This window comes from Priestia sp. SB1 (genome assembly GCF_038898415.1).
In genome coordinates, this window is record NZ_JBBJSS010000012.1 from 5,036 (window position 1) to 62,706 (window position 57,671).

Genomic DNA, 57,671 nt, shown 5'->3' on the forward strand with positions numbered 1-57,671 from the left:
GCAAGCTCAAGCAGCAGCACAAGCACAGGCAGCACAAGAACAAGCACAAAAAGAACAAGAGCAAGCTCAAGCAGCAGCACAAGCACAGGCAGCACAAGAGCAAGCACAAAAAGAACAAGAGCAAGCTCAAGCAGCAGCCCAAGAGCAGGCACAAAAAGAACAAGCAGCTCAACAGCAACAACAACAAGCTCAGCAACAACAGCAACAGCAGTCTCAACAGCAAGCTAGCGGCAAGTCTATGACTGTTGAAGCAACAGCTTATACAGCTAACTGTGCTGGATGCAGTGGTACGACAGCTACTGGAGTAAATTTAAAATCAAATCCAAATCAACGAGTAATTGCGGTTGATCCTAGCGTTATTCCATTAGGTTCAAAAGTATACGTTGAAGGTTATGGTCAAGCTGTAGCGGCAGATACGGGTGGCGCAATTAAAGGAAATCGAATTGACGTATTCGTTTCTTCAGATAGTGCTGCACAAGACTGGGGCAGAAGATCAGTTAAAATTACAGTTATCGACTAATACTAGTCTTATAGAATAGAAGTAAGAAGAGATGTCTTTTAGAAGACATCTCTTTTTTTATGCTTAAAATAAACGTTTGAAAAAAATAGGTCGGGGCATACTGAAATTTATAGTAGGAATTAGTTTGTTATATTAGTAATTATTTCTTAATTTATATACAATGTTTGAGTGTCTTAAAAAGCTTAAATTATGTCAGGAGTATAGAAATATGAAATTTTATAAAAAAATAGCATTACTAATAGTGCTGGGTGTGATCGCAGGATTCTCGTATCTAGGCTATCAGGGATTATTTCGGCACGACGATCATTTGAACACGTCTGATCATAATCCTTTATCTTCTTCTAAACAGAAGCAAAATAGCATAGAAGTTGTTGGGAACCCCGAATCCATTGCCGTGCTAGTAAATAAACAAAATCTTCTTCCTGATCACTATGAACCCGCTGACCTTGTATACCCGGACGTTCGGTTTATATTTAAAGAAAAAATTGAAAAGCGACAAATGCGTACAGAAGCAGCAAAAGCGTTAGAAAGAATGTTTTCAGCTGCTGAACGAGAAGGGATTTACCTAGCCGGTGTTTCCGCTTATCGTTCTCAAATTCGCCAGGAATCTCTTTATCAAGCGTACATAAAGCAAGATGGAGAAGCGGCAGCCAGTCATTATAGCGCCCATCCAGGCAGTAGTGAGCATCAGACTGGTTTAAGTATAGATGTATCAAGCAGCACAGGTAAGTGTGCGGCTCAAGATTGTTTTAAAGATACTCCTGAAGCCAAATGGATTGAAAGAAATTCATATAAATATGGATACATTGTTCGCTATCCAGAGGGAAAGCAGCAGATTACAGGTTATAAATATGAGCCGTGGCATATACGATTTGTCGGAAAAGAACTTGCCTCTAAAGTGTATAAAAAAGGAATTACGTTAGAAGAATATTATAATGACTACATGCAAGTTGATAATCCAGTTCAATAAAAAAGAAGAGTTATATAAACTTTTCTTTTTTTGTATTGCTGGAATATACCCTTACTTTAAAAGTTGGAACGAGGGAAAGATGTAGAGATGAACCACGGGATGCTATATCCTATGCCTTACTAGTAAAAGAGTTAACGCTTATAAATTATAATGAATTTTGTGATGAAGAATACTCATGTTCGTTTTCATTTCCCTTCACATATTCTACAAAAAAGGGAGGTGAAAGAAAATGAGTTTTTACGGAGGTTATGGTTATGGATACGGAGCAGGTCACGGAAGTAGCTTTGCGTTAATCGTTGTGCTATTTATTTTACTAATTATCATCGGTGCTTCATGGGCAGGGCACTATTAATAAGGTGTCCATAAATAAACTCCCTTGAAATAATTCAAGGGAGTTATCTATTTTTATCTATAACTAGGTAACTGTAAGTACGAAGTGCTTACATATCCTTTAAAGCCGTTGTATTCTACAAAAGCCCAATCAAATGAAAGCTTGTTATCTTTTGAGTAGCCCCAAGCTAAGAAGCTGACGCTTTTTCCTTTAGGAACAGTTGTTACAACTTTGTTGCTTGTGCTAGGCCCTGTGCGTAAATTAAGGTTAGCAGCTGTATGAACAGTAGTAGGGACTTTCATTAAATAGGAAGTACTGATATATCCGGTGCCGCCAATTATTTTAATGGCAGCCCAGTCTGCATTTACAAACTTGACTACTTCAATTTGATCTTTTTTTCTTAATGTATCAAGAATCTTTCCCTGAGTGCTAGGTTTTGAACGTATATTGAGTACGTTTGCTGTCACTTCATATACGCTGAACGGTGCGTTTATTTTTTCTGCTGCACTTGCTGTTTGCTCGTGAGTGAATGGCAGTGTTCCAGATAGAGATGAAAAAGTAAAGCCAGCTGCTAATGCAAAAACCGATATAGATTTTGTAATTGTCTTCATGCGAATATCCAACTCCTTAGTGAAATAGGTTATATCTTTTTCTATAACACTAAGAATAAAGAATACTTGTTTCTAAATTGTTACCAACATGCATCCTAGTTGTAAATTTACGAAAGGTCTGTAAAAAGGTTTATTTCACAGACCTTTTAATAGCGCTATTGTTACTCACCCTCGCGATCTTCCGTTGATTTATGAAAAGAAAAATATACAAAAATTGATAATACTGTCCCATAAATGCTCCACAAAGCTAAAGCAAAAATAAATTCTTTCTGCAGGCAATAAATAATGGTTAAAGCAACTAGTGCAATAAAACTTATTAAAATGGTCTTTTTCATAAGCACCCCGCCTATTTAGTTTAATTACTCTATACGCTTTTTGATTGTGCTTTACCCTATAATTATTCGGTCATTGCGCTAAAGATGAAAGGAAAAAGTTAAACAAAGCCGAACTTATAATAAAAAGAGAGATGCAGGAGGATACGTATGTTAAAACAACATGTACTAGAAGATATACAAAAGCTACAGTCTATTTGCCAACAAGAAGAAAAAATAGAGCTGAAGCTGAATTTTGACATGTTACGAAGTCGAAAACAAAATGAAGTTAACGATTTTTTTTATTATGAAAATAATCAGCTTGTTGGATTTATTGGTCTTTATGGGTTTGGGAATACAGTAGAAATATGCGGAATGGTCGATCCTAGCTATCGCCGAAAAAAGATTTTTTCAAAGCTGTTTTCTCAAGCTTTACATATGTGTAAGAAGCGTGAGTATACAGAGATTTTATTAAATGCTCCTGGCGATTCGATTTCAGGCAGGGAGTTCTTAAAGAAGATTCCATGTTCATTTACTTTTTCAGAATATCAAATGAAGTGGGTGAAAAAAGAATTAGAAGATGATAATCCCTTTGTTACACTTCGCTCTTCCCTATTAGATACCGATATGAAAATGGAAATGCAAGTTGATATGGAATGCTTTGGTATGTCTTTAACAGAAGCAGCTGCTTATTATGAGCAAATGAAAACGGAAGAACAGCAAAATCATTTTATCGTAGAGTACAATAGTCAGGCGGTTGGAAAGTTAAGGGTATCTTATGATAAAAGCGAAGCATGGATTTATGGATTTGGTATTTTACCTTCCTATCAAAAATTGGGAATAGGAAAGGCTGCTTTAAAACAAGTCGTTTTACAGCAGCATCAGCTAGGATATGATGTATTTCTTGAGGTTGAAGCAAAAAACAAACGCGCTTTGCAACTTTACGAAACATGCGGCTTCGATTCATATCACGTGCAGGATTATTACGTATACAGCTTGTAAATAAAAAACACGGAAATCTTAGATTTTCGTGTTTTTTATTTACATATTAGATGATATGTGCATTTTTGAGTGAATAATGAGAAAGTAGAGAAAAAGTGATATGCCCGTTGATAAAAACAGGGAAGGCCATACAAATAAGATCGGAGCACTGCAAGCAAGGATACACGTAAGAATACCTCCAATAAATGCTTTTCTAAATAATTGATAAGCCGTATACCCCAGGCTAATACTGACAAATACATTGATGAGGCTAAGAAAAATAAACGAAAAAAACAAATTATCTCCCCCTTGTTTTTAATACACAATAAAAAGAAATATTTTACATTTTTAGTGTAGCAAAAAAGAAAAAACAATAAAATTTGGATCCTAAAGATGAAAAAGAAAGCCATCTGTGTTATGTATAGTAAAGTGAATGAGAACGTTAAAAAAGGGAATGAGTTAATAAAGTGATGTAGTAGAAAGAAAGGAGTAAAAGGATGGAATTTGCCCATATCTTTACACTAAGTGTATCTGTTGTAACAGCTATTAATATTTTATTAGCCAGTATTCTTATTTTCATTGAACGAAGAGATATAGGATCTACATGGGCGTGGCTTCTTATTTTATTTTTTATACCAATTGTCGGTTTTATTGTATATCTATTCTTTGGAAGACAGCTAAAACAGAAAAACTTTTATAAATTGTCATCTGATGAGCGGGAATATTTAAGATCTTCAGTGGAAGAGCAATTAAAAGAGCTTAAAGCGACCCATGAATATCGAAATGATTTATTAATCCAACATAATAAACTGCTGTTCACTAATTTAAATTCTTCTAAGTCACTTGTGCGCATCGACAACGAAATTGATATCTTCAGTGACGGTAATCAAAAATTTGAGGCATTGTTTGAGGATATTCGAAATGCTAAAAAAGAAATTAATATTCAATATTATATTATTCAACGAGATAATCTTGGGAAAAAATTAAGAGATGAGCTAACAAAAAAAGCAAAAGAAGGCATAAAGGTTCGCGTTCTTTATGATGAAGTAGGATCTAGAAAAATGACGCCATCATTCTTTAAGGAGCTTATTTCATATGGCGGCGAAGCACAGGCATTTTTCCCTTCAATTCTTCGCTTAATTAATTTTCGGATTAACAATCGAAATCATCGAAAGCTTTGTATTATCGATGGTGAAGTAGCATACATAGGAGGATTTAACGTAGGAGATGAATATTTAGGGTTAGATCCAAAAATGGGTTATTGGAGAGACACTCATTTTCGCATTAAAGGAGAGTCAGTGAACGATATTCAAGGGCGATTCATTTTAGATTGGCATCAAGCAACAAAGCAGCCAATTGAACTGGAACAATTTTTGCATCGTACAGAAACTCATTCTGGAACAGTTCCTGTACAAATTGTAGCAAGCGGTCCCAATTCGACTACCCAGCACCTGAAAAACATGTATATCTCATTGATTATGTCGGCCAAAGAAAGTGTATACCTTCAAACGCCTTACTTTATTCCTGACGCAAGCTTTATGGATGCTTGTAAAATTGCTTTATTATCTGGAGTAGAGATTCATATTATGATTCCAAACAAACCTGATCATCCTTTTGTTTATTGGGCTACGTGGTCTCATGTAGGGGAACTGCTGGCATACGGTGCGAATATTTATCTCTATGAAAAAGGCTTTTTGCATGCTAAAACGATTGTAGTAGATAATGAAGTGTCTTCTGTAGGAACGACGAATATCGATCCGCGAAGTTTCAGCCTTAATTTTGAAGTGAATGCAGTTGTATATGACCAACCTATTTCCAAAAAGTTGCAGAACCTGTTTCTTGAAGATGTGCAATGCAGTTCAAAATTAACGTTTGAACGATATAAAGAGCGCTCTCTTCTTATAAAATTTAAAGAAGCGGTATCTCGCTTACTGTCACCAATTTTATAATAAAAATCATTGATATCATGAAACAGACTTGAATTTTTAGATTCAGGTCTGTTGTTTTATTGGTTTCTCCTTGTAAGGAGAGCTAGAGATAAAGTTAAAAAGTTTTACCAAAAAATCCAAGGGTATTAATACTATAACAAGCTAAAAAATGATAATACCTAGGAGGAATAGAAAATGACAAAAAATGTAGTAGGTACGTATGATTCAGAAGAGGCCGTTATTACAGCGATTCGAAATTTAAAAACACAGGGATATCCGGACAGTGCACTTTCTGTTTTGACAAACAGTGGTCCGCATCATGAAAATACAGAAGTGATTGAGCGTTCTGCAGGAATCGATGTGCAAACAGTTGATACAGATCAACACTCAAAGCACCATCAATCCTTTATGGAGAAAATAAAAAATGCTTTTACTTCGTCTGAAGAAAAAATGGATCAAGATGTTAATCGAATCGAAAATCAATTAACCGAATATGGTGTACCTGCTGCGGAAGCTTCCTCGTATGTATCTGATCTTAAAAACGGAAAAGTTTTGCTGATGATAGACGCAGTTGAGCATGATAAACACAATTCAGCTCTAGGACAAACCGTGACACCTGCTGAAAAATCAGCTGAACCAATGAATGAAAAAATGTTATACGGCAATCACGAAAATAAAATAAGGTAATGTTGAAGGAACTAAATAAGATAATAAAAGACTGCGTTCTTAAATAAAAGCTAGTTAACGAAAGGAAGGGGACCGATGAGAAATCTAGAAAAAACGGAATATGAACTTGACTATTTAAAACAGCAGCAAGAAGTTAATCAAGAGCTCATCAAAGTTTCACAGTCTCTTGTCGCTACGTTAAAACAGTATGAAGAAGAACCGACCAATACAGAAGTGTTAGCTGTAATCGCTGATTTAGAAGGTCAGCAAGAACAGCTCAAAGCAAAGACCGAAAAGATATCTGAAGAGCTTGCACATTTATAAAGTGAGATAAAAGAAGTTCCTATAAAAGGAACTTCTTTTTATGTTTTATTATACACAGTCTATTGTGAGAGAAAGAGAATCTTATATAACCGGATGTGAACGTTATGGGGGTAGTGATTTTGTTTTAGATACATATAGATGAGAAGGAACGCGATAAGACATTATATAAAAATGGGAAAAAGGAAGAACGGTCATTCGCTCTTCCTCCAGCCGTATTGCTTATGATAGTGATTTAGAAACGTCCGCCGCCAAGTTGCTGTTCAGCCATTTGCACAAGGCGTTTTGTGATTTCTCCGCCTACTGAGCCGTTTGCGCGTGCAGTTGTGTCAGGACCAAGAGTTACGCCAAATTCGCTAGCGATCTCATACTTCATTTGATCGATTGCTTGTTGAGCACCGTGTACTGCTAATTCGTTGCTGCTCTTATTTCTGCTGTTTGCCATCATAATCAACTCCTTTTATAAGGTTAAGATTATGATTTGATTAATAGATAGTTTTTATACATAAAATAAAAAAATTTTTTCAAGGACTTATAGAATATGCTTATTGGAATATAGTTACGAAGTTTTCCACTAGGTAACGGAAAATAATTATGTGTAGAAAGAGAGAGAGGTCACGTAAAATAGAACACAATTAAGTAAACGGTTACATATTATTCGAAATAGAATGAGAATTTTAATATTCCTATTCTATTTATAAAGAATCACTGATGGCACTAATTCAAGAATATGTTGCTAAAAATCCTGATATTGATCCCAATAGAATCTATATCGGAGGAGCATCTAACGGCGGATATATGACTTTGCTTATGATTCGTGATTATCCAAACTATTTTGCAGCAGCATTTCCAGTATGTGAAGGACTAAATGATAGATTAATTACGGATCAAGATCTTGAAAAGATGAAAGAAACGCCTATTTGGTTCGTAGCCGCTAAAAATGATACGGTTCTTCCACCAACGATTAACACTCTTCCAACTTATGAACGTTTGGTGAAAAGCCATGCAAATAATGCTTATTTATCACTATTTGAAGATGTGCATGACACCACGGGTTTATACAAAAATAATGATGGTTCGCCCTATCAGTATAACGGGCATTCATCTTGGATATATCTGTATAATAATGAACCCAACGCTAAAATAAATGGAGCTACAACAACCATAATGGAATGGATGAGCAAGCAATCGTTGAACAACAATTAATCATTTATAAAAAAGCTGTTTCAAGTAGAGCAGCTTTTTTTATGTCTCTTTTAAAGCTAAAGCATATATCTAAAATAAACGATTGAATACTTTCGTGATAAAATAAGGAAAGAGATCACGAAGAAAGGAACAGTGAAAGTGAAACCAACCATTTACGATGTTGCGAAAAAAGCAGGGGTATCGATAGCCACTGTATCCAAAGTAATCAATCAGACAGGCCGTATTAGTGAAAAAACGATAAAAAAAGTAAATGAAGTAATGATGGAATTAGATTATCAGCCTAGCAGTGTTGCAGCTGCGTTAACTGGGAAAAAGACATACACAATTGGCGTGCTAGTTCCTGACATCTCTAATCCTTTTTTCGCAGAGGTAGCAAGAGCTTTTGAGAATAGTGCCAGAGCAGCGGGATACACGCTTTTTTTATGCAGTACGGATCATCAAACAGAACGTGAGCATGAATACATAGATCTTTTATTCAAAAAGCAAGTAGATGGAATTATTATCGCAACCGAACTAAATGATACGAAGCTCGTAAAGAAAATTGTGAAGCATGATGTACCACTTGTATTGTTTTCAGTTGATCATCCTTCTATCTCAACGCATGTAGTGACAATTGATAACGTTCGCGGAGGATATATCGCAGGTACGTATTTAATAGAAAAAGGTCATCAATCGGTAACGATTATCACTGAAAAAGATAGAAAAAGCAGTGAGGGGCGATTAGCAGGATTTAAACAAGCGCTCACAGAGGCAAATTTATCACTAGAAAATCAGTCCATTATCAGCTGTTATTCAACAGTAGAAGATAGCAGAAGAGCAAGTAAACAGCTGCTTTCTTTGCCTAATAGGCCGACAGCAGTCTTTGCATGCACGGACTTAATTGGAATATCCCTCATAAATGAGGCAAGAAAGCAGGGGCTTTCAATTCCAGGAGATCTGTCGGTAATTGGATTTGATAATACAATTTATGCGGATATTGCTGAGCCTGGTTTGACAACGATTGAACAACCTATTTCGCAGATGGCAACTAGTACGTTCGAACAGCTGTTAAAGTCTATGAAAAAAGAAGAGCATGCAAAGCAGCGAATAACAATTATTCCAGAACTAGTAGAACGTGCGTCGGTAAAAAAGCTATAAAACAGAGAAAAGAAAAAGCTGCATGTGCCCAGGCACATGCAGCTTTTTTACTTAATAATATTTATAGAGAGACCGGATTTTTGACTTCGTTTATTGTTTCGCCTTTGACTGTTGTTTCTGTTGGAATTGTAAGGAAACCCGTTAAAAAAGCTCCAAAGAAATATAGGCAAGCAAAGATCCAGATTACGCCGCCCGTGCCTAAAAGACCTATGAAAATAGTTACAATTAAAGGGCCTACAAAAGCAGAAAGTCCAGATCCTAAATTCAATACGGACATCGCAGCTCCTTTATTCTCCGGAGCTAAGGAAGGCACTAACGCTGTAAGAGGGACATATCCTGCCAGTGTTGCACCGTAACAGCATGCGACAATCATCATTACCCAATAATTATGTCCTACGAATTGAGGTACATAGTAAAGAGCGAGTGTTACAATTCCGCATCCTACTCCACCAAACCATTTGATTGTATTTACCCAGCCAAATTTATCTCCAACAATACCAAAAATAATATTAAAAGCCATATTCACAAAAAACAGAGTGCCCCAGATTTGAAGCCATTCGCTCATTGTGAAATCGTGTTTCATCATATAGGTTGGCAAGAAGACAACAAATCCAAATTGAGCAGCGGAGTTAATAATCTTTACAACTCCACCGATTCCTACTTTAGGGTTCTCAAATGCAATTGTAATCCCTTTCATTAATTCTTTTGTTTTGTTATCGCTTACTTTTTGAACGGTAAATCTGTCTTTATTCATGATAATTGAAAAGATTCCGCCGATCAAAACAAAAAGTAAACCACTCCACAAGGTAGCAATTTCGCCGATTTTAGGAACCATGTAACTGGAATAAAAAGCTCCGATTACGCTTAAACCAAGCTGGAAGACAAACCAAAACCAGCCTACTGCTTTTGAAAGCATTTCCTGGGGCGTGCGGTAAGACACCCAGACCAAGAATGAGTAAGCAAATAGAGGGTAGCCAAATCCTCTAAGAGCATAACAAATTAATATAATTGTGTAATTCATAATATGAAGTCCTATACCTATAAATCCAATTGAACCAATAATAAAGGATATCAAGCCGAATGCCATTGCTTTTCTAGGACCCCACAGCTGAACCAGTACGCCGGAGAACCAGGAAGAAATAGAGACCGTAATACCGTAAACGGTAAAAAGTAAAGCAGCATGTTCAATGGTTAAACCTCTTTCTACAAGATAAGGAGATAACCATCCTTGTTCTAAGCCATCGCCAATCATAAAAACAATAATACCTATGTATCCCCACGTTAAATGAGAAGGGATCCCAATCCTGTCAAGAGCTGTTTTTCTGGAAATAAATTCATTCATTTTTCCACACCACCAGATCGATTATTTTGTTGAAAACATCAAACTAATTTGGTTAAGCGCTTAATCTATTTGATAAAAAGTATACGCTTACATTTTTTAAACGTCAATTAAAATTTTAAATATATCTAATTTTCAATTAAATGATTTCAACAGTGGAAATAGTAGTAGATAAGATTATAATAACTTGCCCTTATTATAAGAATACTTAAATATAGAGAATTCCCTTAATTTTAAGCATAAATAGATAAAAATAAGGTTTTTCATACTGTACAATCAGATGAATAAAAAACAAATATTCTAAATAATCTATAAAAAATGTTGCATTTCGAAAAACAGTATGTATAATTGGAAATAGGAAAGCGCTTAACCTAAAAATAGGTTTAAGCGAATGTTTTCTTAACTTTTAATTAAAGGGGAAAATAAGATGGGGATTCTTACAATTGGAATAATTGGTGCTGGACGAATAGGTAAATTACATGTTGATAATTTAAAATTAATGCCGCAAATAAAAATTAAAGCGGTTTCAGACGTAGTGGTAGATCATTTGCACGAGTGGGCTGCAAGTAAAGGAATTTCAACGTTAACAACAAATTATCAAGATTTATTAGCAGATTCAGAAATTGATGCCGTTTTCATTTGTTCGCCAACGAATACGCACGCATCGATTATTGAAGAAGCTGCTCGAGCGAAAAAGCATATTTTCTGTGAAAAGCCCGTTAGTTTTTCAGTAGAAGAAACAATCCAAGCGTTAGAAGTAGTAAAAGAACACGGCGTACAGCTTCAAGTTGGCTTTAACCGACGATTTGATCCCAACTTTAAAAAAGTGCATGATCTTGTACAGCAGGGAGAAGTAGGGCAGCCGCACATTTTAAAAATCACCTCCAGAGATCCTCAGCCTCCGAGTCCAGAATACGTCCGCGCTTCAGGAGGATTGTTCATGGATATGATGATTCATGATTTTGATATGGCTCGTTATGTAATGGACAGTGAAGTAATTGAAGTATCGGCTTACGGGACGACGCTCATCGATCCTGCTATTGAAGAAGCAGGGGATATAGATACGGCAATTGTGTCATTAAAATTTGCAAACGGAGCTTTAGGCGTGATTGATAACAGTCGTCAAGCTGTCTACGGTTACGACCAGCGCCTTGAAGTTTTTGGTGAAAAAGGTTCCGCTACTGCTGATAATTGCCGTCCAACTACAGTAGAAATATCAACAGGCGAAAGTGTAGTGAAAGAGAAGCCGCTATATTTCTTCCTTGAACGCTATACACAAGCATATATAGATGAAGTAACACAGTTTGCAAGAGCAATTATGGAAAATCAAAGCGTAATTTGTACAGGTAACGATGGATTACAGGCAGAACGAATTGCTAAAGCAGCAAAAAAATCTTTACTATCAGGGCAGCCAGTGAAGATTGAACATAAAAAATACGCAGTGAATTAATGATAGAAATGTGGGCTGAAAGAGAATATCTTGCTCTTTTCGCCTTTTTAGGAAAGCGCTTAACTAAGGAGGAGTAAAGATGAATCCGCTTGTTTTTAAAGAAAATCGTGAGTTAGATTTTATCGCTATCGGTCGCTTATGTATTGATTTAAATGCAAATGAAACACAGCGTCCAATGGAAGAGACTAAAACATTCACTAAATATGTAGGAGGCTCTCCAGCTAATATTGCGATTGGAGCAGCAAGGCTAGGTTTAAAAACCGGTTTTATCGGAAAAGTATCAGATGATCAAATGGGCCGCTTCATTACTGGGTATCTTCAAAAAAATAAGATTAATACAGATAGTATTGCTGTCGATAAAACAGGGGCTGTAACGGGGCTTGCTTTTACGGAAATCAAGAGCCCTACAGATTGCAGCATCTTAATGTATCGAGATAACGTAGCGGATTTAAAACTAGATCCTACAGAAGTATCAGAAGAATATATTAAGAAGTCAAAGGCTCTTTTAATATCTGGAACCGCTCTTGCACAAAGTCCTTCTCGTGAAGCTGTATTTCTAGCATTAGAATACGCACGCAAGCATGAAGTTGTAGTGTTTTTTGATATTGACTATCGTCCATATACATGGGAATCGGAAGCTGAAACGGCAGTCTATTTTAATTTAGCTGCTGAAAAATCAGATGTGATTATTGGTACGCGAGAAGAGTTTGACATGATGGAAAAACTTTTAAATTATGAAGAATCTAATGATCAAGTAACAGCAGAGCGCTGGTTTTCTCACCATGCTCAAATCGTCGTGATTAAGCATGGTGGAGAAGGATCTATTGCCTATACAAGAGATGGTAAGTCTCACCGTGGAGGAATATTTAAAACAAAAGTTCTGAAAACGTTTGGTGCTGGTGATTCCTATGCTTCAGCCTTTATTTATGGATTGATGCAAGGACTGGAAATTCCACAGGCAATGCGATTGGGGGGTGCCTCCGCTTCGATTGTCATTTCAAGACACAGTTGTTCAGATGCTATGCCGACAAGCGTTGAGCTCTTCAACTTTATGGAGACAGCAACTGAAGTTTTGCAGGAAGCCTAATAAACAAAGGGAAAATCTTGAGAGATTAAAGGAATAGAAGCTTATTAAAATCAGATAAAGGGAGAGATATTCTATGACGCAAACAGCAGTAAAAACAGTAAAAAACTATATTGGTGGACAATGGATTGAATCAGCTGCATCAAAAACGGAACCTGTGTATAACCCAGCAACAGGTGAATTAATCGCACAGGTACCTCTTTCTACAAAAGAAGACGTAGATCAAGCGGTGCAAGCAGCAAATGAAGCGTTCAAAGGGTGGGCAAAAACAGCTGTGCCTAAACGTGCACGAATTTTATTCAAGTATCAGCAGCTATTAGTAGATAACTGGGATGAATTAGCAAAGTTAGTGACAGTTGAAAACGGAAAAAGCTTTAACGAAGCGCGAGGTGAAGTGCAGCGTGGAATTGAATGCGTAGAATTCGCGGCAGGAGCTCCTACGTTAATGATGGGGAAACAGCTTCCTGATATTGCAACAGATATTGAGTCTGGCATGTACCGCTATCCAATTGGCGTCATTGGAGGAATTACACCGTTCAATTTTCCAATGATGGTTCCTTGCTGGATGTTCCCGCTTGCGATCGCTTGCGGCAATACATTTGTGTTAAAGCCTTCTGAGCGTACGCCGCTGTTAGCTGCAAGATTAGCTGAGCTGTTTGAAGAAGCTGGTTTGCCAAAAGGTGTATTAAATATTGTAAACGGCGCGCATGATGTGGTAAACGGTCTTCTTGAACATAAATTAGTGAAAGCTATTTCGTTTGTAGGTTCCCAGCCTGTAGCTGAGTACGTGTACAAAAAAGGTACGGAAAACTTAAAGCGTGTTCAAGCTTTAGCCGGTGCTAAAAACCATTCAATTGTATTAAATGATGCAGATTTGAACGTAGCAACAAAACAAATTATTGGAGCCGCTTTTGGTTCAGCAGGTGAACGCTGTATGGCAGCATCTGTTGTTACTGTACAAGAAGAAATTGCGGATCAGCTAATTGAAAGATTAGTAGAGGAAGCAAATGATATTGTAATTGGCGACGGCTTAGAAGAAAACGTCTTCTTAGGACCAGTCATTCGTGAAAATCATAAAGAGCGTACGCTCAGCTATATTGAATCAGGCGTGCAAGAAGGAGCGGAGCTTATTCGTGACGGTCGCACAGATGCAGCAGTAAATGGCAAGGGCTACTTTGTCGGACCAACGATTTTTGATCATGTTACGCAAGAAATGAAAATTTGGCAAGATGAAATTTTTGCACCTGTGCTGTCTATTGTACGTGTGAAAACATTAGAAGAAGCTATTGAAGTAGCTAATAACTCTCGATTTGCAAACGGTGCTTGTATTTATACAGATAGCGGCGCAAGCGTACGTGAGTTCCGTGAAAATATTGAATCTGGTATGTTAGGAGTAAATGTAGGGGTACCGGCACCTATGGCATTCTTCCCATTCTCTGGCTGGAAAGATTCTTTTTACGGTGATCTTCATGCAAATGGTACGGACGGCGTGGAGTTTTATACAAGAAAGAAAATGGTAACAACGCGCTGGTAAGTGATTCATTAAAAATCGCATTCCATTTTAAAAGGAGGTATCAGGAATTAAAGATATTCCTTATGCTTCCTTTTTTAAAATCGCAATCTAGTATTAGAAGGGAGAAAGAAGCATGGAAACAGTTAGAATGACGACGGCACAAGCATTAGTGAAGTTTTTAAATCAGCAGTATGTTGAATTTGATGGAAAGCAGCATCAGTTTATTAAAGGGATTTTTACAATTTTCGGGCACGGAAATGTAGTAGGTCTTGGGCAAGCTTTGGAAGAAGAACCAGGAAATCTAGATGTATATCAAGGACGTAATGAACAAGGAATGGCCAATGCAGCGATGGCTTTTGCAAAACAAAAACATCGAAAGCAGATTATGGCTTGCACATCTTCAGTAGGACCAGGTTCGGCAAATATGGTTACAACGGCAGCAACAGCTTCAGCTAATAACATTCCAGTTTTGTTGCTTCCCGGCGATGTATTTGCAACTAGACAGCCTGATCCTGTTTTGCAGCAAATTGAACAGTCATATGATTTATCTATTTCTACAAACGATGCTTTCCGTCCAGTGAGTAAGTACTGGGATCGCGTAAGCCGCCCTGAACAATTGATGACAGCTATGATTAATGCGATACGTGTGTTAACGAATCCTGCAGATACGGGAGCTGTAACTATTTGTTTGCCTCAAGATGTGCAGGGAGAAGCATGGGACTTTCCAGCTTATTTCTTCCAAAAGCGCGTTCACCGCATTGAGCGTCGCCTTCCGACTAGGGACAGTCTAGCAGATGCAATTCAAGCAATAAAAACAAAGAAAAAGCCAATCATCATTTGCGGAGGAGGCGTTCGGTATTCAGAAGCTGCAAAAGAGTTAAAACAATTTGCTAGTGAGTTCCATATTCCATTTGGAGAAACTCAAGCTGGGAAAAGTGCCGTTGAAAGCGACTATCGCTATAATCTTGGCGGAATAGGTGTAACAGGAAACTCAGCTGCTAATACAATCGCTAAAGATGCGGATTTAGTAATTGGAGTAGGCACTCGATTTACTGATTTTACAACAGCATCTAAACAGCTTTTTCAACATCCCGACGTGCAATTTCTTACTATTAACACGTCTGAATTTCATGCAAATAAACTGGATGCCGTGAAGCTTGTAGCTGATGCAAAAGAAGGGTTGTTTGCTCTTAGGAAAGAGCTCATGTCAATTGGCTATCAGTCTGGTTATACGACAGAAATTGCAAGTGCAAAAGACGCATGGGAAGCAGAATTAGAGCGTCTACATAGCATACGTTTTACAGGGGCAGATTTTATTCCAGAAATAAAAGGTCATTTAGATGAAAGCTTAGCTGAATATGCAGAATCACTTGGTACTCAATTAACGCAAACAGAAGTAATTGGAGAGGTGAATAAGCTCCTTGATGACAACTCCGTCATTGTTGGTGCAGCTGGAAGTCTTCCAGGTGACTTACAGAGAATGTGGAAGTCTAATAAAGCCAATACCTATCATATGGAATATGGATATTCATGTATGGGATATGAAGTATCAGGTGCACTTGGAGTTAAGCTGGCTGAACCAGCTAAAGAAGTGTATGCGATGGTTGGAGATGGAAGCTATCAAATGCTGCATTCAGAGCTCATTACAAGCCTTCAAGAAAGAAAAAAGATAAATATTTTACTGTTTGATAACTCCGGATTTGGATGTATTAATAATCTTCAAATGTCAAATGGAATGGGGAGTTTTGGAACAGAGTTTCGCTATCGAAACGATGAAACAGGAAAATTAAACGGAAACGTGATGAAAATTGATTTTGCAGCCAGCGCCGCAGGCTACGGTGTAAAAACATATCGTGTAAGCTCTCTTGAAGAACTAAAAACGGCAATGGAAGATTCACAAAAACAAGAGACTTCTACATTAATTGATATTAAAGTGCTACCTAAAACTATGACAAACAGTTATGAATCGTGGTGGCATGTAGGAGTAGCAGAGGTATCTGAAAATCACCATGTACAAGAAGCCTATAAGGATAAAGTGAAAAATCTTGAAATGGCCAGAGGTTATTAACAAGCAAGAGAAATGGCCGATGTTGAGGGGAAACATTCGGTGAATATAATAGCGTTTTCAATTTGATATAGGGGAGAGGAAGACATGTTCAAGGAAAACACGGTCAAACTGGGGATTGCTCCAATCGCTTGGACAAATGATGACATGCCTGAACTAGGAGCTGAAAATACCTTTGAACAGTGTATCAGTGAGATGGCTTTAACCGGTTTTAAAGGAAGTGAGGTAGGAAACAAATATCCGCGAAATGTTTCGATCTTAAGGAAGGCATTATCACTTCGGAATTTAGAAATTGCAAGCGCATGGTTTAGTACATTTTTAACGACAAAGCCGCTGGAAGAAACGGTGACGCCATTTATTGAACATCGCGATTTTTTATACGAAATGGGAGCAAAAGTAATTGTTGTATCTGAACAAGGACACAGCATTCAAGGGATGATGGATGTACCTTTATTCAAAGAAAAGCCCGTGTTCACGCCAACAGAGTGGAGCAGCCTTATAGAAGGCCTGCACTATCTTGGGAAACTAGCAAGAGAGAAAGATATGCATATTGTCTATCATCATCACATGGGAACAGGCGTCCAAACAACAGAAGAAATTGAGCAGCTAATGGAGCTTACCAATCCAGAGCTTGTTTCGCTCCTATTTGATACCGGTCATCTTGTTTTTTCAGGCGAAGAACCTCTTTATATCTTAAAAAAATATCTTCATCGTATTAAACATGTTCATTTAAAAGATATTCGCCAAGAAGTAGTTGATCGAGTCAAACAACAAGACCTGAGCTTCTTGCAAGCGGTAAAAGAAGGAGCCTTTACTGTTCCAGGCGACGGAGTTATTGAATTTGATGAAGTATTTACTACGCTTGCCGCTTCTGATTATAACGGCTGGTTTGTCGTAGAAGCAGAACAGGATCCAGCGCTTGCTAATCCTTTTGAATATGCGTTAAAAGCAAGAAACTTTATTAAAGAAAAAAGCGGTCTTTAATTTCTATTGTAAAAGGTTTTACGCCTTTTATATGTTTATGAAAGGAAAGGAGGAGATGAAATGAAGCCAACCATCTATAGTGTGGCTGAAGAAGCAGGTGTATCAATTTCCACCGTATCAAAAGTTATCAATCAAACCGGTCACATTAGTGAAAGAACCAGACAAAAAGTAATTGAGGTTATGGGGCAGTTGAATTACCATCCAAGCGTCGTAGCATCTGCTTTAACAGGAAAGCCTACTAAAACGATTGGGCTTCTCGTACCCGACATCTCCAACCCTTTTTTTGCCGATTTGGCAAGAAGCATAGAAGACCGAAGTCATGAGCGAGGTTTCCATGTTGTAATGTGTAATACCGATAACGATGCGGAAAAAGAGAAAAAATATCTATCGCTGTTAATTCGTCAGAGAATCGACGGTTTAATTGTAGCATCTGCTTTTCGCAATGCTAATCTTTTAAAAAATATGCTGAAGCAAGATATACCCATTAGCGTTATTGCTTCAGAAATCCCTCACATATCTGTTAATACAGTGACAGTGGATGACTATAAGGGAAGCTATTTGGCGACTGATTATTTGCTATCTTTGCATCATAAAAAAATTGCGATTATTACAGAAAATGCAAAAAGTAATCACGCCCGTTTAGATGCTTTTCGAGATGCCATGCAAGAAAATGGAATCACTGTGTTACCTCAGCACGTTATTACGACCGAAGCAAGTATTCAAAAAGGATATGAAAGTGCTAAGCAAATTTTTTTAATGAAGGAGAAAGTGACGGCTATTTTTGCTTGTAACGATTTACTGGCTATTGGCGTCATACAAGCGGCAAAAGAATTCAACATTGATGTGCCGAATGACTTATCAGTGATTGGCTTTGATAATACCGTCCTTTCTACTACCATCACGCCCATGTTGACGACGGTAGCACAACCGACAAAAGAAATGGCTATAAACGTAGTGGATTTGCTGGTTAGAGAAATGGAATACTCAACGATGCATAAAGAACATTTACTTCTTGAGCCGAAATTGATTGTCCGGAAATCGACGGCTCCGTTACGAAGAAACGCCACAGCATCTGCAAATAATTGAATACAATCAAGAGTATTGCTGTTAATAAAAACTCTTCACAGTCACATATTCAAAAGAATGTATAAAGTCTATGAAGAAAAAATGAGTGATTAGTAAATTCTGATTGTGCTACTACATAAAGGAGGAAGTTAAACATGCTAGGTAAATTAGGTGAATTAAATAAAGGATACAACGTACTTACAGAAATGGCCGGTCAGCACAAAGATATGCTGATGGATATTGGGATTTATAATATGTCTCAAGGAAAAGAGGAAACTTTACTAGACAGCAGCAATGAAACGGCTATTCTTTTACTAGAAGGAAAGGTAAAGCTAGAGTGGGAAGGACATTCGAAAGAAATTCAGCGTGAGTCTCTTTTTGAAGAAGAGCCTTGGTGTTTGCACGTTTCGAAAAATGTGGAGGTTAAAATTACCGCGCTTGCCAATAGTGAAGTACTAGTTCAAAAAACGGATAATGAAAAAGAATTTTCATCAAAATTATATACGCCTGAAGACTGTCAAAATACAGTAGCTGGTGAAGGAGTATGGGAAGGTACCGCTCAGCGTGTCATTCGGACAATCTTTGATTATAATAACGCTCCTTATTCTAACCTTGTTATTGGAGAAGTTATTTCTTATCCAGGAAGATGGTCGAGCTATCCGCCTCATCATCATGATCAGCCTGAAGTATATTACTATCGTTTTGACAAGCCGCAAGGATTTGGCTGTGCAATGGTTGGAGAAGATGCATACCGTGTAGTTGATAATAGTTTTATTACAATTCCAGGTGAATTAGATCATCCTCAAGCAACGGCTCCCGGCTATGCGATGTACTTCTGCTGGATGATTCGCCATCTTGACAATAATCCATGGACAGACCGTATTATGGAAGAAGAGCATAAGTGGTTATTAGAGCCGGATGCAAAAATTTGGCCTGAAAAATAAATAAAACTCTTTATACGAAATGGGTTTCAAATGTTGAAAAGCCTCGAATAAAAAAATAATTATGCGTAAAATAATAGTTTATTTTTGTAAAATATGTTTTTATATGTTAAAGTATAGCTTGTATTAATATTCAGGCGATGATATCGCTCTTTTTGGCAGATTCCTTTTTTAGGAGTCTCTTTTTTTTCTAAACAGAAGCAAGAGATCGTATGTCAATCAAAAAAAGGAGATAAGCGTAGCCGCTTATCTCCTTTTCTTTTTAGCATTATCTAACGCTAAGTTCTTTTTCACTACTTTTTCTAAAGCAACTTCCACGTGAACATTTTTTTCATCGATGTCATTCACAAGCACGACGGTTCCTTTTCGTCCCTTAATCTTTAAATCATCACCCGTAGAAGGAATGTTTTCCCTCAGCTGGCTTAATAGAAGCTTTCTGTTTTCAAAAAAGTGGACAGCCACCATTTTATCTCACCTAATTTCATATGATATGTGTGATACAAAGATGTGTATATGAAATCCTTCCTATACATTATGCCGCCAGGGGTGGTTTTAGAACACGTTGAATAGACAATTGTTGCATCGATATATGAAATAAATAGGGTGGCATAGTTATAAATCTTCTATTCTTGGACATACTTATACTACTAATCTAAAAAGGGATGTGGATGAAAATGAAGGTGGCTATCGGATTAAGTGTATTTACGGTCGTTACAGGAGCAATTGCGTTAGGGTCAGTTTACTTTTTAGCAGGGATCTTTTCGTTTTTCTTAACGGTTTTTTCATAAAAAAATCCACCAAGAGGTGGATTTTTTTATTTAGCAGCGGCTTTTGTTTCATGAGGCGAATTGCCGATAAATCCAAATTTTCCGCCGACAACTTCTTTTACTTCGTGGATGACAATAAAAGAATTCGGGTCAATTTGCTGGATTTTCTTTTTAATTTTTAATAACTCGTTCTTTTTAATAACAACGTAGATAATGCGTTTATCTTTGTTGGCGTAGTAGCCATATCCATAAAAGATGGTAGCTGCATTTCCAAATTCACTGGTGATCACTTGCGCAATGTCTTTGTACTGATCAGACATAATCGTCATTGCTTTTTTGTTGTGGAAACCTTCGATAACAACATCGACGATTTTAGCACAAAGATAGACGAATATAAAAGTATAGAGGGTATTGTTGACGCCAATAGCAAAAACAGATGCTAAAATAATGACGCTGTCCATGTAGAACATGCTTTTCGAGATATTGTAGCCTTTTGTGTAGTTTAATAAATAAGCTAAAAGAGTTGTGCCGCCGGTAGATCCATCCGCGATAAAAATGAGTGCCAGTCCTGTTCCCATTAGTAAAGCCCCGAATACAATTCCTAAAATCATGTCGTGAACGTGAAAAGGAATATAGCTGACCAGACCTAAGAAAACGGACGTCATGACAGCTCCTAGAATCGTATAGAGAATGGTTTTTTTAGTTAGAAATTTATAAGCTAAGGCAATGAATACAAGGTTCACAAGAAATGTGCTGATACTTGTAGGGATATGAAATAAATAATATAAAACAAGAGCAATACCAACCGTACTTCCGTCACCTAATTTATTTGGAATGACGAAAAAATCAATGGATGCAGCAACTAAAAGCGCTCCGGCAATAATTAAAATGATGTCTTTATAGATTGTTTTCAATATGCAAACCTCCCTGATCATTAGGATATTTTCACGTGGAATCTTGTTTTTACTAGTGTTTCACAAATGATAAAATAAAAAACGTCTTAGAAATTGTCTAGTTATAAAACTGATCAACTTCTAAGACGAAGAATTACGATACTTGTATAGGTCTTGATCCGGCTTTTCTATGCTTCGATGTCACCGATTATATAAACCTCTGATCGCTATGTCAACGCTATGAGAGATGTTCAACTTTTCAAAAAATAGAAGGCGGTTTCCTGTATAAAAAAGAATCCTTTGCGACGGCGCAAAGGATTTTCAAATTTATTGGAATAGGGGGAATACGTTATTAGAATTGCCATTTTCATAAATTAATATACCTTTATTTTTTTAAAAAATTTATTTGTTAATGACGATTGAAAGTTTGTAATTCACATGCTGATTTAGCTCTGTCAAAAAATCATTTAATTCTTCATTCGAATGAAATTTACATTCTAGTAAGTAGCAGCCATCGCCGCTGATTTTAAAGTTGTTGATGACGTACTTCTTCTGACTTTCTACAAATGTAAGGTAGGGGTGGTGATGAATGCTCTGCGTATAGATATTTAAAAATGCATGGACGGTGTAGCCAAGTTTTCGTTCATCAATGTTAATTGTATAGCCTTTGATAATGCCTTCATCTTCTAACTTTAATACTCTAGCAGAAGCGGCTTGTCCGGTTAAATGCACTTTTTCTCCTAATTCTTTCATCTTCATACGTCCATTTTTTGATAGCTCTTCTAGTATGCGCTTATCTGTATTATCTAACATCGCTACAAATCCTTTCGTATTTCAAATCAAAAGGGTTAACTACTTTATGTCACCTATGTATACGGATACGTCTTCTATTTTATAATAAAGAAAAGTAAGAAAAAAGAGCAGTCAATATGGAAGACATGAAAGCAGCAGTAGTTTGCAAACAGCTAGATTGACGAAAGCTTAAGCTTGCTGTATGATTCTTTGAGTGTTTACGTGGTTCGTAACCATCCCACGTTAAAAAACTAAGGAGAGAATAGTAAGATGAATATAAGAACACTTTGCGTCAACGGTCTTTTAGCAGCTATGTATATTGCTGTTAGCATGTTAATTCAGCCGTTTGGCTTCACCAATATCCAATTTCGTATATCAGAAATGTTCAATCATTTGATTGTATTTAATAAAAAGTACGTGTACGGCATTGTACTAGGGGTATTTCTGACGAATTTGTTTTTTTCACCAATGGTCGCTTATGATCTGGTGTTTGGGGTAGGACAATCTGTACTATCATTACTCATTACCATTTTTTCTATGCGCTATATTAAAAATATGTGGGCTCGTATGCTTATTAATACACTTGTGTTTACGTTTACGATGTTTATTATTGCGTTTGAACTGCACCTAGCATTTGATTTACCATTTTTCTTTACATGGTTAACAACAGCTGTTGGTGAGTTTGTGGTTATGCTTGTTGGAGCACCAATTATGGCGGCAATTAATAAACGTGTACAATTTAATAAGCTAGTTGGATAAAAAGATGTGGCTGTGATAAATCTCACAGCCGCATCTTTTTTTCTTTGTTATTCTATAAGTGTAGTGATAAACCCCTTATTATTGAAGAGCTTTTCACGCATGGACAAATTACCCATATCTAGCATGTAAAAAGAGCAGGTCGCTATTGCGTTCTGCTCTTTTTGCGTAACGCAATAGCGAGTATTCAATTAGATTATTTTGAAAGAAGAAGTGACAAATCTCACAGCGCGTTCTTTTTTCTTTTGTTACGATATACATATAGTTGGCAAACTCCTTATCGAAAAGTTTTTCGCACAACAACACATTACCTATGCGTAGCAATTAAAAAAGCAGACCGACAAGGTTTGCTTTTTTAATTGTGTATTTTTACCATTAAATAACTTTTTTGAGTTATAATTGTAAAATAATCTTTGTTACGAGAGAGGGGATTATTTTTTGAATAGAAAGTTAGGAATTCTTGTTTTATTAGTGTTAGCTATCTTATTTGCCGGGTGTTCAAAAGAAGAAGACAACGTTCCTTTAAGAGAACTAGAAAAGATCCATATTAACGTCATCAAAGAACAAAAGATGAAGCAAGGGATTTCGTATGAATTGGAATTCGTAAACAAGAGCGATTTGACCATCAAACAAAACGACGTATTTTTATCGTATCCACTAAAAATAAAAAACGGTTATTCTGAAAATAAATTTAAGGTGTTAGCAGAAGGCAATAAGTTAAATATTAAGCCAAAACAAAAGGTAAAGTTGACTGCATTTCTTCCTTATAAAGGAATTAATAAAGAAGCGTTAGCTATTGATGAGCCTGACGTAAAGTGCATAGGATATTGGAATAAGATCGATGACTACCATCAATTTTCTTTTGGAGGATCTTTGAAGCGAGAATAACACATGGATCTGTTAAATAATGGAACTTATGAAGCGTGAAATCGTATATAAATCAAGGGGGAGATTTTATTGAAGAGATATGGACTATTTATCATTAGTTTCATCGTTTTCTTGGGTAGCTTTCAACTGCTATCAGGAATGATTCTTACGCTCTTATATGTTCCAGAAAGTTCGACTATGTGGAGCTCAATCGAAGGATTATCAAGTAAAGTAACGTTTGGCAGTTATTCTGGTAGCTTTGCTTTTATGATTCCCGCTGTAGCAGCTACAGCCGCTTTTTTTATCTCTAAAAAATGGGTTAGGAAAAGTGTATAAGAAACTAATAGCGGTGGTGAATAAACAGTGAATGTAGACACGGATAGATTAGTTAGCTTCTTTATTTTATGGGGAACACCCGCTGCTTTTAGTATAATAGAGTACTTTAAACTGAGTAAGACTGAAAAACAAGAAGCTATACGAGACTTAACATCATTAAAATCGATTATAACAACAGGCTTTATATTGATTGGAGGAGTGATGGCGAGTTTAGGTAGAGTATTATCGCTGCTGCCTCTGCACATTATAGGTACTTTTATTTTAGTCATTGGTGGTATCGCGGGCGCTATTGAAGCATGGAAAACAGAAAAAAAGAGAGGTATTATTATTCTTGCTTTCATAGTATCTATGATTGCTTTTACATTTGTAATATAAATTCGGCATGTAACAAGAGCTGCTCATGACTTGAGCAGCTCTTGTTAGTTTCTTATTTATTGCGTCTCCAGCTGCTGGTCTTTTTTCTTTAACGTAAGAAGCGAGCAGGAACGAAACGATAGCGAAAGCTACATAATAGACGGTATGGACCCCGCTTGTCATACTTTTTATTTGTAACAGCGTTTTATTCGTTTCATTTGATTGTTGAATAAAGTGCTGAGAAGCCATTGTCATAATACTTGTATACAAAGCGGGTCCAATTGCGCTTGAAACTTGGTTAATCGTATTTGAAATGGCTGAACCGTGAGCGTGAAGCGGTTTAGGTACTTGATTTAAAGCAAGCGTCATTACGGGTCCTATGCTTAAACCTACGCCAATTGTAAAGGCAGCGTATAAAATAGCTGCAGTCATCGTAGTTGTTTCTCTTGAAATGGTAGTGAACAAACTTAAAATAAACGTTAAAAGAATTAAACTTGTTAAAAGCAGCGGTTTAAATCCAATTTTATCAAACAAACTTCCTCCGACCATAGCTGTTAGAGCCAGCGTTACTCCTCCTGGAAGCATAAGAAAACCTGATGGTAGCAACTCTATACTGATCAGTCAATCTAGACGTTTAGGTCTTGCATAGAAGTGGAGATTGACGTTAGTTTGACAGGTGTAAGCATTGCTTGAAATGTTAAGAATAAGATTACAAAGTATTTTGGATCTATACTTCTATTGCTGTTAAAAAAATATAGTCAAGTAATGAAATTAAAAGAAGACGAGAAGCGTATAGCATGTTACGATAGGGACGGTATAGAAATTGACACATATCGGTTTCTAATAGAAGAGACAAATTTTAAAATTTTTAAATGTAAGGTTGTGATTCACCTGAGACTGAATAAATTTATTAGCGAATCTGGCAAAGCGTCAAGACGCGGGGCAGATAAGTTAATTAGTGAAGGAAGAGTAACCGTTAATGGAAAGGTTGCAAAAATCGGAGATCAAGTTAAGCCTGGCGATGATATTCGAGTAAGTGGCCAACAGCTTCGGATTGCTCGAAATAATGTATATATTGCACTTAATAAACCAGTCGGCATTACAAGTACGAGTGAGAAAAAAGTAAAGGGAAACATCATTGACTTAGTCAATCACCCTTTGCGTATTCATCATGTCGGACGACTAGATAAGGATTCAGACGGCTTAATTTTACTTACAAATGACGGCGATATTATTAACGAAATTTTACGTGCAGAAAACAAGCATGAAAAAGAATATATTGTTGCAGTAGATAAGCCGATTACACCCGAGTTTATCAAAAACATGTCTGAGGGAGTAAAAATTTTAGGTACAAAAACGCTTCCTTGTAAAGTGACACAGCTGTCTAAGTACGAGTTTCAAATTATTTTAACACAGGGCTTAAATCGTCAAATTCGCCGTATGTGTGAAGTGCTCGGATATGAAGTATACCGACTTCAGCGTACGCGTATTATGAATATTCACTTAAACAACTTGCCTGTTGGGCAATGGAGAGATTTAACGAAAAAAGAGCGTACGCAGCTATTCAAAGAATTAGACTATGAACCTAAAGAGTGGTAAATCAAAAGACACCAGCCTGTTAGACTGGTGTCTTTTTTTATTCGCATACAACTACTTGTCTAGAAAATACGCTTTTGCGCGCTACGCAGCGATCTGAAATAGAAAAGCCAGCTTCATGAATCATATGGTCAATCGTGTCTACTGTAATCACGACTACTTTATCCGCAAAGCGGCGAGCGTGTTTTAAAATAGAAAGCTGATCTTCAGGCGTCGCGTGGGTGTAGAGATTGTAAGGCATGTCGATGATCGCTACGTCATAGTGAGTGGTAACATCCGAAATCGGTCCGGTTTTGACATCACCCTTTAAGCCGAAATGCGCAATATTTTCACGAGATCCGTCGGTCACAAGTGGGTTGATATCGCGTCCTACAATATCAATGCCCATTGAAAGAGCTTCTACGAGGACTGTACCAATACCACAGCATGGATCAATCGCTTTGATTCCTTCAGGCTTTGGAACGGCAATGTTAGCTACAGCTCTTGCAAGGCGGGTACTGAGTGCCGTAGAGTATTCACGCGGTTTCTTCAAATGATGCAGCCATACAGCTTCGCTTTTTTGATATTTTCCAAAATACCAGCGTCCTTCAAATGGAACAATTCCAAACAAATGGTCAGGGTTATGCAAGTCTGCTTCTGCTACAAAATGCCAACCCACATCACGTTCAATCGCACGCTGACCTTTATAGCTTATTTTTTGATCTTTTTCTAAGTCATTAATTTTCATAAAAATGAGTTTAAATGTTTGATCTCCAAGGTCAATATCTTCTACTTGTTTGCAAATATCTGCAAGGTCATCTGATTCATACATAATATCTAATCGCTCTTTGATAAAAGGGCTTCTGCTTGGATCAAGTTTAACGGCGCTTCTTATGATAGGTTTCTCAGTTTCAATTTCAAAAAGAGAGCGTCTCTCTAATTGACATAGTGAGAGTTCCTCTTCGCTGCATGCGTATGTGTAGATATACTGAGGCAGCTGCGTATGGTTATTCAATATCGTATCATCCTTTATCGTATCTAATTATCCTTCTTCTCAAACAATAGCGAGAAAAGAAGAGAAAAGCAACGAATTTAAATATATTTGGCTGTGAATACTAAATTGAAGCGCTACATAGTCCACTTATTTGACAAAACATGCTAAAATAACTGATGATAACCTGCATGTGCTGCTGTTTATACAAAAGAACTGGATCAAGGTTTCTCAAAAATCATTTATACACTGCTGACATTTTGATGAATAGGAGAGGCTACGTGATGTCTAAAAGTGATCATGAAAAGCAACAGATGAGTCGGGCTGATATGAAAAAACAAGCTAAAACATCCTCGCAAAACCTTGTGATGAACGTACTCATTGCCATTGTATCTGTATGTATTTTAGCTCTTATTATAAATATTTTTGTACTAATGAAATGAGCCGTTATGCTGCTCATTTCTTTTTGTTAGGTTCAGCTTTTATTGAAGAGTTTGAGGTCTCTTTCACTAGAGAGCACATTGTGAATAGCATATCTTTTTTTTACAAATGATAGTTGTGATATGATAAAGCAATAATACATTAGACAAAAAGCTGGAGGTTACTTAGTATGCCATTACTTAGATTTGATGTAATAGAAGGAAGAGACGAAAAAGAGTTAAAAGCATTACTAGACGCTACTCATCGAGCGATGCTAGAAGCCTTTGGCGTCCCAGAACGCGATCGTTATCAAATTGTACATCAGCATCCTGCTCATGAAATGATTATTGAAGATACAGGTCTTGGCTTTGAGAGAAGCAAGGATTTGGTTATTATAAGTGTGACGAGCAAACAGCGAACAGAAGAGCAAAAACAAGCTCTTTACAAATTAATTGTAAAAGAGCTGGGAGAAAGCTGCGGAATTCAGCCAAGCGACATTATGATTTCAATTGTTGAAAACGGTAATGCTGACTGGAGCTTTGGTATGGGAGAAGCTCAATTCTTAACTGGGAAATTATAAAATGGTTTATTATCTAGAGAAGCCCTTATTTCTAAGGGCTTTTTCTCATTTTGTCTATAAAAATATTATTCTCTTAGTCACATCTTACTCAAAATTAAATACAGACATCTGTCAAATGAATGATACAATAAGCTTATATGCCGTTTTGAGTGGGAAAACCAAAAAAGAGTTCGGCGTACTAACTTCAGAACAACAATAATTTTACATAAAGATGTAAAGATTTAAAGGTTAAAAGAGAAATGTATAAAATCTGTAAAACAAAAGAACAGTTACGCGTTAAACATAGGAGTAAAAGGTTCTTCACGTGTTTTTTCGGATAATAAGAGAAAGTAATTTTGATCATTGAGGAGGAACTTAGAATGTTTGGATTTGATGCAGATGTATCGCCATTAGTGCGAATTAAAGTAATTGGAGTCGGCGGTGGAGGAAATAACACCGTTAACCGTATGATTGAACATGGTGTACAAGGGGTAGAATTTATCGCCGTTAATACGGATGCTCAGGCGCTTAATTTATCTAAAGCAGATGTGAAAATGCAGATTGGTGCGGCATTAACGCGAGGATTAGGTGCAGGAGCTAATCCAGAAGTAGGAAGAGAAGCTGCAGAAGAAAGCAGAGAGCAAATTCAAGAAGTACTGCAAGGCGCAGATATGGTATTCGTAACAGCTGGCATGGGGGGAGGCACTGGTACTGGAGCAGCTCCGGTTATTGCCCAAATTGCCCGTGAACTAAATGCTTTAACAATTGGAGTAGTTACTCGCCCTTTCAAGTTTGAAGGAAATAAACGTACCAAGCAAGCAGTAGGCGGTATTACTGCGATGAATGAATCGGTAGATACCCTTATTGTCATTCCAAACGACCGCTTGCTTGAAATCGTTGATAAAAAGACACCTATGCTTGAAGCATTCCGTGAAGCAGATAATGTTCTTCGCCAAGGTATTCAAGGTATTTCAGATTTAATCGCTGTTCCGGGGCTGATTAACCTTGACTTTGCTGATGTAAAAACAATTATGTCTAATCAAGGATTTGCGCTTATGGGTATCGGACGAGCTTCGGGATCAGATCGAGCAATTGAAGCAGCGAAAAAAGCGATTTCTAGTCCGCTGCTAGATGCATCGATTGATGGAGCAAGAGGCGTGCTGCTGAACATTACGAGCGGCAGCAGCCTGAGTCTTTACGAAGTACAGGAAGCAGCAGATATTGTCACGTCCGCTTCTGATCAGGACTTAAATATGATTTTTGGATCTGTGATTAATGAAGATTTAAAGGACGAAATGATGGTAACCGTTATTGCCACTGGATTTGATGATGAAGATATTTCACCATCAGCTTCCACTTCTAGAGTTTCAAGAGCACGCTACTAAATTAAATAACCAGCTTTTATGGTGGCAATTGTTTTTCAATTGCCTTAAAAGGGAATCCGGTGAAAATCCGGAGCGGTCCCGCCACTGTAACAAGGAGCCTTATGTCAAAAAGCCACTGTCTATTTAGAGACGGGAAGGCGGTATAAGGCAATGACTTGAAGCCAGGAGACCTGCCATAAATCGCAGCACACAATAACCTACGAGGATAGGGAGGTGTTTTGGCAGAATCAAAAATACGATAAACAAGGGATACGTTTATCTGAATTTGTTGTGAAGGCAAGCACTTCTTTTTAGAAGTGCTTTTTTTTGTGTATTAAAATAGAAGGTGGAAAAATGAATGATAAATAATAAAAAACTTGTATCTATGATATTTCTCGTGTTACTTTGCCTCACTGCTTGCGCTCCTAATGAAGAGAGCGTAAGTATAAAAGAAAGAAAGAAAACGGATAAAAGTGTGACGTTTTTATTTAATTTTACATCTGCAACGCTTGATCCTCATACGGACGATAATTATACAGCAGTTCGTGGGGGAGTAGGGGAGACGCTTGTTAAAATCAACGACGATTTAAAAATAAAGCCTTGGCTTGCTGAAAAGTGGGAAACGAAAGATAACGGCCTTACATGGACATTTATGATAAGAAAGAACATCATGTTTCAAAACGGAAAAGCGCTGGATGCAAATGCCGTTAAGTCTTCTCTTCAAAGAACGATAGACCAAAGTTATGCGATGAAAAACGCTTTAAATATTAAAGAAATGAAAGCGAACAGTCATGCGCTGACAATTACATTAAAAGAACCAATGCCTAAATTTCCTTCTGAATTAGTGCATCCAAATACAGCTATTATAGATGTTGATGCTTCTAATATAGCTAAGAAGCCCATTGGTACGGGTCCATTTCGCGTCTTGTCTTTTGATCAAGGAAATCAAGTAAAATTAGAAAGATATGAAAATTATTGGGGTGGAAAAGTGAAATTGAAAAGTGCGATCTTTGGATTTAACGAAGATGCTAATGCGCGAGTTGCTGCTCTTCAATCTGGAACAGCCGATATTATTTATCGCCCGCCTTTAGAAAGCTTGGGCACTTTACAAACAGATCCGTCTTTTAAAGTAAGTGGAGTACCTAGTGTGCGCACCCATTTATTGCTTTACAATCAAACCAATGACGCATTAAAAGACGAAAATGTAAGAAAAGCTATCGATACCTTATTGAACCGAAAAGAAATTGTTAGCAGCATCATGAACAATCAAGCGGCAGCGGCTCGAGGTCCATTTTTACCCCAATTTCCTTTTGCTGATAGTACTGCTAATGAGCAAAGAGGTATGACATCTGCTAAAAAATATTTAGAGAAAGCAGGCTATCAAATCAAAAATGACAAAGCAATCAAAAATGGAAAGCCACTATCGCTCTCTCTTGTCACATACAGTTCTTTGCCAGAACTGCCTTTAATTGCTCAGCTTCTACAGTCTAATGCCAAAGAGTTAGGAATTACTATTAAGATTCACCTAGTTGAAGATAGCGATGAATATGTAATGGCAAAAGATGATTGGGATTTAGCATTGTACAGCCTTATCACAGCACCTAGAGGAGATGCCAGCTATTATTTAAGTACGAACTATTTGCCCGGCGGTGGTTTAAATGCCAGCCGGATTAATGATGATACGCTAACAAAAATGATAGAACAGTTAAATTCAACAGTAGATGACGCAAAACGAGATCAGTTAGCCAAACAAGCAACCGCTTTGATTAATAGAAAAATGCTGACGTCATCGATTGTACATCCAAACATTGTTGTTGCTTATAATCAAAAAGTGAAAAACTGGACAACAAATCCAAGCGAGTATTATATGCTGACTCAGCATTTAGACGTAACGCCGTAGTTAACATTGCAGCATAAGCAGAGAAAAGAAAAAGTATACAATGATCGCTAAAAGGATGTGACAGTAAACGTGCAAGAAGTACAAATGTATCAAATTAAAGAAGTAAAAGAAAAGGATGCTGAAGTGATTCAGTTTGTCATGAATATGCGGAATGAGCTATTTCCTATGCTGGAAAAAAATCAGCTTCCTGTGGATTTGCTTCATTTTAATGAACATTACGTTCAAGCGAAAGACGCTGCTTTTTTTGCAGCTGTTACGGAAAATCAACAAGTAATTGGAACCATTGGTTTATACGCTTACGATGGACGGTTTCATGCATTAAAAGAGCGATATGAACATAGAACTGCAGCTGAGGTTGTAAAATGCTATGTCGATCCAGCGTACCGGCGTCTAGGCATTGGACAGCAGCTGTTAAAAGCAGTTGAACAATTTGCCCAAAGTCATTTTTATGACACGCTGTATCTGCATACTCATCCTTTTTTACCTGGCGCTATTCCTTTTTGGGCTTCACAAGGCTTTATCAAAAGGCTAGCTGAACAGGATGAACCATGGAATACGCTGCACATGGACAGAAAAATACAACGAGTCGTAACGTAACGAGATCATACAGTAATTACCATGGAATCTGTATATGGGCTCATGCTATAATGAACGTAACTTACATTTATAGCCTGTAGGGCAAGTCCTTACAGAAAAGAACCACGTTTCGAATTGGCTGAAACGTGGTTCTTTTCTGTAAAAAACAAGTAACAAAATATTTTTAAAAATATATATGAAATCGCTTTCAAAATAATGAAATATATTATATAATTACTAGTGTTGTGTTGTACTTTGTTAGTGTTAAATCAATATCCTACATGTGTGAGCCGATTGCCTTATGGTAGTCGGCTTCCTTTTTTTATAGTAGAAGTCTAAAGGGAAACAGCGTTCGTTAAAATGGCTGTAATTGTCGTGATAATAGTTGTCCCAAAGGCCCACTTGAAAAGAAAGAAAAGAAAGAAAAGTAGCAATCATTCCAAACCCTAACAAAGAAAGCATTATCCATCACCTCTTAAAAAATTAGAAAATTCTATTAATTTATGTTATAGCATTAGAATTAATGTTAAAGTTTGGTATTTTTAAATAAGATAGCTTCAACCTAAACCTAAAAACTAAAAAAGCCGCCTTGTAGGCGACTGGTTTAAGCTAGGTCAGCTGTTATGGACTGCTTTTGAAGGTGATCAGACAGCAGGCTGTAGGCGATAATCTTCTTTTTGTATTGTTTCACGACGTCGACATGATCATGATAGCTGTATACGCATAGTCGAACAGCGTTTTTCCCTTTTTTCGTATCGATAACAAGTGGAGTTTCACTGTCTTCTAGGTGTTTATAATAGTCCTTATTTCCTTCATGGACATAATATTGTTTTAAAAATGTTGCTTTATTAAAATAATCAATCACTTGCATTTTGTCTTTGCCTTCTAAATGTTTCCCATCAACTGTGACAGTAGCGTTTTGATCATCAAGTGTTGGGTGTAATTGAAATTTAGTCATAAGCCATTTGACCACTGGAGTTGGAAGACACGTTATTAATATTTTGAGTCCACTTACAAGAATGATGGAAAGTAATACAATCCATGTCATAGTTAATCATCTCCGCTTAAATTAAATAAGATTACATACTTATTTTACCACAGAGAACGTGATTGCTTTTTGTACATTATGTGAACCTTCTTTAGTGAAAAGATGTATATGAAATGCGTTTATTTATGCACATTTAGGGAAATATAAAATTATAACAAATACTACATATAAAAAAGGAGAAAAAATTATGTTGTGGACGATTATTGGACTTTTATTTATTTTTTGGTTATTAGGATTAGTTTTTCATATTGGCGGCGGCATCATTCACATTCTTCTTGTCATTGCAGTGATTGTGCTGATCGTAAAACTTGTGAAACGAATTTAGATATAAAAAGCCTTTCCTTAGGGAAAGGCTTTTTATGTGGAGAGATTATAAAAATGAGCTGTATTTCGATATAAAAAATCATATGTCTCCGTTACAGAAACCCTTTTGAGACGTGCTATTTCCTGAACGGACTGATGCATCATTGATGGAACCGTTGTCTGGTTTTGAAAAGGTCCTTCAAATGGCCACGGACCATCTGTTTCGACCATCAAGTAGTCAAGAGGGTAATCTGTGGCAAGCGCTTGGATTTTAGGTTTATATACAATATCAGGTGTAACGGAAATATAGTAGCCGTTGTTTTTCATTCGTTCAACGGTTTTTTTAGCTCCTTTGAACCAGTGGAAGTGAGCTTTAGGCACAGAATGTTTTTCTAGTAAGTCGCACACGATCTCAGCATCTTCATATACAGCGTGAAGAATTAACGGTTTCCCCCATTTTTTTGAATGAATAATAAAAGCTTCAAGCAGCTCCAAATAGGGCTCTAGAGAAAGAGTATAGGTCTGACTTAAGTAATAAGGTAGACCAACCTCCCCAACAGCGATCATTTCTTCATTGTTTTGATCAATCCAAGCAAACAGCTCCGCTAATTCATTTGAAGAAGGCAGCATTTGTTCAGGGTGAAATCCGTAGGCAGGTTTCACGCAGGAATATAACTTGCTGATTTTTTGATTAAGTTGGCAAGAGTGTAATGTAGAAGATACAGAAATAAGCGCTTGTAACGAAGGATCCTGCTCAACTATGTCTTTCCAGCTTTTCTGTTCATATTGATCTAGATGAATATGCGAGTCAATAATTCGTTTCATAAATCATGCTCCTCCCAGCCTATTTTGTTTAAAAATAATACGTAAGAGAGTGTATGATTCTGTTAAGCCTCCACTTTATTTCTTATTTGTTTTCTGTTCCCCCATTTAGTAATAGATGAGAACGTATAAACAATAAGAGCTAACCAAATAAAACTAAAAGCAATAACATGAGCTTTTGTTAGCGATTCATGGTATAGAATGACTCCTGCTAGTAAAGACAAGGTTGGTGAAATATATTGAAGAATACCAAGCATTGATAATGATACTTTTTTAGCACTTTTTGTGAATAATAGGAGTGGTAAAGCTGTAACTACTCCACTGCCCATTAATAAAAGACTTGTTGAAAAAGAATCAAAAAACTGCAAGTGTGATTGAAACGTAAGGTAGCCTATGTATGCTAATGCAATAGGGGAGATGACCATCGTTTCAAGAGTCAATCCAATCGTTGAATCAGCTTTAATCTTTTTCTTTGCCAAACCATATAATCCGAAGGTAACAGCTAAGCTAAGCGAAATCCAAGGAACCACACCATAATGAAGACTAAGCGTTAAGACGCCGATTCCTGCTAGTATAAATGCAAAAATTTGAGCCCCGCTTAGTCTCTCTTTTAAGAAAATAACACCTAATAAAACACTTGTTAGGGGATTAATATATTGTCCAAGGCTCGCTTCTACTATTTTTCCATTAATGACAGCCCACATAAAAATGCCCCAATTTGCACTAATAAGTACAGACGCAGTAAAAAGGGACCAGAACAAGGATGGTTTTTTCACTATTTCTTTTATAAACGTAATGTATGTACGCCATTTCTTTGTCATTAATAAAAGAATAAGCATAAAAATAAAAGACCAAAAAACGCGCTGAGCTAAAATCTCACCTGGTGCTACGTGGTGAACCAGCTTCCAATAAATTGGCGTGAGCCCCCACATAAGATAAGAAAGGACCGCATATATCACACCATCTCTGTCGTGATTTAAGTTCATGTGAAACCTTCTTTCTAACATAAGATAAAATCAGTAATAAAAGTCATAGATTAACATAAAAAAGCAGCATAAACGATTATATCACAGAGAAAAACGATTCTTCACATGTTGAATGGCTCAAAAAAGCGCTATGCGCCAGGTCATTGCTTTTCTATGTCTAAAATAAAATCAAATTGCGTGTTTCTAACAAGGTAAGTGCTTACACAAGTGCGTATGATAAGCGTTCCTTCAGCTTATATTCAAGTGGTTATGAAAAACAGTTGATTTCCCCATTATAAACTGTCAAGCTTAGGGAAGAAGAAAATCTTAGAGGAAAGAATATATAGGTGACGAATATGATCGAAATAAAAATGTCTACGATAAGCGACGGAGAATTTAACAGAGGTGTATTTGCTAAGCAAGATATTAAAAAAGGAACGCTTATTCACGAAGCTCCTGTTATCGCTTATCCTAATAAAGAGCATGATTTTATTGAGAAAACAACACTAGCGGATTATGCTTTTGAATATGGAGTGAATCATACGGCTATTCTTTTGGGATACGGTATGCTGTTTAATCACTCGTATACACCCAATGCTACGTATGAAATTAATTTTGACAATCATACCTTTGATTTTTATGCATATACGGATATCCAAGCAGGAGAAGAAATTCTCATCAACTATAATGGAGATGAAGATGATCAAGAGCTCCTTTGGTTTGATCGTGAAGATGAAGAAGAACAAAAGTAAAAAGGTAAGCCCATCGAAAATCGATGGGCTTTTTATTATGCTTTTTTATCTGGATACATAGTAGAGTTCAAACGGATGAATTGGTAAATATGCGTAATAATAACTTTTAAAACGGCATATCCAGGAACGGCTAAAATAATACCGATGATTCCGAATAAGTTTCCGGCGGTTAGAATGACAAAAATGACCGTAATCGGGTGAATATCCAGGCTTCTTCCCATAATTTGCGGAGAGATTACTTTGCCTTCAAGCAATTGAACAACTGCCCAGACAATGGCCAGTTTTACAAGCATGAAAGGAGACGTAATAAACGCAATAATAATGGCTGGAATAATGGCGATAATAGGACCAAGGTAAGGGACAACATTGGTTACCATGGCGATAATCGCTAGAAGTAATGCATAATCTAACCCAATAATCAGATAGCCAATGAAAAGCAGTACACCTATACAAATCGCAACAAAAATTTGCCCGCGAATATATGCGCTTAATGCGTGGTTCATGTCGGCTAAAATGAATTTAGCTTCAGAACGAGAGCGGTTTGGAAGCAGTTTTACAATGTAATTAGGTAAGTTTTTCCCATCTTTTAATAAGTAGAAAAGAATAAAGGGTAAAACGGCAACCGATAATATAATTTCTGTAATGGTACCGACAAAGTTCACAATACCGCTTGAAAATCCAGAAACATATTTGCTCAAGTGTTTTGATGCATCTTTTGAAATCTTATCTAGGTCCGTGTTAGCCGACTGAAGACCCTGTTCGACATATCGGTTATTCGAAAGATTCGTCACCGCATGCTGAACGTCATGCGTCAGCTCTGGGATATTATCAATAAGACGGTCAACTTGATTTTTTAGAGGCGGGATAACCGATGAAATAATAATGGCTAATGCGCCGATAATCACTATGTATAAAACAAGAATGGAAATAATTCGTTTTACACCTTTTCGTTCTAAAAAGTCAACAAGCGGATTAAATAAATAAAAGCAAATTCCTGCTAAGATAATCGGCAGTGCGATTGTTTTAATAAAAATAGAGATAGGAATTAAAATAAATCCGATTTTTGATAACGAAAAAATAGTCATGCTGAGAATAAAAATAATAATTGTATATACAACAAATTTATTATTTAAGATTTTTTCTCGGAAAAAAGTTCCTTTCTGAGGTCTAGGTTCCAAGCTGTTCAACTCCTTTAAAAAGTAAATGTATAGTTATCATACCCTGATTTAGACTAATTTAAGAGGGTTTTTTACAAAGAAGTGTGCATACTAGTAGAAAATCTTCTAGAAAGAAGGGGTGAAATCATTGAAAGAAGACAAACAGCCCTCGTATCGTGATTTCTCTACAGTAGAAAAAAGTCACGAGTATATAACCGCTGAAGAATTTCCAGACGGTCCCTTCGGCTCTCCGGTTAATCAAAAACTGGGGAAATCTACTTCATGGGAAGAAGGGCAGCGAACGTATAGCGCATTTAATTATGAAAACAAAAATCTTCATGAAAAAGCGCAAAGATTATTTCCAGGCGCTCATCCTGTACATGATAACCCAGAGGAACATGAACAAAATCCAAGTTAATGTCTTTATTATGCTCTGAATATATTGCCCTATCTTTTTGCTGAATTATGTTGACAATAAGCAATTTAGCCTGTAATATAAAACGTAACTTATCACTATTTCTACAGAATTCGACAAAATTTGATTTACTTAAACTTGTGATCTCAACTTCTATTTACAGCTATTAGAGCGCTGTAAGTAGAAGTTTTATTTATGTTATCGATCAAAAAGAAAAAAGCAGGTCTGCTCAAGCAGGCCTGCTTTTTTTATTATTGAACAGCGTCAAATTTATTTACTTTCCACTGAGAATTAGATTTATAGAATGTGACAGTTCGTTTTACACTGCCGCCATCTACAGTTGGAACTGTGAATTCATAAGAGCGAACTGTTGCTGTTTGATACACAAGCTTTGTTTTTGCTTTTGACCACTCTAACATGCTGAATCCGTCGCCGATTGGATGTGCAAGTTTACCGTTATATGTGATATAGCCGTAATTTGTTAATCCTTTTTCTACTGCACTATTTGTAAATGTCTCAGATAAGTAGCTTGATAGCTCAGCTTTTGTATCAAATTCAGGGCAAAGGTACACGTACTCAGTTCCTTTATATTCAAATGTACGTTCTGTACATGGTTTGTTTTTATAACCGTGCAGAGCACTCCAGAAATGATTGCTGGCACTAGCTGCAATTTTGACAGCATTTGCATCCGTTAGTGTTGGAGATGTTGTTTGTGCTGTAACTCCAGTGCTTAGTGTAAAGAAAATAGCGATTGATGATAAAACTAGTCCAATTTTTTTCATTTCTAACTCACTCCTAATTAATTAACCTTATTTATGTAACAATTATGTGTTTTATATTTCTTTTGTTACATTTATATTACAATAAATCTGTAATAAAAGAAAGTGTTTTGTCTTTTTTTCTTAAATTTTTTTAGATTTTTACTAGTTTTTGAAGTAGATATAGTAAGTGAATTGCGGATAAATGTTGATTTATCAGGATTTTTAAACCGATTTTTCTATTTTATATTCGTTTTGTTACAAATAATCTTTTTTTGTAACAAAACTGTAATAAAAGAAGCTGAATACTTTTAGGATACAGAAAAATAAAGATAAAACGATGAAAAAGCGATTTTAAAAGTTTATTTTCCTTTTTTTGGGCATATTTCTTTTGCGGTTTTGAGCTTTTTAGTAGAGTAGATTAAGAGGAGGCGAAATCATGAAAGCCATTATACACAGTGAGAAAAGCGGTATAGCAGGCATGAATTACAGAAATCTTCAGGAGATGCCCCCTGAAAGAGGAGAAGTAAAAGTAAGGTTAAAAACAGCAGGTTTAAACCGGAGAGATTTATTTGTTATGAATAATCGAGGCAAAGGAGATAAGCCGTTTATTCTCGGTTCAGACGGTGCAGGTATTATAGAAGAAGTGGGAGAAGGCGTAAAAGGTTTAAAAATTGGAATAGAAGTGATCATTAATCCAAGTCTGGAGTGGGATCGTATAGAGGACATTCCGTTTACGCCTAAAATTTTAGGTGGTCCATCGAATGGAACGTTTGCAGAGTATGTAATCATAAAAGCGGATAATGTTGTGCAAAAGCCGCCTTATCTATCTTGGAAACAAGCGGGAGTTCTTTCATTATCAGCTTTAACTGCGTATAGAGCTCTCTTTACAAAAGGGCAGTTAAAAAAAGGAGAACATCTACTTATTCCTGGTATAGGGAGCGGAGTCGCGACTTATGGCTTGTTATTCGCAAAAGCTATCGGAGCTGACGTAACGGTTACTTCTAGAAGTGATGAAAAAAGAAAGCAAGCCCTAGAGTACGGAGCTGATTATGCATTAGACAGTGGAAGTAACCTAAAAGAAGAAATCAACGATAGAAAAGTAGATATCATACTTGATAGTGTGGGGGCAGCTTTATTTCCGACGTATTTTGAAATACTAAAGCCAAATGGAAGAATTGTTAATTTTGGTGCGAGTTCTGGAAATGAAGTTGAATTGCCTCTAAGAACTATTTTTTATCCTCAATTCAATATACTTGGCACATCTATGGGAAGTCAGGAAGAATTTGTGGACATGATGGATTTTATAGAGAAACATCAAATTAAACCAATCGTCGATAGATTCTATCCGCTGTCAGAGGCAGCTGCAGCTTGCGAACGATTAGATAAAGGAAAACAATTTGGCAATATAGGTTTACTTATTTCAGAATAAAAAAATCCCCGGCGCTAACTGGGGACTTTTTTATATAATCAAACGTTTGTTTAAATGAAAGAAACAAGGTAATAACAGGATTTTTAGCAGTTTTTTATCATAACCACCAAGCCAATAAAAAGGTAACAAATCCTCCTAGTATCAAAAATCCCATGCTGTATTTGAGCGTGTATTTAAACAGTTCACCCTCTTTTCCGGCTAAACCTACTGCTCCAGCAGCGACAGCGATTGATTGAGGAGAAAGCATTTTAGCCATCACGCCGCCGGCAGTATTAGCCGCTACGAGAATAATTGGCAAGACATTAATTTGCTGAGCAGTAGTTAGCTGCAAGTTGCCGAACAGCGCATTATTCGATACGACAGACCCCGTTAGAAATACGCCAATCCAGCCAAGAAATGGAGATAAAAATGGAAAATAAGCAGCTGATGTAGCGAGTGCCAATCCAAGTGTAGAGGACTGTCCTGAATAATTTGAAATAAAAGCAAAAGCAATGACCATCATAATCGTCATAATAGGTCTTGATAGTTCTTTTACGGTTTCCAAAAGAGTGGCCCATGCCACTTTTGCCGATACGTTAAGCAAGAAAACTGAAAGGATACAAGCGATAAGAATTGCCGTACCTGTTGCTGCAAATAAGTCTATTTTTAAGACAGCAGCGTAAGGCGTAGGATCTTTTACTAAAGGCGCTGCTTTAATTACGTGATTGTGTAAAAATGGGACGTTAATAAGCAGGTTCAGATGTTCAAGCGCCGTTTTGACAAAAGAAATGCTCCAAGCCGTAACGAGTATCGTTAATAGAATAAAAGGAGACCAAGCCTTTAAAATTTGTTTTGGTGACAGGCTGAAGCTTTTAGCTGCTGCCGGGCTTGTTCTTTTAATATAAAAAGCAAGAGCAAGCAAACTCACAATAGAAGATGTGATATTTGGAAGTTCAGGGCCGATGTATGTAACAGTTAAATACTGCGTCAGTGCATAGGAAATGGCTGTGATGCTCGTTGCTTTCCATACGTCTTTTAATCCTTTTATCCCATCCATAATAAAGACAAGTAAAAAAGGGATAAGAAAAGAAATAATCGGAAGCTGCGTGCCAAGAAAATGAGCAATTTCTTTTGGATCAATGCCAGATACTTGTCCTGCGACAATGACAGGAATCCCCATGGCGCCAAAAGCTCCTGAAGCTGTATTAGCAATTAAGCATAGCGCCGCTGCTTTTAACGGTTTGAATCCAAGTCCAACTAGAAGCGCTGCTGTAATGGCAATTGGAGCTCCAAATCCTGCTGCTCCTTCTAAAAAAGCATTAAAGGAAAAAGCAACAAGCAGCATTTGCAAGCGGGGGTCATCGGTTATTGAAATAATAGATTGCCTAATGGTAGTAAACTGTCCGCTTTTGACAGTTAGCTTGTATAAGAACACCGCGCCGATAATAATATAGCTGATGGGCCAAAGTGCATACAAAAACCCATAGCCTGTGGCTCCTAAAACCATTGAGGCAGGCATATCATAAAAATAAATAGCAATAATCATAGAAAGAAGTACCGTAATACCAGCAGCAATGTGTCCTTTTAATTTCCAAAGAGTTAAAGCAATAAAGAAAAAGATGATGGGGATGAGTGCAATTAGTGCAGAAAGCCAAATATTATTTAACGGATTATATACTTGAGTCCACGTCATATTCATACACCTCTACTACATATTTAAAACAAGGGAGCGGGGGAGTCCCCCGCAAAAATCTTTTGATGTTACACAAAAGCTCTGTCGCGAGTTTGCTTAAGAATGCTAGCAGAGTGCTCGAGCTGCTGCTGTTCGTGAGGAGTTAAATTCAATTCAATAATTTGGCGCACGCCGTTTTTATTAATGATAGCCGGCACGCCGATATACACATCAGAAATACCGTATTGTCCTTCTAATAAAGCAGATACCGTTAAAATAGAATTTTCATCATCTAAAATAGCCTTGGTTATGCGTACAAGTCCCATCGCAATTCCGTAATAAGTCGCTCCTTTTCGATTAATAATATGGTAAGCCGCATCGCGTGTTTGTTCGAATAGATGCTGCATATCCGGCTCTTTTTCAATAGCAGCAGTATTGATAAAATGTTCGAGCTTCACACCGCCAATTTGCGCGTGGCTCCAAACAGGAAATTCCGTATCTCCATGTTCCCCCATAATATAAGCGTGGACGTTGCGAGAATCTACTTCGAAATAGTCGCTTAACAAGTAGCGGAAGCGAGCTGTGTCAAGAATCGTTCCTGAACCAATTACTCGTTCGTTTGGTAATCCTGATACTTTTTGTGTAACGTGTGCGAGAATATCAACTGGATTTGTTGCCACTAAAATGATGCCGTCAAATCCGCTGTTCATAATATCTTTTACAATGCATTCAAAAATTTTAACGTTTTTTTCAACTAGATCTAAGCGCGTTTCCCCTGGAGCTTGATTAGCGCCCGCTGTAATAACTACTAAATCAGCATCAGCGCAGTCTTTATAATCTCCAGCCCAGATTTTCATCGGTGTGGCAAATGGCATTCCATGATTGATATCGCGTGCTTCGCCTTCTGCTTTTTCTTTGTTCATATCGATTAACACTAATTCATTGGCAATACCTTGATTCACCATTGAAAAAGCGTAGCTTGAGCCAACAAAACCAGTTCCGATAACGGCAACTTTTCGTGTCTTTGGTGTAAATTGTGTTTTCATTTGTATCATCCTTTGAATTTTATTTTGTGATGTTTTTCACAATGTTAGTGTAACAAGAATAAATACCCTCGGCTGTGATAAAAATCACACCCTTAAAAAAAATAGTAAACAATTTTACAGGGCGATTTAAAAAAGGGTTCTTCTACATGAAGTGCCACATTTAGAAAGATCTTAAACGTTTAAAGTGTTGAGTAAAGGCAACTTGTTTTGCAGAAAGCTAAAGAGTTTAACATTCTCTATTTGTATGTTAACAACCAATAATGTTTCTATAGACCCACACGAAATCCATTTGTTACACTAAGTTTGCTTATTTTGAATAAAGGAGTGGAAGGGATGGAGAACTACTATGAGCAAGCCCAAAAAGGCGCTTGGGTTAGTATCTTATCATATATCTTTTTATCAGCATGTAAACTTATTATTGCGGGTGTCACCGCTTCCTCTGCTTTAAAAGCCGACGGTCTTAATAATGTTACAGATATTATTGCATCAATTGCCGTCTTAGTCGGCTTAAAAATCTCTAAAAAACCTCGCGATAATGATCATCCCTATGGACATTCCAGAGCGGAACATATCTCTTCACTTATTGCTTCTTTTATCATGATGGTCATCGGACTAGAAGTATTGGTCGACGCGGGTCAGTCATTATTTATGGACAAATCTGAAGCGCCTAATTTACTGGCTGCTTGGGTAGGTCTTGGAGCGGCTGCTGTTATGGGTGGTGTCTACCGGTATAATAGTAAGCTTGCTAAAAAACTTGATAGCCAGTCTTTATATGCGGTTGCTAAAGATAATTTGTCTGATGCACTTGTGAGTATAGGTGCTGTTGTGGGAATTTTCGGCTCACAATTCGGCTTGCCCTGGCTGGACGTGGTAGCTGCTTTTGCTGTGGGAATTATTATTTGTAAAACAGCCATCGAGATTTTTAAAGAAGCGGCTCACTCCTTAACGGACGGATTTGATGAAGAAAAGTTAGGGCACTACAAAGAAAGCATTGGGCTTGTAGAAGGTGTAAAAGAAGTAGAAGATGTGAAAGCGCGCAAGCTTGGTAATCAAGTCGTGATTGATGTAACTGTTAAAGTAGATCCCCATTTAAATGTTATTAAAAGTCATGAAATTGCTGATCAAATTGAACATATGATGAACGATGAGCATCAGATTAAAGATACGCTTGTTCATATTGAACCTGATGCATACGAAAAGCAAAAATAAAACCAGCACGTTCTTTCATTATGAAAGGATGGGCTGGTTTTATTTTTGGGGAAATTTGAAATAATTCACAAAAACTTCTTCGAAAATGAAAATGAAAAGCCGTTATTAGTAATATAAAGATTTTTGTAGAAGGGTGAGGGAATGAAGAAGTTAAGTGCAAAGCTCGTAGTATTTTTTAGTATTTTTATAGCTATTTTATTATTAGTTGTTTCAGGGGCTGTTTATCAATTTACCAAAACGCAAATAGAAAAAGATGTAGAGATTCAGTCTCAAAGTCAAGTGAAAGAGTTAAAAGAAACGATTCATACGTACTTAGACATGTATAGTCGTTCGTTGCTGACGTATAGTGAAAACGATGTAATTGTTAATTTTGTTAAGCAGGAAGGAAATCAAACAAACCAAGAGAAAAATCCGTATTTTACATGGAATACGGTTCAAAAAGAGTTTACGCAGTTTAAAGAAAAATATCCAAACCTGGCACTTGAATACATAGGCACTAAAAATAAAGGAATGTATTCTGTTCCCAAGCAAGAGTACGGATCAGGTTATGACCCGACTTCAAGAGTTTGGTACAAACAAGCAGTGGCATCACCTGATCAAGTAATTTATACGGATCCATATGAGGATGCAGCAACAAAAAAGACGGTCGTGACGATTGCAAAGGCCATTTTGGACCCAGATACTCAAAAGGTGCTGGGCGTTATAGCTACTGATTTAGACTTAGATGCATTAAAAAACATTGTAGGTAAAGCAGAAGTAAATCACGGTGGATATGCATTTTTATTTGATCAAAATGGCACAGCGCTCGTTCATCCAACAGAAGCTGGAAAAAATTTAATGAATCAGCCATTTATGAAAAAAATGTACGAAGCAGACCGGAATAAAGATTTCATGAAGTATACCTTTCAAGGTGAAGAGAGAGTGATGGCATATGATACTCTTGGAGGAACAAATTGGAAGATAGGAAACGCCTTTATTTATAATGAAATGCTCTCAAGCGCTCATCATTTACTGAATGTGATTGTCTGGATTGCGTTAATTGGCATCTTATTATCAGTGGTGTTAACCATCTTTTTCTCAAGAATCATTACGAATCCAATTCGCCGCTTGAAAAACGAAGTAGCCAAAGTAACAGCTGGCGATTTAACAGTTCAGGTTCAGACGAAGTCAAAAGACGAAATTGGTGAACTTACTCATTTATTTAACGATATGGTAGCTAAAATGAAAACATTGATTGGCACGGTTCAAACGTCTGTTGAGACAGTAAAAACGTCTGTTGAAGACTTGAGTGCTGTATCTGAAGAAGCAACTGCATCCAGTGAAGAAATTGGCCGGGCTATCCATGAGATTGCCAGCGGCGCCACGCAGCAGGCTTCTGACGCTGACTCTACTAATCACAAAACGATGAGTTTATCTTCACAAATTGAAGAAGTCATTGAACAAAACTCCGAGATTAATAAAATGACGATTGAAGCTGTAACCATCAATGAGAAAGGCTTAAAACAAATGCAGCTGCTTCGCAACCAAACTACCGAATCATCTCAGACGATTCACGGTGTTCAAACGGTAATGGAAGAGTTAACAAGTAAGATGAAAGAAATTGAATCTATTATTTTTACAATTAATAGCATTTCAGATCAGACAAATTTACTTGCACTAAATGCTAGTATTGAAGCAGCTCGTGCAGGAGAACATGGCAAAGGATTTGCGGTAGTAGCTGAAGAGGTACGAAAACTTGCTGAACAGTCCTCTCAGGCTACTGAACAAGTTCGCCACACGATTGCAGCGATTCAAGGGGAAGTCGCGGCTGCTCGTGAAGAATGCAACCGGACAGAAGAACTTTCAAAATCTCAAGACTTTGTGGTAGGAGACACAGAACAAGCTTTTCGTGAAATTGCTACTACCATTGAGCAGGTGGCAGCGGCTGTCGAACATGTAACAAGCAGCATGGACAGCATTGATGAGCATAAGGAAGACGTGGTAGCGGCCATTCAAAGTATAGCAGCTATTGCACAGCAATCAGCAGCAGGAACGGAAGAAATTACGGCTTCTACAGAAGAACAAATTAGAGCTATTTCTACTGTTTCTCAATCGGCTGAACATTTGCAAGAGATTAGTGAAGAATTGGCGAACTTGATTCGTCAATTTAAAATTAAATAAAAAAGAGCGCCAATATGTTATTGGCGCTCTTTTTTATTTAATAGGAAAACAAGTTGCTGTACGGTAAAAAAACCTGCTGATCTGGAGGTGCAACAGCTGACACGCGCTGATGTGTAAACGGGTGTATAAAAGAAAGCTTAATGGCATGTAAAGCTTGCTGCTGATCTTTTAATCTCTTTCCGCCATAAAGCGTATCACCAAGTAATGGATGGCCGATGTGACTCATATGAACACGTATTTGGTGAGTGCGTCCGGTCTCGAGCGAAAGTTCAATAAGCGTTTCATTTTTTGCCATATTGCGCTTTAACACGCGATAAGATGTTTTGGCAGCTTGTCCCGTTCTAGATACTCTTCTTCTCGTAGCGTGATGGCGATCGCGTCCAATAGGTTCATTAACGATTCCTTGCTCTTGTTTCATGAGTCCTTGGACAAGAGCAACATAAGTCCGGTCAATTTTACGTTCAGCCAGCAGCTGGTCAAACACAGAGCTTGCTACAAAATGCTTTGTGAATAAGATAGCACCTGATGTATCGCTGTCCAAACGGTGAACGTGTCTAGGCTTTGTTTTGAGGCCTATTTTTTGAAAATAAGCAGCTACAGCATTTAAAAGAGTTTTTTGGTCCTGCTCTGATGAAGGATGAGTATTTAGGTTTATTGGTTTGTTTACAATTAGCACGTGTTCATCTTCAAACAAAATCTCTATATTAACATTGTAAGGTGTTATTTCATCAGGTTCTGCTTCAAAAAAAGGGAGTGACACTCTATCATTTTCCTTAAGAGTGTTCCTCCATGGTAAAGGTTCACCGTTTATAAGCACATTTTTATTCATCCGAAACTGATGCAGCGTTTTTTTAGGAATACGCCATTTCGTTTTTAAATAATCTTCAATTGTTTGCCCTGCATCATTTTTTGCGATTTTATCTTCTAGCCATTGGCCGTGTATACTCATATTTAATCCCTTCCTTACATACTAGTAAATATCCTTTAATCTTTAAAAAGAACTTGTAAATAATTAGGAGGAAATAACTACCTGAAGTTCTCGTTTTATGTTTATGTTATGCTAAATAAAGAGACATAAGTTAAGAGAAAAAAGGGGGGGTAACCATGAAAATTGCCCAAGCAGCTCCGCCAGAAATGGAGAATTACATAGAAGAGTTGACTGAACAGCTTCGCTATGACTTGTTACCTCGGTATGTATCTGTAGATAAGCTTAATCCTGATGAATTATTAAATCCAGATTATTGTACAGACCATTTATATAATGGCTTACTCGATGAAGCATTGCAAGTCATTAGTAGCCTTCAGACAATAATTGCCGTAATTGAAGCGATTCAACATCGGCCGATTGAAGAAAGCGACTGCGAGCAATTCGAAAAAAATATTGCAATTTTAAAAAAATACGGGTTTTTATTTCCTGTTTCCATTGAGTGTTTTGCAAAAGAAAACAATTTGATTACGTATTCGTATGAATCGTTTTATAATTCATACATAAATTAAAGAGGCTGGGAGAAAAGTATTTTAGCCTAAGTGAAAAACGAACTATTGATCAGCAAGTTTGATGAGTGGTTCGTTTTTTTTTTTTATGGTGAATACAACTTCATCTGTTTCGTCCTTCCAGCAGTTGATTGAAGGGCAAGGCGAAGACTCTTGCGGAAAAAGCGGGACAGATGAGACCCCGCAGGAGCGTAAGCGACGAGGAGGCTCAGCGCCCGCCCGCGGAAAGCGAAGCCTTGCATGGAAATCAACGGCGGTGTCATAAGCGGTTCAGTTCATGTATCTGATTTGTTCGTCTTTAGGTTGGATTCATTTAGTTCTGTACCGGCCTCTTTTTAATCATATATTTCAGACTTCTATTGGACATTCAAAAAGAGCTTGTGATATGGTCAAACTTGTATAAATCCATCAAAAAATAAATAGGAGCGAAAACATGACAAAAGCAAAATTATGTTTTATCGGTGCAGGCTTTCACGCATCAACGAACATTTACCCCTCTGTTATTGAAGCGGGAGCAGAAATTAAAGCAATTTCCACACGCAGTATCGAAAGATCAAAAACTGCTCTTCAACGATTTGGGAGCAGCGGTACGCCGTACGATGATTATAAGAAAATGCTAAAGCAAGAAAAGTGCGATGGAGTAGTGGTTGTGGCACAGCCTGAAGATCATCCTGCTTTGGTGCTGGATTGCATTCGAGCAGGACAAAATGTTTATGTGGACAAGCCTTTGGGGATGAATGAAAGAGAAGCAAAAGAGATTTCAGATGCTGCTAAGCAAGCTGGCGTAAAAGTTATGGTAGGTTTTATGAAGCGCTATGCGCCTTGTTATATGAAGTTAAAAGAATTAATTGAAGAAGGTAGCCTAGGAAGTGTCCGTTCATTTCAAGCAAGATTTGCTGTAGACAGTACCCCTTTTTGTAAAGATGAAGAGCAGTTTATGAAGCTTGCTGCCATACATATTGTTGATCTCGTCCGTCACTTGTTCGGCGAAGTCGTTCACGTGACAGGGTTCAGAAATAATCATGGTGAATATATTTCAAATAGTATTTCGCTGAAGTTTGACAATGGCACTGTAGGGAGCCTGTATTTTACTGGCATGACAGCATGGTCTCGAGAAAGTGAAAACTTATTAGTGACATTTGACGATGGCTTTGCTTTTGTTGACGAAATAAATTCATTAACTATTCACGAATCCCAGACTTTTGATGAATTACCGTGGAAATCATTAAAAGAAAACAATCGTGTGTTTACACCTTCTGCTTCACCGATGTCGGGAGCTTATCGAGATCTTTACCTTCGTGGTTTTGTTGGAGAGATGGCTCATTTTATTGAGTGTTGTACAAATGACCAAGAACCTCTTTCCAGTGGGAGCGACAATGTAAAAACGATGAGATTATGTGATCAAATACTGTCATCTTTAATGTAAAAAAAGCTTTAAAGAAAAGAATGTATGATGAATAGCTTACTGTAAATTATGTAAATCATACTAAATAATGTTATGATTAGACAGGTCGTATAAACGAAAGCATTTACCTTTCATAAGATTACAAAACGTTTCAATCTTATTACATATGTTTAAAATTAGCCTAAATGGTTTCTTTTTACGCCTATATCATATACAATGCCCCCTAGATGATTTTTTCGAATAGCTAATAATCGTTTGGGATTATGAAAGGAGATTAATCATGAGAAAACTGATGTATACATTGCTCATTGGGTTAATTGCTGCAGCTTTAACAGCTTGTGGTTCAAACGATGATGCAAAGCAATCAAAGAACGATGATCAAAAAACTGCACAAACTGAGAAGCAAAAAGAGGCTCAGGAAAAGCAGGAAAAGCAAGCAAAAGAAATGCAGAAGAAATTAGATAAACAAAAAGTAGATGAAAAGAAAACCGTAGCAGTTGTAAACGGTAAAAAAGTTTCGGGTGAAGAATATAATGCAGCCCTGGCTACATCACAAAATCAGTACCAACAAATGGGACAAGACCCAACTTCTAAAGAAGCAGCTAAACAAGTAAAGCAGCAAACAATTGACAATTTAGTAGGTCAAACGCTGCTATTGCAAGAAGCTGAAAACAAAGGCTATAAAGCAACTGATGAAGAAGTAAATAAAAAGTTAAAAGAAACGAAAAAGCAGTTCAAAACAGATAAACAGTTCAAAGCGGCTTTAAAAGATGCAGGAATCACTCAATCACAATTAAAGTCTGAGCTGGCTGACAGCATTAAATATCAGCAGTACGTAGATAAAGATATCCAAACACCTGAAGTAACAGATAAGGAAATTCAAGATTATTACAATCAATTTGCAAAACAAAGCCAAAGTCAAGCAAGCGGCAGTAAAGAACAATCTCAAATGCCAAAGCTTGAAGACGTAAAGCCTCAAATTAAGCAGCAGCTTGAACAACAAAAGAAACAAGAAGCATTACAGAAAAAAGTTGAAGAACTTAAGAAAAATGCAAAAGTTGAAGTGAAGCTTTAAATACAAATGAAACGGCCCTTTAAAGGGCCGTTTTTTTGTTATGTACATTTATTGCTTCTTGTCAGTAAAAAGGGGTGCGTGAAAGATTTTAATGTATTTTGACTTATAAGGTAAAAAGTGTTCTGATGGTTTGCCTTTCATCCTATACTTTTCTTATATAGATATAAGAGAAATTGGGGGAGTCGATAAATGAAAAAGGTGGCTGTTTTTTTTGTTGGGCTTGTTTTTTTACTCGCAGGGATGGGTCTGACAGGCAATGCTTCTGCGGCGTCAAATCAACTTATTATCATTAATAAATCTACTAACACCCTTGCTTTTTATAATGGAGGAAAATTAGTAAAGACGTTCAAAGTTGCGACAGGGAGGCAGATGAGTTATACACCAGAGGGTACTTTTAGCATTGTGAATAAAATTAAAAACCGGCCTTATTATAAAGACAACATTCGGGGAGGAGATCCTAGGAATCCACTAGGTGATCGCTGGCTAGGATTAAATGCGCGCGGAACGTATGGCACCACGTACGCTATTCATGGAAATAATAATCCAAGTTCTATCGGAACCTACGCAAGTTCAGGGTGCATTCGTATGTATGATGAAGAAGTACGCTGGCTGTTTGACCGCGTTCAAACCGGTACAAAAGTGGTTATTGGTCAATTTCATTCTCAAAGTTTTGATTCAATCGCTATGAAAAACAAATACAAAATAAGCAGTACTCCAGTTGCCCAGAATCTTTGTAAAACGAAAAAGCTCTCAAAAGGCCAAATTGGTTTTGTAACGATTCAATCACCGATGGTTTTGTTAAAAGAAGAACAAGGAAAATGGGTAAAGATTCGTACGTTAAATCGCGGTGAACGTTACAATGTATATAAAATAGATGGCATTAAAGTCTCTTTAGGACCAGGATTTATTGAAAATTATCCTAATAAAAAAACATCCATAAAATTAGATATTTGCAAATAGAAAATGAGGCTGGGACAAAAGTATTTTAGCCTAAGTGAAAAACGAACCATTGATCAGAATTTTGATTCTTGGTTCGTTTTTTTTATTATGGTGAACGCAGGTTTCATCTGTTTCGTTCCTTCTAGCAGTTGATGGGAGGGTGAAGACTCCTGCGGCCGCCCGCGGAAAGCGAAGTCTTGCACGGAAGTCAACAGCGGTGTCACAAGCTATCCATACGAGCTAATCCATTTGTGCGTCTTTCGATTGGATTTATTTCGTTATGTCTCACCCTCATTTTTTGAATTTTTAATAATGTTTATTATAATAAAAAACAGGGAAACTAATTGCCTAATGAAGAGAGAGAAAGGGTTGTTTGAGCGTATGTCTACAATAGACTTATCAAAATTCGAGAAAAAAATGATTATTCGTAACATCAAACCGGACGATATAGATGAAATTTTAGCACTTCAAAAGCTATCATTCCCCGGAATGGATCCGTGGAAAAAAGAACAGCTTGAAAGTCATCTGGCCATTTTTCCAGAAGGACAAATATGTGCAGAGTACGACGGGGAAATTATCGGATCTTGTTCCAGCTTGATTGTGAACTTTGATGAGTACGATGATCAGCATACGTGGGACGATATTACAGACGAAGGATACATTACAAATCATAACCCGGAAGGCTACAATCTGTATGGAATTGAAGTAATGGTTCATCCAAAGTATCGCGGCATGAAAATAGGACGCCGCTTATATGAAGCGCGTAAAGATTTAGCACGTGAATTGAACCTTAAAAGTATCATCATCGGAGGAAGAATTCCTAATTACCATAAGCATTCAGCTGAAATGTCGCCTAGAGAGTATGTAGAGCAAGTTATTCATCATAAAATTTATGATCCAGTACTATCTTTTCAGCTAATGAACGGATTTACGCTTATGCGTATAAACCCTGGTTATCTTCCTGATGACCTAGCTTCTAATAAGTATGCAACGCTTATGGAATGGAACAACGTAGATTATGTTCGCCGTTCAAAACGCCATTTTAAAACATCATTCCCAGTGCGTATTTGTGTTGTTCAGTATATGATGAAACAGATCAATTCATTTGAAGAGTTTGCAACACAGGTAGAATATTATACAGATGTTGCTTATGATGCAAAAGCCGACTTCTGCGTATTCCCGGAAATTTTCACAACTCAGCTCATGTCTTTCTTGAATGAAAAGATTCCAAGCAAAGCGGTTCAGCGCGTAGCAGAATATACGGAAGAGTACATTGAGTTATTTACTAACTTAGCGGTTAAATATAATGTAAATATTATTGGAGGATCCCACTTCGTCGAAGAAGATAATGGAGATATCTTTAATATTGCCTATCTATTCCGCCGAGATGGAACAATTGAAAAGCAGTACAAAGTGCATATTACACCTAATGAAAGAAAATGGTGGGGAATTAGCCCAGGAGATAAAGTTGAAGTGTTTGATACAGATTGTGGGAAAATTGCGATCCAAATTTGCTATGACATTGAATTTCCGGAGCTTGCTCGTATTGCTACAGATAAAGGTGCAAATATTATTTTTACACCATTCTGTACGGAAGATCGTCAAGGCTATCTGCGCGTAAGATACTGCTCTCAGGCTCGTGCGATCGAAAACCAAATTTATACGGTTATCGCAGGTACGGTTGGAAATCTGCCTGAAACAGAAAATATGGATATTCAGTACGCTCAGTCTGCTATTTTTGCACCGTCTGACTTTGAATTTGCACGAGACGGTATTGTAGGAGAATGTAACCCTAATATTGAAATGGTGGTTATTGGAGATGTAGATTTAGAAATTCTTCGTCGCCAGCGTCAATCAGGAACGGTTCGTCAATTAAAAGATCGACGCCATGACGTTTACAATATTAAATATAAAAAATAACGCAGTTTCTAAAAACATCATGCAAATGCATGGTGTTTTTTATTTCAACTTTTGCCATAATAAAAACTATTACAATGAATTTTGTGGACTAACCATGGAAAAGAGGGGAAAACATGAGTTTTCATGGACAATCGGTATTACCCGCTGTTCGAGATATGAAGCAATTGGAAAATTTTTTAGTAAGCAATTACGAGTACGGAGTTCTTTTAGACAATCAAGTGGGCATGCTAAAAGGAATTATGAGAGAGGTTCATAAGCATGAAAAAAAGCTAATCATTCATTTAGACTTAATTCATGGCTTAAAGCACGATGAGTATGCGGTTGATTTTTTGTGTCAGGAGTTTAAGCCTGCGGGGATTATTTCGACAAGAACAAACGTCATTTTAAAAGCTAAACAAAGAGGAATCTATGCCATTCAACGGGTCTTTTTATTAGACAGCACGGCTTTGAAGAAAAGCTACGAGTTAATGAAGAAAGTAAAACCCGATTATATTGAGCTTCTTCCTGGAATTGTGCCCACTTTAATCCAAGAAGTCAAAGCTGAAACAGGCATTCCGGTGTTAGCCGGAGGTTTAATACGAACCGAAGAAGAAGTTCGTAATGCTTTAGGAGCCGGGGCTTCTGCTGTTACAACATCAAATAGAGAACTGTGGAGTATTTCAACTTAAAAAAACTGTTTGACAACGCTTTCATCATCTAGTAAACTTCTAGATAAGTTAATAGATGTGAGGGAGAATAGGAGATCCACGATATAGCCTTTTAATGATTTTATTAGGGGCATGTATGGTGGATTTTCTTATTTTCTTGTCATTATAATTGTTTTCATACAAAGGGGAGGTTATTTATATGCAGGCATTCTTAGGAGAAATAATTGGAACAATGATTTTAATTATCCTTGGCGCTGGTGTATGTGCGGGCGTCAATTTAAAAAAATCGTTTGCTGCTAATTCAGGATGGATCGTTATCACAATGGGATGGGGAATGGCAGTAGCGATGGCGGCATATGCGGTTGGTAATATGAGTGGGGCACACTTAAACCCAGCGTTAACCGTAGCGCTTGCTATTACAGGTGATTTTCCGTGGTCACAAGTACCGATGTACATCTTAGCTCAGTTTATTGGAGCGATTCTTGGTGCAACAGTTGTTTATTTACACTATCTTCCACACTGGAAAGAAACAAAAGATGCTGGTACAAAATTAGGCGTATTCGCAACGGGACCAGCAATTGCGAACCCATTTGCAAACGTTCTAAGTGAGGCAATTGGAACGTTTGTATTAGTGGTAGGAATTTTAGCAATTGGAGCAAATAAATTTACAGATGGATTAAATCCTTTAGTAGTAGGATTTTTAATCGTAAGTATTGGTTTATCATTAGGAGGAACAACAGGCTATGCCATCAACCCTGCTCGTGATTTAGGGCCTCGTATTGCTCATGCTATCTTGCCGATACCGGGTAAAGGCAGCTCAAACTGGAAATACGCTTGGGTGCCAGTAGTGGGTCCTTTATTAGGCGGATCAATTGGCGCAGTATTTTATCAAGCAGCATTCTTAAATAAGATGTCTAACAGCTTATGGATTGTCTTAAGCATTGCGGTGATTGTTTTAGCTGTTATCTACGCTGTTTCTAAACAAAAAGCAGCACAAATTCAATCAGCAGTAGTACCAAAAAAATGAATGCGCTTTACCATCTAACTATGTACAATAAAGAAACGACACTATACAGAGAATAGGGGATATTGATATGGAAAAATTTATTTTATCTTTAGACCAAGGAACAACGAGCTCACGAGCAATGTTATTTAATAAAAAAGGTGAAGTTGTGCATGTAGCTCAAAAAGAGTTTACACAGTACTTTCCAAAACCAGGTTGGGTAGAGCATAATGCAAGTGAAATTTGGGGTTCTATCCTTGCTGTTATCGCGTCTTGTTTATCTGAGTCAGGTGTTCATGCAAATCAAATCGAAGGAATTGGGATTACGAATCAGCGTGAAACAGCCGTAGTATGGGAAAAAGCAACAGGAAAACCTGTGTATAATGCTATCGTATGGCAATCTCGTCAAACGTCTGGTATTTGTGAAGAATTAAAGGCAAAAGGATTAAACGATACGTTCCGCGACAAAACGGGGTTATTAATTGACGCATACTTCTCTGGAACGAAAGTAAAGTGGATTTTAGATAACGTAGAAGGTGCACGAGAAAAAGCGGAAAACGGTGAATTGTTGTTTGGAACAATTGATACATGGTTAATTTGGAAGTTATCAGGCGGAAAAGCGCATGTAACGGATTACTCAAATGCCTCTCGCACGCTTATGTTCAATATCTACGATTTAAAATGGGATGATGAACTGCTAGATATCTTAGGAGTACCAAAATCTATGCTTCCGGAAGTAAAGCCTTCTTCTGAAGTATACGCTCATACCGTAGATTATCATTTCTTTGGTCAAAACATTCCAATCGCTGGAGCAGCAGGGGATCAGCAAGCCGCTTTATTTGGACAAGCGTGCTATGAAAAAGGAATGGCGAAGAACACGTATGGAACCGGCTGCTTTATGCTCATGAATACAGGTGAAAAAGCAGTTAAGTCAGATCACGGTTTGTTAACTACATTAGCATGGGGGATCAACGGCAAAGTAGAATACGCGCTTGAAGGCAGTATTTTTGTAGCAGGATCTGCTATTCAGTGGCTTCGCGACGGTTTAAGAATGTTTAAAAATGCGGCTGAAACTGAAAACTATGCAACACGAGTAGAGTCTACAGACGGCGTATATATTGTGCCAGCTTTCGTAGGACTTGGAACACCTTATTGGGATAGCGATGTACGTGGAGCGATGTTTGGATTAACTCGAGGTACAAAAAAAGAACACTTTATCCGTGCAACGCTTGAATCATTAGCCTATCAAACAAGAGACGTATTAAGCGCAATGGAAGCAGACTCTGGAATTACATTAAAAACATTGCGTGTAGACGGAGGAGCAGTTAAAAATAATTTCTTAATGCAGTTCCAAAGTGACGTGTTAAACGTTCCTGTTGAGCGTCCTCAAGTGAATGAAACAACCGCTCTTGGGGCAGCATATTTAGCGGGTCTTGCGGTCGGCTACTGGAAAGATTGCAATGAAATTGCGCAGCAGTGGAATATGGAAAAATCTTTCGAACCAAATATGGAAGAAGAAAAGCGTGAAGAATTATATAGCGGCTGGAAAAAAGCCGTACATGCAACAATGGCTTTTAAGTAATTATTTGATGAAAACCCTTTAATTAAAAGCGCATGTATGATATAATGTATTCAAGTTAATAAATTGGTTGGAGAATCGGAGAGACCACAGATCCATATGTAGGCATACTATATATGTGATTTGTGGTCTCTCTTTTTGTATATTGGAAAATTTTGATATCTTTGAAAAATGAAAGGGGAATGACGTATGTTTTCAAGTCAAACACGTTCGAATAAATTGGTAAACATGACACAAAATCAATATGATTTACTAGTAATTGGTGGGGGAATTACTGGGTCAGGTATTGCACTTGATGCGACTCATCGAGGCATGAAAACGGCATTAGTTGAAATGCAGGATTTCGCAGCAGGAACATCTAGTCGTTCAACGAAGCTTGTTCACGGCGGTCTACGCTATTTAAAACAGTTTGAAGTTAAAATGGTAGCCGAAGTTGGTAAAGAACGTGCCATTGTATATGAAAATGGCCCTCATGTAACGACTCCGGAGTGGATGCTGTTACCTTTCCATACGGGTGGAACATTTGGGAAATTCTCAACTTCAATTGGACTGCGCGTATATGATTTCTTAGCAGGAGTAAAACGTGCAGAGCGCCGCAAAATGTTTAGCGCAGAAGAAACGCTTAGACGCGAGCCACTAGTGAAATCTAAAGAGTTAAAAGGCGGCGGTTACTACGTTGAATATAAAACAGATGATGCACGTTTAACGATTGAAGTAGCTAAAGAAGCTGCCGCAAGAGGAGCAGATTTAGTCAATTACACAAAAGTGGAAAACTTCATCTACGATAAAGGAAAAGTAGTAGGGGCTGTTGTTCGCGATCAGCTTACGAATAAAGAATATAATATCTATGCAAAAAAAATCGTCAATGCTGCAGGTCCATGGGTGGACACGCTTCGTGAAAAAGATAATTCAAAAAAAGGCAAGCAGCTTCAATTAACAAAAGGAATTCACTTAGTTATTGATCAAGAGCGCTTTCCGTTAAAACAAGCCATTTACTTTGATACACCTGACGGACGTATGGTATTTGCAATTCCGCGTGATGGAAAAACATACGTAGGCACAACAGACACGGTCTATAAAGAAGACGCTAGACATCCGCGTATGACTGTAAAAGACCGTCAATATGTTATTGATGCGATTAACTATATGTTCCCAACGGTTGATATTACAGTAGACGACGTAGAATCAAGCTGGGCTGGTGTTCGTCCACTTATTCACGAACAAGGAAAAGATCCTTCTGAAATTTCGCGTAAAGATGAAATCTGGACATCAGAATCAGGTTTAATTACAATCGCTGGAGGGAAATTAACTGGGTACCGTAAAATGGCTGAAATTGTCGTAAATCGCGTAGCTGAAGATTTTAAAGCAGAAGGACGCGAATTTGAAAGCTGTCAAACTAAACATTTACCGATTTCTGGAGGTAATGTAGGAGGTTCAGGCGGGTTCCCAACGTTTGTAGAGCAAAAAGTCAAAGAAGGCATCAAACTAGGGTTATCACGTGACGCTGCTGAAAAGCTTGTAAAACGCTATGGCTCAAACGTAGACAAAGTATACCGCTACATGATTGAACGTCCGGATCAGCTAAAAAACAGCGACCTTCCAGCTAGTGTATTTTTGCAAATTCAATATGGCATAGAAGAAGAAATGGTTTCAAAACCAGTGGACTTCTTCATTCGACGTACGGGCGCTTTATTCTTTGATATCAACTGGGTAAGAAGCTGGAAAAAACAAGTGATTGCTCATATGGCCGAAGAGTTAAAGTGGACGCCTGAGCAAACAAAAGCTTATACCGATGAATTAGAACAGCACCTTCATGACGCAGTTGTACCAGTAGATGAAAAAGTTAACCGTATGACAGGTATTTCATGATAAAATAAAAAAGTACCTCAAAATTTGTCAATACAGCCATAATATAATAGCAGGAAGTCAAATTTTGACGAAGAAATATAATATGACTGTTAAAAAAAGAGAAAGACGATTACTCGTTTTTCTCTTTTCATACATATTTACATTTATATAAGGGGGCTTTTTTTATGAGTTGGAAAGAAACGTATACATCTTGGATTAATCACCCAAATTTGGATCCTGAATTACGTCAAAATCTGGATGCAATCAAAGATGATGAAAAACAATTAGAAGATAGTTTTTACAAAACATTGGAATTTGGAACAGGCGGAATGCGTGGAGAAATTGGAGCGGGTACAAACCGTATGAATACGTATACAATCCGAAAAGCTTCTGAAGGCTTTGCTGAGTACATTAAACAAGCCGGCGAAGAAGCTGTCAAGCAAGGCGTAGTCATTGCATATGATTCTCGC

The 57,671-nt window shown here is 37.3% G+C and carries 59 protein-coding genes and 2 riboswitches (1 of these 61 cut by a window edge); of the genes, 42 read left to right on the forward strand and 17 right to left on the reverse strand.

Features of this window, described 5'->3' with window-relative positions:
- From WKH56_RS31260 to WKH56_RS31270, 3 genes are all read left to right on the forward strand, one after another.
- Positions 1 to 520, forward strand: a 520-nt coding sequence (locus tag WKH56_RS31260; RefSeq protein ID WP_342837352.1) for a 3D domain-containing protein, incomplete at its 5' end; no start/stop codon positions are given.
- A 208-nt stretch (positions 521 to 728) separates the two neighbouring features.
- Positions 729 to 1,490, forward strand: coding sequence for a M15 family metallopeptidase (locus WKH56_RS31265; protein WP_028414360.1), 762 nt, complete (start codon positions 729 to 731; stop codon positions 1,488 to 1,490).
- 229 nt (positions 1,491 to 1,719) lie between these two features.
- The gene (locus WKH56_RS31270) at positions 1,720 to 1,842 is read left to right on the forward strand and encodes a YjcZ family sporulation protein (RefSeq protein ID WP_074682883.1); all 123 of its coding nucleotides are present in this window, start codon (positions 1,720 to 1,722) and stop codon (positions 1,840 to 1,842) included.
- Between the two features lie 53 nt (positions 1,843 to 1,895).
- Here the strand turns inward: WKH56_RS31270 and WKH56_RS31275 are convergent, their stop codons facing one another.
- Positions 1,896 to 2,432: an SH3 domain-containing protein gene (locus WKH56_RS31275; protein ID WP_033580693.1), complete on the reverse strand. Its 537-nt coding sequence runs from the start codon at positions 2,430 to 2,432 to the stop codon at positions 1,896 to 1,898.
- A 161-nt stretch (positions 2,433 to 2,593) separates the two neighbouring features.
- On the reverse strand, positions 2,594 to 2,767 hold the full coding sequence (locus WKH56_RS31280; RefSeq protein ID WP_165573906.1) for a hypothetical protein: 174 nt from the start codon (positions 2,765 to 2,767) through the stop codon (positions 2,594 to 2,596).
- Positions 2,768 to 2,914: 147 nt separating this feature from the next.
- On the opposite strand from WKH56_RS31280, the gene WKH56_RS31285 reads away from it, so the two are divergent.
- The 4 genes from WKH56_RS31285 to WKH56_RS31300 all read left to right on the forward strand — a co-directional run bounded on the left by WKH56_RS31285 (position 2,915) and on the right by WKH56_RS31300 (position 6,642).
- Positions 2,915 to 3,745, forward strand: coding sequence for a GNAT family N-acetyltransferase (locus tag WKH56_RS31285; RefSeq protein ID WP_034268110.1), 831 nt, complete (start codon positions 2,915 to 2,917; stop codon positions 3,743 to 3,745).
- A 476-nt stretch (positions 3,746 to 4,221) separates the two neighbouring features.
- Positions 4,222 to 5,673: a cardiolipin synthase gene (gene cls / locus WKH56_RS31290; protein WP_310884162.1), complete on the forward strand. Its 1,452-nt coding sequence runs from the start codon at positions 4,222 to 4,224 to the stop codon at positions 5,671 to 5,673.
- A gap of 174 nt (positions 5,674 to 5,847) precedes the next feature.
- Entirely contained in the window at positions 5,848 to 6,339 is a 492-nt protein-coding gene (locus WKH56_RS31295) for a YflT domain-containing protein (RefSeq protein WP_048020659.1), read from the forward strand.
- A 75-nt stretch (positions 6,340 to 6,414) separates the two neighbouring features.
- Complete coding sequence (locus tag WKH56_RS31300; protein ID WP_028414355.1) at positions 6,415 to 6,642, forward strand: hypothetical protein; 228 nt, start codon at positions 6,415 to 6,417, stop codon at positions 6,640 to 6,642.
- Between the two features lie 232 nt (positions 6,643 to 6,874).
- On the opposite strand, the gene WKH56_RS31305 is transcribed toward WKH56_RS31300, so the two are convergent.
- A complete protein-coding gene (locus WKH56_RS31305; RefSeq protein WP_016762907.1) occupies positions 6,875 to 7,084 on the reverse strand; it encodes an alpha/beta-type small acid-soluble spore protein in 210 nt (69 codons plus the stop codon).
- A 266-nt stretch (positions 7,085 to 7,350) separates the two neighbouring features.
- On the opposite strand from WKH56_RS31305, the gene WKH56_RS31310 reads away from it, so the two are divergent.
- A complete protein-coding gene (locus tag WKH56_RS31310; RefSeq protein ID WP_230683432.1) occupies positions 7,351 to 7,845 on the forward strand; it encodes a carboxylesterase family protein in 495 nt (164 codons plus the stop codon).
- A 138-nt stretch (positions 7,846 to 7,983) separates the two neighbouring features.
- Positions 7,984 to 8,982: a LacI family DNA-binding transcriptional regulator gene (locus tag WKH56_RS31315; RefSeq protein ID WP_028414353.1), complete on the forward strand. Its 999-nt coding sequence runs from the start codon at positions 7,984 to 7,986 to the stop codon at positions 8,980 to 8,982.
- 61 nt (positions 8,983 to 9,043) lie between these two features.
- Here WKH56_RS31315 and WKH56_RS31320 read toward each other — a convergent pair whose 3' ends face one another.
- Positions 9,044 to 10,324, reverse strand: coding sequence for an MFS transporter (locus tag WKH56_RS31320; protein WP_033580688.1), 1,281 nt, complete (start codon positions 10,322 to 10,324; stop codon positions 9,044 to 9,046).
- 424 nt (positions 10,325 to 10,748) lie between these two features.
- Here WKH56_RS31320 and iolG point away from each other — a divergent pair, with 424 nt between their 5' ends.
- The 7 genes from iolG (at position 10,749) to WKH56_RS31355 (ending at position 19,426) form a co-directional block, all read left to right on the forward strand.
- Positions 10,749 to 11,771, forward strand: a complete 1,023-nt coding sequence (iolG, locus tag WKH56_RS31325; protein WP_028414351.1) for an inositol 2-dehydrogenase — start codon at positions 10,749 to 10,751, stop codon at positions 11,769 to 11,771.
- A 79-nt stretch (positions 11,772 to 11,850) separates the two neighbouring features.
- On the forward strand, positions 11,851 to 12,858 hold the full coding sequence (iolC, locus tag WKH56_RS31330; protein WP_033580687.1) for a 5-dehydro-2-deoxygluconokinase: 1,008 nt from the start codon (positions 11,851 to 11,853) through the stop codon (positions 12,856 to 12,858).
- Between the two features lie 73 nt (positions 12,859 to 12,931).
- On the forward strand, positions 12,932 to 14,389 hold the full coding sequence (locus WKH56_RS31335) for a CoA-acylating methylmalonate-semialdehyde dehydrogenase (RefSeq protein WP_028414349.1): 1,458 nt from the start codon (positions 12,932 to 12,934) through the stop codon (positions 14,387 to 14,389).
- A 112-nt stretch (positions 14,390 to 14,501) separates the two neighbouring features.
- Positions 14,502 to 16,436 (forward strand): 3D-(3,5/4)-trihydroxycyclohexane-1,2-dione acylhydrolase (decyclizing), encoded by a 1,935-nt coding sequence (gene iolD / locus WKH56_RS31340; protein WP_310884163.1) that lies wholly within the window; start codon positions 14,502 to 14,504, stop codon positions 16,434 to 16,436.
- Positions 16,437 to 16,520: 84 nt separating this feature from the next.
- On the forward strand, positions 16,521 to 17,417 hold the full coding sequence (iolE, locus tag WKH56_RS31345; RefSeq protein WP_028414347.1) for a myo-inosose-2 dehydratase: 897 nt from the start codon (positions 16,521 to 16,523) through the stop codon (positions 17,415 to 17,417).
- A 60-nt stretch (positions 17,418 to 17,477) separates the two neighbouring features.
- Positions 17,478 to 18,503, forward strand: coding sequence for a LacI family DNA-binding transcriptional regulator (locus WKH56_RS31350; RefSeq protein ID WP_048020653.1), 1,026 nt, complete (start codon positions 17,478 to 17,480; stop codon positions 18,501 to 18,503).
- A 134-nt stretch (positions 18,504 to 18,637) separates the two neighbouring features.
- The gene (locus WKH56_RS31355) at positions 18,638 to 19,426 is read left to right on the forward strand and encodes a 5-deoxy-glucuronate isomerase (RefSeq protein WP_034268093.1); all 789 of its coding nucleotides are present in this window, start codon (positions 18,638 to 18,640) and stop codon (positions 19,424 to 19,426) included.
- Positions 19,427 to 19,669: 243 nt separating this feature from the next.
- Here the strand turns inward: WKH56_RS31355 and WKH56_RS31360 are convergent, their stop codons facing one another.
- The 3 genes from WKH56_RS31360 to WKH56_RS31370 form a co-directional block, all read right to left on the reverse strand.
- Entirely contained in the window at positions 19,670 to 19,888 is a 219-nt protein-coding gene (locus tag WKH56_RS31360) for a hypothetical protein (RefSeq protein WP_013055227.1), read from the reverse strand.
- Positions 19,889 to 20,237: 349 nt separating this feature from the next.
- Positions 20,238 to 21,104 carry a YitT family protein gene (locus tag WKH56_RS31365; RefSeq protein ID WP_028414344.1) on the reverse strand — a complete coding sequence of 289 codons (867 nt, stop codon included), beginning with the start codon at positions 21,102 to 21,104 and terminating at the stop codon, positions 20,238 to 20,240.
- Between the two features lie 381 nt (positions 21,105 to 21,485).
- The gene (locus WKH56_RS31370; RefSeq protein ID WP_028414343.1) at positions 21,486 to 21,896 is read right to left on the reverse strand and encodes an Lrp/AsnC family transcriptional regulator; all 411 of its coding nucleotides are present in this window, start codon (positions 21,894 to 21,896) and stop codon (positions 21,486 to 21,488) included.
- 195 nt (positions 21,897 to 22,091) lie between these two features.
- A riboswitch (PreQ1 riboswitch) is annotated at positions 22,092 to 22,136 on the forward strand.
- 9 nt (positions 22,137 to 22,145) lie between these two features.
- Between WKH56_RS31370 and WKH56_RS31375 the strand changes: the two genes are divergently transcribed.
- The 3 genes from WKH56_RS31375 (at position 22,146) to WKH56_RS31385 (ending at position 23,834) form a co-directional block, all read left to right on the forward strand.
- Positions 22,146 to 22,634 (forward strand): QueT transporter family protein, encoded by a 489-nt coding sequence (locus WKH56_RS31375; RefSeq protein ID WP_028414342.1) that lies wholly within the window; start codon positions 22,146 to 22,148, stop codon positions 22,632 to 22,634.
- 435 nt (positions 22,635 to 23,069) lie between these two features.
- Positions 23,070 to 23,519, forward strand: coding sequence for a hypothetical protein (locus WKH56_RS31380; RefSeq protein ID WP_028414341.1), 450 nt, complete (start codon positions 23,070 to 23,072; stop codon positions 23,517 to 23,519).
- A gap of 69 nt (positions 23,520 to 23,588) precedes the next feature.
- The gene (locus WKH56_RS31385) at positions 23,589 to 23,834 is read left to right on the forward strand and encodes a hypothetical protein (protein WP_028414340.1); all 246 of its coding nucleotides are present in this window, start codon (positions 23,589 to 23,591) and stop codon (positions 23,832 to 23,834) included.
- Between the two features lie 261 nt (positions 23,835 to 24,095).
- Here WKH56_RS31385 and WKH56_RS31390 read toward each other — a convergent pair whose 3' ends face one another.
- Complete coding sequence (locus WKH56_RS31390; protein WP_168761436.1) at positions 24,096 to 24,773, reverse strand: MFS transporter; 678 nt, start codon at positions 24,771 to 24,773, stop codon at positions 24,096 to 24,098.
- A gap of 297 nt (positions 24,774 to 25,070) precedes the next feature.
- Between WKH56_RS31390 and rluF the strand changes: the two genes are divergently transcribed.
- The gene (gene rluF / locus WKH56_RS31395; RefSeq protein ID WP_014461744.1) at positions 25,071 to 25,787 is read left to right on the forward strand and encodes a 23S rRNA pseudouridine(2604) synthase RluF; all 717 of its coding nucleotides are present in this window, start codon (positions 25,071 to 25,073) and stop codon (positions 25,785 to 25,787) included.
- A gap of 37 nt (positions 25,788 to 25,824) precedes the next feature.
- On the opposite strand, the gene WKH56_RS31400 is transcribed toward rluF, so the two are convergent.
- On the reverse strand, positions 25,825 to 26,778 hold the full coding sequence (locus WKH56_RS31400) for a TRM11 family SAM-dependent methyltransferase (RefSeq protein ID WP_033580681.1): 954 nt from the start codon (positions 26,776 to 26,778) through the stop codon (positions 25,825 to 25,827).
- A gap of 260 nt (positions 26,779 to 27,038) precedes the next feature.
- Between WKH56_RS31400 and WKH56_RS31405 the strand changes: the two genes are divergently transcribed.
- The 5 genes from WKH56_RS31405 to WKH56_RS31425 all read left to right on the forward strand — a co-directional run bounded on the left by WKH56_RS31405 (position 27,039) and on the right by WKH56_RS31425 (position 31,594).
- The gene (locus WKH56_RS31405) at positions 27,039 to 27,197 is read left to right on the forward strand and encodes a hypothetical protein (RefSeq protein ID WP_013081614.1); all 159 of its coding nucleotides are present in this window, start codon (positions 27,039 to 27,041) and stop codon (positions 27,195 to 27,197) included.
- A 167-nt stretch (positions 27,198 to 27,364) separates the two neighbouring features.
- Positions 27,365 to 27,754 carry a tautomerase family protein gene (locus tag WKH56_RS31410; protein WP_033580680.1) on the forward strand — a complete coding sequence of 130 codons (390 nt, stop codon included), beginning with the start codon at positions 27,365 to 27,367 and terminating at the stop codon, positions 27,752 to 27,754.
- A gap of 359 nt (positions 27,755 to 28,113) precedes the next feature.
- The gene (gene ftsZ, locus WKH56_RS31415; RefSeq protein ID WP_014461739.1) at positions 28,114 to 29,118 is read left to right on the forward strand and encodes a cell division protein FtsZ; all 1,005 of its coding nucleotides are present in this window, start codon (positions 28,114 to 28,116) and stop codon (positions 29,116 to 29,118) included.
- 2 nt (positions 29,119 to 29,120) lie between these two features.
- Positions 29,121 to 29,311, forward strand: a riboswitch (cobalamin riboswitch).
- A gap of 144 nt (positions 29,312 to 29,455) precedes the next feature.
- Entirely contained in the window at positions 29,456 to 30,997 is a 1,542-nt protein-coding gene (nikA, locus tag WKH56_RS31420; RefSeq protein ID WP_048020648.1) for a nickel ABC transporter substrate-binding protein, read from the forward strand.
- A gap of 69 nt (positions 30,998 to 31,066) precedes the next feature.
- Positions 31,067 to 31,594 (forward strand): GNAT family N-acetyltransferase, encoded by a 528-nt coding sequence (locus tag WKH56_RS31425; protein ID WP_049162817.1) that lies wholly within the window; start codon positions 31,067 to 31,069, stop codon positions 31,592 to 31,594.
- A 583-nt stretch (positions 31,595 to 32,177) separates the two neighbouring features.
- Here the strand turns inward: WKH56_RS31425 and WKH56_RS31430 are convergent.
- On the reverse strand, positions 32,178 to 32,621 hold the full coding sequence (locus tag WKH56_RS31430; RefSeq protein WP_221833977.1) for a YfmQ family protein: 444 nt from the start codon (positions 32,619 to 32,621) through the stop codon (positions 32,178 to 32,180).
- Between the two features lie 187 nt (positions 32,622 to 32,808).
- Between WKH56_RS31430 and WKH56_RS31435 the strand changes: the two genes are divergently transcribed.
- A complete protein-coding gene (locus tag WKH56_RS31435) occupies positions 32,809 to 32,946 on the forward strand; it encodes a lmo0937 family membrane protein (RefSeq protein ID WP_013055244.1) in 138 nt (45 codons plus the stop codon).
- A 32-nt stretch (positions 32,947 to 32,978) separates the two neighbouring features.
- Here WKH56_RS31435 and WKH56_RS31440 read toward each other — a convergent pair whose 3' ends face one another.
- Positions 32,979 to 33,749: a TatD family hydrolase gene (locus tag WKH56_RS31440; protein WP_028414331.1), complete on the reverse strand. Its 771-nt coding sequence runs from the start codon at positions 33,747 to 33,749 to the stop codon at positions 32,979 to 32,981.
- A gap of 62 nt (positions 33,750 to 33,811) precedes the next feature.
- A complete protein-coding gene (rarD, locus tag WKH56_RS31445; RefSeq protein ID WP_033580677.1) occupies positions 33,812 to 34,732 on the reverse strand; it encodes an EamA family transporter RarD in 921 nt (306 codons plus the stop codon).
- Positions 34,733 to 35,067: 335 nt separating this feature from the next.
- Between rarD and WKH56_RS31450 the strand changes: the two genes are divergently transcribed.
- The gene (locus WKH56_RS31450; protein ID WP_028414329.1) at positions 35,068 to 35,463 is read left to right on the forward strand and encodes an SET domain-containing protein; all 396 of its coding nucleotides are present in this window, start codon (positions 35,068 to 35,070) and stop codon (positions 35,461 to 35,463) included.
- A gap of 35 nt (positions 35,464 to 35,498) precedes the next feature.
- Here the strand turns inward: WKH56_RS31450 and WKH56_RS31455 are convergent, their stop codons facing one another.
- Positions 35,499 to 36,641, reverse strand: a complete 1,143-nt coding sequence (locus WKH56_RS31455; protein ID WP_013081622.1) for an AI-2E family transporter — start codon at positions 36,639 to 36,641, stop codon at positions 35,499 to 35,501.
- 127 nt (positions 36,642 to 36,768) lie between these two features.
- Here WKH56_RS31455 and WKH56_RS31460 point away from each other — a divergent pair, with 127 nt between their 5' ends.
- Entirely contained in the window at positions 36,769 to 37,038 is a 270-nt protein-coding gene (locus tag WKH56_RS31460; RefSeq protein WP_048020643.1) for a hypothetical protein, read from the forward strand.
- A gap of 248 nt (positions 37,039 to 37,286) precedes the next feature.
- Here the strand turns inward: WKH56_RS31460 and WKH56_RS31465 are convergent, their stop codons facing one another.
- Entirely contained in the window at positions 37,287 to 37,817 is a 531-nt protein-coding gene (locus tag WKH56_RS31465; protein ID WP_028414327.1) for an IseA DL-endopeptidase inhibitor family protein, read from the reverse strand.
- A 415-nt stretch (positions 37,818 to 38,232) separates the two neighbouring features.
- Between WKH56_RS31465 and WKH56_RS31470 the strand changes: the two genes are divergently transcribed.
- On the forward strand, positions 38,233 to 39,225 hold the full coding sequence (locus WKH56_RS31470; RefSeq protein ID WP_310884164.1) for a zinc-binding dehydrogenase: 993 nt from the start codon (positions 38,233 to 38,235) through the stop codon (positions 39,223 to 39,225).
- A gap of 97 nt (positions 39,226 to 39,322) precedes the next feature.
- On the opposite strand, the gene WKH56_RS31475 is transcribed toward WKH56_RS31470, so the two are convergent.
- The gene (locus tag WKH56_RS31475) at positions 39,323 to 40,903 is read right to left on the reverse strand and encodes a lactate permease LctP family transporter (protein WP_310884165.1); all 1,581 of its coding nucleotides are present in this window, start codon (positions 40,901 to 40,903) and stop codon (positions 39,323 to 39,325) included.
- Positions 40,904 to 40,965: 62 nt separating this feature from the next.
- On the reverse strand, positions 40,966 to 41,922 hold the full coding sequence (locus tag WKH56_RS31480) for an L-lactate dehydrogenase (RefSeq protein WP_013081626.1): 957 nt from the start codon (positions 41,920 to 41,922) through the stop codon (positions 40,966 to 40,968).
- 333 nt (positions 41,923 to 42,255) lie between these two features.
- Here WKH56_RS31480 and WKH56_RS31485 point away from each other — a divergent pair, with 333 nt between their 5' ends.
- Positions 42,256 to 43,131: a cation diffusion facilitator family transporter gene (locus WKH56_RS31485; RefSeq protein WP_310884166.1), complete on the forward strand. Its 876-nt coding sequence runs from the start codon at positions 42,256 to 42,258 to the stop codon at positions 43,129 to 43,131.
- 141 nt (positions 43,132 to 43,272) lie between these two features.
- Complete coding sequence (locus WKH56_RS31490) at positions 43,273 to 45,291, forward strand: methyl-accepting chemotaxis protein (protein ID WP_342837366.1); 2,019 nt, start codon at positions 43,273 to 43,275, stop codon at positions 45,289 to 45,291.
- A gap of 37 nt (positions 45,292 to 45,328) precedes the next feature.
- On the opposite strand, the gene WKH56_RS31495 is transcribed toward WKH56_RS31490, so the two are convergent.
- On the reverse strand, positions 45,329 to 46,240 hold the full coding sequence (locus WKH56_RS31495) for an RluA family pseudouridine synthase (RefSeq protein ID WP_048020635.1): 912 nt from the start codon (positions 46,238 to 46,240) through the stop codon (positions 45,329 to 45,331).
- 155 nt (positions 46,241 to 46,395) lie between these two features.
- Between WKH56_RS31495 and WKH56_RS31500 the strand changes: the two genes are divergently transcribed.
- The 11 genes from WKH56_RS31500 to WKH56_RS31550 all read left to right on the forward strand — a co-directional run.
- Positions 46,396 to 46,788, forward strand: a complete 393-nt coding sequence (locus WKH56_RS31500) for a YhcU family protein (protein ID WP_013081630.1) — start codon at positions 46,396 to 46,398, stop codon at positions 46,786 to 46,788.
- A 124-nt stretch (positions 46,789 to 46,912) separates the two neighbouring features.
- Entirely contained in the window at positions 46,913 to 47,050 is a 138-nt protein-coding gene (locus tag WKH56_RS31505) for a hypothetical protein (protein ID WP_198017439.1), read from the forward strand.
- 168 nt (positions 47,051 to 47,218) lie between these two features.
- Positions 47,219 to 48,211 (forward strand): Gfo/Idh/MocA family protein, encoded by a 993-nt coding sequence (locus tag WKH56_RS31510; RefSeq protein WP_310884169.1) that lies wholly within the window; start codon positions 47,219 to 47,221, stop codon positions 48,209 to 48,211.
- A gap of 259 nt (positions 48,212 to 48,470) precedes the next feature.
- Positions 48,471 to 49,265: a SurA N-terminal domain-containing protein gene (locus tag WKH56_RS31515; protein ID WP_310884170.1), complete on the forward strand. Its 795-nt coding sequence runs from the start codon at positions 48,471 to 48,473 to the stop codon at positions 49,263 to 49,265.
- A gap of 189 nt (positions 49,266 to 49,454) precedes the next feature.
- Positions 49,455 to 50,225 carry a L,D-transpeptidase gene (locus WKH56_RS31520; protein ID WP_033580668.1) on the forward strand — a complete coding sequence of 257 codons (771 nt, stop codon included), beginning with the start codon at positions 49,455 to 49,457 and terminating at the stop codon, positions 50,223 to 50,225.
- A gap of 360 nt (positions 50,226 to 50,585) precedes the next feature.
- Positions 50,586 to 52,124: a carbon-nitrogen hydrolase family protein gene (locus tag WKH56_RS31525; protein WP_013055260.1), complete on the forward strand. Its 1,539-nt coding sequence runs from the start codon at positions 50,586 to 50,588 to the stop codon at positions 52,122 to 52,124.
- Positions 52,125 to 52,237: 113 nt separating this feature from the next.
- A complete protein-coding gene (locus WKH56_RS31530; RefSeq protein ID WP_033580667.1) occupies positions 52,238 to 52,792 on the forward strand; it encodes a glycerol-3-phosphate responsive antiterminator in 555 nt (184 codons plus the stop codon).
- Between the two features lie 178 nt (positions 52,793 to 52,970).
- Positions 52,971 to 53,798 carry an MIP/aquaporin family protein gene (locus WKH56_RS31535; protein WP_048020631.1) on the forward strand — a complete coding sequence of 276 codons (828 nt, stop codon included), beginning with the start codon at positions 52,971 to 52,973 and terminating at the stop codon, positions 53,796 to 53,798.
- 67 nt (positions 53,799 to 53,865) lie between these two features.
- Entirely contained in the window at positions 53,866 to 55,356 is a 1,491-nt protein-coding gene (glpK, locus tag WKH56_RS31540; protein ID WP_048020629.1) for a glycerol kinase GlpK, read from the forward strand.
- Between the two features lie 186 nt (positions 55,357 to 55,542).
- A complete protein-coding gene (locus WKH56_RS31545; RefSeq protein ID WP_048020627.1) occupies positions 55,543 to 57,222 on the forward strand; it encodes a glycerol-3-phosphate dehydrogenase/oxidase in 1,680 nt (559 codons plus the stop codon).
- 164 nt (positions 57,223 to 57,386) lie between these two features.
- Positions 57,387 to 57,671, forward strand: the 5' end (the start) of a protein-coding gene (locus tag WKH56_RS31550) for a phospho-sugar mutase (RefSeq protein WP_310884171.1). The gene runs 1,470 nt beyond the window's last position; only the first 285 of its 1,755 coding nucleotides appear in the window; the start codon lies at positions 57,387 to 57,389; its stop codon lies beyond the right edge, outside the window.

Bases quoted from the DNA above. Each gene is read 5' to 3' on its own strand.
- WKH56_RS31370 (WP_028414343.1), bottom strand. From the start codon at position 21,896: ATGTTAGATAATACAGATAAGCGCATACTAGAAGAGCTATCAAAAAAT.
- WKH56_RS31470 (WP_310884164.1), top strand. From the start codon at position 38,233: ATGAAAGCCATTATACACAGTGAGAAAAGCGGTATAGCAGGCATGAAT.
- WKH56_RS31510 (WP_310884169.1), top strand. From the start codon at position 47,219: ATGACAAAAGCAAAATTATGTTTTATCGGTGCAGGCTTTCACGCATCA.
- WKH56_RS31450 (WP_028414329.1), top strand. From the start codon at position 35,068: ATGATCGAAATAAAAATGTCTACGATAAGCGACGGAGAATTTAACAGA.
- WKH56_RS31480 (WP_013081626.1), bottom strand. From the start codon at position 41,922: ATGAAAACACAATTTACACCAAAGACACGAAAAGTTGCCGTTATCGGA.
- WKH56_RS31405 (WP_013081614.1), top strand. From the start codon at position 27,039: ATGTCTAAAAGTGATCATGAAAAGCAACAGATGAGTCGGGCTGATATG.
- iolC (WP_033580687.1), top strand. From the start codon at position 11,851: ATGAATCCGCTTGTTTTTAAAGAAAATCGTGAGTTAGATTTTATCGCT.
- WKH56_RS31335 (WP_028414349.1), top strand. From the start codon at position 12,932: ATGACGCAAACAGCAGTAAAAACAGTAAAAAACTATATTGGTGGACAA.
- iolG (WP_028414351.1), top strand. From the start codon at position 10,749: ATGGGGATTCTTACAATTGGAATAATTGGTGCTGGACGAATAGGTAAA.
- WKH56_RS31350 (WP_048020653.1), top strand. From the start codon at position 17,478: ATGAAGCCAACCATCTATAGTGTGGCTGAAGAAGCAGGTGTATCAATT.
- WKH56_RS31280 (WP_165573906.1), bottom strand. From the start codon at position 2,767: ATGAAAAAGACCATTTTAATAAGTTTTATTGCACTAGTTGCTTTAACC.
- WKH56_RS31495 (WP_048020635.1), bottom strand. From the start codon at position 46,240: ATGAGTATACACGGCCAATGGCTAGAAGATAAAATCGCAAAAAATGAT.
- WKH56_RS31265 (WP_028414360.1), top strand. From the start codon at position 729: ATGAAATTTTATAAAAAAATAGCATTACTAATAGTGCTGGGTGTGATC.
- WKH56_RS31375 (WP_028414342.1), top strand. From the start codon at position 22,146: ATGAATATAAGAACACTTTGCGTCAACGGTCTTTTAGCAGCTATGTAT.
- cls (WP_310884162.1), top strand. From the start codon at position 4,222: ATGGAATTTGCCCATATCTTTACACTAAGTGTATCTGTTGTAACAGCT.
- WKH56_RS31430 (WP_221833977.1), bottom strand. From the start codon at position 32,621: ATGACATGGATTGTATTACTTTCCATCATTCTTGTAAGTGGACTCAAA.
- nikA (WP_048020648.1), top strand. From the start codon at position 29,456: ATGATAAATAATAAAAAACTTGTATCTATGATATTTCTCGTGTTACTT.
- WKH56_RS31520 (WP_033580668.1), top strand. From the start codon at position 49,455: ATGAAAAAGGTGGCTGTTTTTTTTGTTGGGCTTGTTTTTTTACTCGCA.
- WKH56_RS31300 (WP_028414355.1), top strand. From the start codon at position 6,415: ATGAGAAATCTAGAAAAAACGGAATATGAACTTGACTATTTAAAACAG.
- WKH56_RS31360 (WP_013055227.1), bottom strand. From the start codon at position 19,888: ATGGTGGCTGTCCACTTTTTTGAAAACAGAAAGCTTCTATTAAGCCAG.
- WKH56_RS31285 (WP_034268110.1), top strand. From the start codon at position 2,915: ATGTTAAAACAACATGTACTAGAAGATATACAAAAGCTACAGTCTATT.
- WKH56_RS31390 (WP_168761436.1), bottom strand. From the start codon at position 24,773: ATGCTTCCAGGAGGAGTAACGCTGGCTCTAACAGCTATGGTCGGAGGA.
- WKH56_RS31545 (WP_048020627.1), top strand. From the start codon at position 55,543: ATGTTTTCAAGTCAAACACGTTCGAATAAATTGGTAAACATGACACAA.
- WKH56_RS31320 (WP_033580688.1), bottom strand. From the start codon at position 10,324: ATGAATGAATTTATTTCCAGAAAAACAGCTCTTGACAGGATTGGGATC.
- WKH56_RS31295 (WP_048020659.1), top strand. From the start codon at position 5,848: ATGACAAAAAATGTAGTAGGTACGTATGATTCAGAAGAGGCCGTTATT.
- iolD (WP_310884163.1), top strand. From the start codon at position 14,502: ATGGAAACAGTTAGAATGACGACGGCACAAGCATTAGTGAAGTTTTTA.
- WKH56_RS31475 (WP_310884165.1), bottom strand. From the start codon at position 40,903: ATGAATATGACGTGGACTCAAGTATATAATCCGTTAAATAATATTTGG.
- WKH56_RS31465 (WP_028414327.1), bottom strand. From the start codon at position 37,817: ATGAAAAAAATTGGACTAGTTTTATCATCAATCGCTATTTTCTTTACA.
- WKH56_RS31435 (WP_013055244.1), top strand. From the start codon at position 32,809: ATGTTGTGGACGATTATTGGACTTTTATTTATTTTTTGGTTATTAGGA.
- WKH56_RS31485 (WP_310884166.1), top strand. From the start codon at position 42,256: ATGGAGAACTACTATGAGCAAGCCCAAAAAGGCGCTTGGGTTAGTATC.
- WKH56_RS31525 (WP_013055260.1), top strand. From the start codon at position 50,586: ATGTCTACAATAGACTTATCAAAATTCGAGAAAAAAATGATTATTCGT.
- WKH56_RS31410 (WP_033580680.1), top strand. From the start codon at position 27,365: ATGCCATTACTTAGATTTGATGTAATAGAAGGAAGAGACGAAAAAGAG.
- ftsZ (WP_014461739.1), top strand. From the start codon at position 28,114: ATGTTTGGATTTGATGCAGATGTATCGCCATTAGTGCGAATTAAAGTA.
- WKH56_RS31500 (WP_013081630.1), top strand. From the start codon at position 46,396: ATGAAAATTGCCCAAGCAGCTCCGCCAGAAATGGAGAATTACATAGAA.
- WKH56_RS31310 (WP_230683432.1), top strand. From the start codon at position 7,351: ATGGCACTAATTCAAGAATATGTTGCTAAAAATCCTGATATTGATCCC.
- WKH56_RS31515 (WP_310884170.1), top strand. From the start codon at position 48,471: ATGAGAAAACTGATGTATACATTGCTCATTGGGTTAATTGCTGCAGCT.
- WKH56_RS31305 (WP_016762907.1), bottom strand. From the start codon at position 7,084: ATGGCAAACAGCAGAAATAAGAGCAGCAACGAATTAGCAGTACACGGT.
- WKH56_RS31440 (WP_028414331.1), bottom strand. From the start codon at position 33,749: ATGAAACGAATTATTGACTCGCATATTCATCTAGATCAATATGAACAG.
- WKH56_RS31270 (WP_074682883.1), top strand. From the start codon at position 1,720: ATGAGTTTTTACGGAGGTTATGGTTATGGATACGGAGCAGGTCACGGA.
- WKH56_RS31355 (WP_034268093.1), top strand. From the start codon at position 18,638: ATGCTAGGTAAATTAGGTGAATTAAATAAAGGATACAACGTACTTACA.
- glpK (WP_048020629.1), top strand. From the start codon at position 53,866: ATGGAAAAATTTATTTTATCTTTAGACCAAGGAACAACGAGCTCACGA.
- iolE (WP_028414347.1), top strand. From the start codon at position 16,521: ATGTTCAAGGAAAACACGGTCAAACTGGGGATTGCTCCAATCGCTTGG.
- rarD (WP_033580677.1), bottom strand. From the start codon at position 34,732: ATGAACTTAAATCACGACAGAGATGGTGTGATATATGCGGTCCTTTCT.
- WKH56_RS31275 (WP_033580693.1), bottom strand. From the start codon at position 2,432: ATGAAGACAATTACAAAATCTATATCGGTTTTTGCATTAGCAGCTGGC.
- WKH56_RS31530 (WP_033580667.1), top strand. From the start codon at position 52,238: ATGAGTTTTCATGGACAATCGGTATTACCCGCTGTTCGAGATATGAAG.
- WKH56_RS31490 (WP_342837366.1), top strand. From the start codon at position 43,273: ATGAAGAAGTTAAGTGCAAAGCTCGTAGTATTTTTTAGTATTTTTATA.
- WKH56_RS31535 (WP_048020631.1), top strand. From the start codon at position 52,971: ATGCAGGCATTCTTAGGAGAAATAATTGGAACAATGATTTTAATTATC.